Source organism: Spirillospora sp. CA-108201 (genome assembly GCF_050936235.1).
Lineage (GTDB): Bacteria > Actinomycetota > Actinomycetes > Streptosporangiales > Streptosporangiaceae > Spirillospora.
Map to the genome: position 1 here is coordinate 5,500,946 of NZ_JBNJNE010000001.1, position 52,999 is coordinate 5,553,944.

Here is a 52,999-nt window from a genome sequence, read left to right on the forward strand (position 1 = left end):
ATGTCGAATGCCAGGTGAACGCGGCCGGATCACAGGGCACGGTGACGATCAGCGGCACGATCACGGGCGACGCGACGAGCTACTCGGTCACCGTCGAGGTTCTGGATGCGGCCTCCCACCAGCGGATCGGCCTTCAGACCTTCCAGGTTCGCGGCACGAACACCTTCGGGGGAACCACTGCGGCGCAGGCCCCGATCGGATCCGCAGGCATCGAATGCAAGATCACCAAGGTCGCCTGAGACGCCATCTCATTCACGGTGCGGGCCCAGGCCGCCCTCACGTCCGTTCCTGAAGATCGATGCCGACCGGGCGCACGCGGCGGGCACCGCCGTACGGATGCTGCACGACGCACCTCCGCCGCCATGGCCCGGCCCCCGAGATCGCCGTGCTGACGCGCGCCTGGGCTTCCCCCACAGCGGGCCCACGGTCGGGGCTATCGTCCCAATATGATCAACCCGCCCCCCTACGCCCTGCTGGAAGGCCTGCTCGGCAGCCGCACCGACGATCCTCGGCTGGCCGAGTTGCACCGTGCCCACGGTCTGCGTCCACCGCCGACGTTCCCCGGCAGGGACGGCTGGGACGGCATGGGCGTCCCAGAGCAAGGCTGGGAGATGGCCTACAAGGCCACCGTGCGGGTCCCCGGCCGCTACCCCTCAGACCGTGTGCGCGGGGTCGGTCCGGTGATCGGCTACGTCACCAAGGTCTACGTCACCGAGTCCTATCCCGCACCGGTGCGGGACGGCCTCACGGTGGCGCTGCCCGAGCCGGAGGCGCGCGCACGGGCACTGGACAGCATGGTCGCGAAGTACGGGAACGTGGTGCACGTACTGCACCGCGACGAGAAGAGCGCGTTCGAGGTTCGATACCACGAGGACGGCCGGTTCATCTGGTACCTGCTGGCCCTGAACGAACGCGCCGAGAACGACCCGGAACTGCTGCGGGCGGCGACACCGGATGCCCGGGAGATCCCGCTCTGGCCGTCCCCCGCCTCCGACGAGCCCTTCCCCACCGCCCTGCGGGCGTTGAAGGCCCACCAGGACGCCTCGGGACTCGACGGGCTCGACTTCGAGGCGTTCGACCGCTTCGAGCCGGACGCGGTCGCGTCCTGGACCGGTGACGGCGACGCCGGCCGGGAGTTCCGCGCGTTCGGAATGGACGGCGGCGGCGGGCGGGTCGCGTTCTGGCGGGTCCATGAGGGACTCCCGATCGAGCGGCAACCCGTCGTGCTGTTCGGAAGCGAAGGCTACGTCGGCCCGGTCGCCAAGGACCTGTGCGACCTGCTCCTCCTGCTCGCCGCCGGCGTCGACCCCTTCGACGCCGCCATGGCGTTCACATCCGGCGAGGAGATCGACGACCAGAGCGTCGACCTGCGCCCCGAACTGGCCCGCATCGCCGAGACCCACCTCCAGCGGCGCGACGGCCGAACCCCGAAGGCGATCGTCGAGGACGCGGAGAACGACTACGCCGACGTCAGAGACCGTGTCGAGTCCTTGACCGGATGAACGTGGCGCGGACCGGTTTCGTGCGGCCGGAGCATCGCCGTCGATGCGGCAAGCTCTTGAGCAGCGGGAGAAGGGACGATGTCGGCGTGAGCGGTGTTCAGGATGAGCTCGTCATTCGGCCGGACTTCCGGACAGGCTTGATCGTTCTGGTCGTCCTGGCGGTGGCCGCCGCGGGCATCGTCGCCGCGATCCTGGTCGGTGACGCCCCGGTCGTGTTCGGCCTGATCGTGGGCGGCCTCTTCGTCGCGCTGGTCCCCCTGGCGCTCGGGGTCCTGCTCAGCTCCCGCATCACCCTGACGGCTCACGAGCTCGTCGTCCAGGGACTGTTCGGCCGGAAGCGCCGGCCGCGCTCGCGCGTCGCGGAGGTGGTGCGCGCGAGCATCATCGCGCCGCGCGGAGGGGCCGGTGAGAGCCTGTTCGTGCTCGACGCGCAACGTGCCCTGCTCTTCAGGCTGCAAGGCGATCTCTACAAGCGCGAGGATCTCACCCGGCTGGTGGACGCGCTCGGCGTGCCGTGCGGCGGGCCCGACGGCCCCGTCAGCGCCAAGAAGTTCGCCGAGACGTACCCGGGCCTCGTGTCGTGGGTCGAGCGGCATCCCTATCGGCTCGCCTTCGTGATCGCCGGCGTCGTGTGCGCCGCGGCCATGGCCGTCGCGGTCGTCTCGATCGCGACGGCGTCCTGACCGGCCCCGGCGCTTCGGGGCTCTCCGCTCCTGCCAAGGCTCGGGCGCGGGCGAGACCGGGGAGGCGGCCCCGCCCGCGCCGTGGGCTCAGCTCACCGCCGGGGGCCGGTCGGCGATGGAGACCTTCAGCTGCGCCGAGTTGGTCAGCACGCTCCCGACCGGCGCCTTCGCCTGTTCGGCGTTGGTGACGACGCTGCGGTGGCCGAGGAACTCGTAGGTCTTCTCGTCGAAGACGTACTCCTCGCGGACATCGCTGCCCGCCGCCTCCAGCGTGACGGCGACACCCTTGCGCCCCGCCGCGTCCACCGCGTGGCCGACGGTCTTGACGCCGTGGATGGACGCCGCCGCCCGGAACAGCGCGGCCCGCTGCGCGCGGGGCATGTAGGCCTCGGTGAGCATGCCGCCGACGTTCTGCCATGCCGTGGCGTCGGCTTCGGGGCCGGTGCCCAGGCCGATGTACAGGTGCTCGTACATCTTGGCCGGATCGGCCGGCAGGCGGCTCAGGTAGGCGTAGTCGTTGCGCAGGTGCTCGGCGCGGTCGTCGGTGTCGGCGGCCTTGGACGTCGAGGTGCGGCCGACGTCCTTGCGGGCCTCGGGTGGGATGGGCCACCCCGGGTACGGCTTGGGCTCCAGCGTCTTGAACCGCAGGACGCCGTGCGTGGCGTCGCCGTCCACCGGCAGCCAGATCTTCCGTTCCTGCCGGTCCAGGTACCGCGTCACCTTGCCGCCGGAGCCGCTGTCGACGGTCTCCATGGTCTCGGAGTCGAAGACGAGGAACTGGCCGGAGCGGGGGTGCAGCTCCGGGGACCTGGCCGCGTGGTCGGCGGCCTGCTTGAGCACCTGCACCGACGCCACCGGCATCGTGTGCACGACCGGCGGGGCGCCGGGCTCCCCGCCCGCGTCGACCGCGATGACTCCGGCCGTGGCGGCCGCGGCGGCGAGCCCCGCCGCCAGCCCGATCCACCCGCGCCGGGCCCGGGCGGGGACGTGCCGTCCGGCGGGACGCCCGGCGTCCGTGGTCGCGTCCCGCATGACGCTCAGCAGCCTGCGCTCCTCGGCCCGCACGTGGGTCAGGTCGAGCTCGGGGACGTCCGAGCGGAACCGCTCAAGCTCGGTCATCTCATTCATGGACGGGCTCCTCACTGACGTAGATCACGGATTCGGTCGTACCGAGGTGCTTGCGGAGCTTGTGCCTGGCCCGGTTGATGCGGGACCGCACCGTCCCGACGCGCACGTCCAGCGCCTGCGCGGCCTCCGCGTAACTGAGATCGCCCCAGGCGACCAGCAGCAGGGCGTCGCGGTGCCCCTTCGGCAGCGCGGCCAGCGCGCTCGCCAGCACCCTGCCGGACGCCCCCGCGCTGAGCCGCTCGTCGCTGCGTTCCGTGAACGGCTCCATCACCGGGTCGGTGCCCATCCGCTCCAGGACGCGCAGCTGCCGCACCTCCGTCCGCACGTGGCGACCCATCAGGTTGGTGGCGATCCCGTACAGCCAGGGCCGCGCGTTCGGACGGGCCAGGTCGTACCGGTCGCGCTGCCGGAACGCCGCCAGGAACGTCTCGGCCACCACGTCCTCGGCGGCGTCGGCGCCCAGCCGGCGGATCACGTAGCGCTTGATGTCCGGGGCGTACCGGCGGAACACCTCGGAGAACGCCTCGGGTTCCTGACAGGACCGCCTGATGACGGAGGCGTCATCGGCGTCCTCTTCGCTCGCAGTGCTCATGTACGGCCTCTCGGCTTCGGGTCGGGACACCCGTTGTTGCCGAGCCGCCCGCAACCGGTTCCCGCCTCTCGCCGACGGGACCGAAACGGGTGAGCGATCGCTCCACCGCGTGGTTCAGAGTGCTGCTCGGGCCGGGGCGCCGGCGCCGTGCAGGAGGGTGTCGACGACGCGGGCGGCGAGGACGTCGACGTCCGTGCCCTCGGCCTCCGCCTCCGCCACGGCCTCGTGGATGAGCGCGTAGTAGACGCGGCGGGTCCAGTCGAGATCGGCGTCGGGGCGCAGCACGCCCGCTTCGCGGGCGCGGCGGAGGAGCCGGTCGCAGCCCGCGCGCACGTCGGCGTGGATGCGTGCCGCCTCCGGGTGCGCGTCGTGGTCCGCGCGGTTCATGGCGAACGACCAGCCCGCCTTCACCCGCAGCACGTTCGCGGTGATCTGGTACAGCGCGACGAGCGGAGGCGTGGTGTCCGGGCGGGCCGACTCGACGGCGTCGGCGAACTGGCGGGCGGCCCAGCCGGTGAGCTCGTCCAGCAGCGCCTCGCGGGTGGCGAAACGGCGATGGACCGTCGTGCGGGCGACGCCCGCGGCCTCGGCGATCTGCTCCATCGTCGCCGAGGGGTTGGCGGCGAGGACGCGTTCGGCCCCTTCCAGGATCGCCCGCACCGTCCGCTCCGCGTCGGCCCTGAGAGGCCGCCTCTGCCGCGCCCCGGGCCCGTCCACTGCCGTCATGACGGACATGCTACCGCCGAGCAGCCGATGACTTGCTAGTTGCAACACAGATGATGCAGGTATTAAGTTCATTGCATCTTCACTGTCGCAAATCGAAGAGGTGTGTACGCATGGACACTCGACTGACGGGCCGTACCGGCCTGGTGACCGGCGCGAGTCGCGGGATCGGCCTGGCGACCGTCGCGGCCCTCACCGCCGAGGGCGCCCGCGTCGTCGCCGCGGCGCGCACCGCCACGCCGGAGCTGGAGGCCACCGGCGCGACGATCGTCCCGGTGGACCTGGCGACGCCGGACGGGCCCGCCCTTCTCGTCGAGCGGGCGGTCGCCGAACTCGGCGGCGACCTCGACATCCTCGTCAACAACGTCGGTGGGGGTGACGGCGGCGACGCGGTCCGGGGCTTCCTCGGCTTCGAGGACGACCTCTGGCACTCGTTCTTCGAACTGAACTTCTTCGCCGCCGTGCGCACGACCCGCGCCGCGCTGCCGGGCCTGGTCCGCCGCCGCGGCCGCGTCGTGAACATCTCCTCGAACGCCGCCCGCATGCCGCACGCGGGGCCGATCCCGTACACGACGGCGAAGGCCGCGCTGACCGCCTTCGGGAAGGCGCTCGCGGAGGAGTTCGGCCCCCAGGGGGTCCGCGTGAACACGGTCTCGCCCGGCGTGGTCCGCACGTCGATGTGGGAGGCTCCGGACGGCTACGGCGCCGAGATGGCCGCCGCGTTCGGCGTGTCGCAGGAGGAACTGCTGGCCGGGCTGCCCGCTCGGACCGGCATGGTCACGGGGCGGCTGGTCGAGCCGGCGGAGGTCGCCTCGCTCGTGACCTACCTCGCCTCGCCGCTCGCGGCGAGCGTCAACGGCGCGGACCTCGTCATGGACGGCGGTGCGATCAAGACGGTCTGACCGCCCGGGCAGGCGGCCTGCCGGGGGAGGCGCCGAGGTCCAGGATCATGTCCAGGGACGTGCGGCCGTCCGGCCCGGTGAAGGCCCCGGCCCGCCGGAAGCCGTTCTTCTCGTAGTAGCGGATGGCGCGCGGGTTGTCGGCCAGGACGCCGCCCCACAGGATGATCCTGCGTTTGCCGAGCCGCCGGGCGACGTCGCAGACGAGCGGGAGGGCCAGCGTCGCCAGCCCGTTGCCCTGGTGGCCGTCGGCCAGCGTGGGGCCGAACCGGCAGTCGGTCCCCTCGTCCAGGTGAATCCCGGCCTCGCGGTAGCGCGCGACGTCGCCTCGCGGCAGCGAGAGGCTGAACTCCAGCAGCCCCACGATCCTGACCGGCGCCTCCTCCTCCAGCACCAGGCGAAGCTTGTCGTAGCGCGCGACGGCCGCGCAGAGTTCCCGGGCCGCCGCCAGGTCATAGCCCTCGAACGTGCTGAATCCGCGGGTCTCGGAGGACAGCCCGGCGAGGAAGCCGGCCAGGCCCTCGGCGTTGGTGCGGGCCAGAGGGCGAAAGACGAGACGCGCGCCGCCGCGCGGCTCCAGATGGCGCGTCAGGACGTCGGGATCCTCGGCGATCTCCGCCAGAGTGAGCATGAGGGCCCTCGTTCGGCCGTGGACGGTCAGGGTCAGACGGGCGGCATCAGGTCGCTCTCGCTGACGGTGTACGTCAGCGGGGGGTAGACGAAGTCCGTCTCCTTGTTCTCACGACGCCGCAGTCGGTAGAACTCGGGCCTCTGCTCATCGTCGGCCAACCCGAGGCGCGCACCCTGCGGGAGGTATACATGTCCGTCGCGAAACCGAAGCACGGTCTTTGACGTCCGAAAAGTGATACCCAACCACTGGTTGTCCGCCGTCCGGCCGGGCGCGTCCAATACGATCTTGTGCCTGAGCCGGCGGTTCGAGTCGACGGAGAACGCGACGACACCGTTGTGGACGAGAGGGATCTCGAACTTCTCGCCACCGGATCCCTTCGATTCGAAGATCAGCTTCCTCGGCGGGCCCGCTTCGGGATCCCGGTAGCAGGAGAAGACGGCGATGAACGACCCGTCGGCCAGATCGAGGGCCTGGTCGGAATGGCCGCCCATGGTCGTGCAGGCGTTCGTGTAGCTCTCGATGAGCGCGTTGTTGAAGCCGACCGAAAGCGCCGCGCGTTCTTGAATCCGTCGCGCCAGCCGTTCGTGCACGGCCCGGAAACGCTGCGTCGGGCTGCCGTATCGAGTGGTGGTGCGCACGAGAGGCACACCATCAGCCTCGTCGACTCTGGCAAGCACGGCACCACGCCGGCCTTTTCCCACGTCCTCGAAACGGGCCGATGCGGACAGCTCCGCAAAGAGATTCTCCTCGGCGGGCAGAGCACACGAGATGATCTCGTCCGAGATCCTAGACCCGGGGGGCAACGTAGTCTCCCGTGTTCATACTGAAGAGAAGCTCGTCGCCGTAATCGATGAAGGCCGAGGTCCTGTTCTCCTCGGCGTACAACCGGCGCAGCTCGTCCATGCCCGCCGGTGTGGGCGGCTCCAGCTCCACCAGATCCTCGTCCACTTTGAGATACGTGCGGCCGTCCTTGTGAACGGCTTCGGCGCTCGAACAGCGCACCACGTATCCCATGCGGACCGGGAGCACCTCGGCGTCCAGCGCTGAGGGCCGGATCTCGTGCGTGTACAGGCGGTTGGTGGACAGCGGCATGAAGAAAACGGAGCCGGGGTAGAGCGTCACGGTGAACTGCGGAGGGAGCGCGCTCCCGTCGCTTTCCCCGGTCGGCTCCTTGAGGCGAAAGCGGAGCTTGGTCAGCCCGCTGGCACCCTTCACGCCGTAGTCGAAGGCGTCGTCGGCCAAGGGGCGCAGCCTGTCGAGCCGGTCGTAGAAGGTGCAGAAGGCCATGATGCCGTTGACCGGCATGTCCTTGGTCTTGTCGGCATGGGCCGAGATCTTGGCCTTGGACTGCTTGCGCTCGGCCGTGGCGAGCGTGTTGTGGTAGATCTGAGCGAGGACGTGATTCAGCGGCGCCTGGTTCCGGAAGACGGCGGCGGCCTCGCGGTTCAGCGCCTCGACGATGCCCGTGTCGGTCGGGCCGAAACTCGCGGTCGGCCCCGAGAGATTCGTGGAGCACCGGAGCAGGCGGAAATGCAGTTCGTCACCGTCTCGTGTGACGGGCGTCAGATAGATTCCGCTGCGATGTGCCGCCCCAGGCTTGGTGGACTCCGTCAGAGACTGGAACGCGTGCTCCGCACGGATCCGCTCAAAGTGATCGGCGCCGAGGCCGAAGAAGCGGCGGTAGTACACGCCGACGCCGTGGACGCGGATGGGAACCTGCCCGAGGTCGACGAGATTCCAAGGGGCGCCGGCGTCCTCGCGGTAACCGTGTGACATCTCCCGGACCACGAATACCCGGGCCGCCGCATGCAGGTGGCGGCGGCTGATCCCGGATACGTCGCCGCACAGGTAGACGGTCTTCCGCGCGAGGTTCGGCCCGCCGGAGGCGAGCTCCTCCGGCGTGATCACGGACCCGAGGAAGTCCCTGGCCAGATCATTGTCCTGCATCGTCGAAGGCGCGACCAGGATGGTGCTCGCGTCCTCGATGCGGGCTTCTGCCACCTCTGTTGTTCCCGTCACACCGTACCCGCCATTCGCACTCCGAGACCGGGGCCCGCAAGCCGGCCAGATGCCTGCCGATCCGTCCGGCCCATTCTATGAACTTTCGGATGGCAGAGGACGTAATGGTGATGCCGGCGGCGCGTCAGGCCGGGCCGCCGTCAGCGGGGGACGGTGGCGACGATCTTGCCGATCTGGGTGTTCGACTCCAGGTGGCGGTGGGCGTCGGCTATCGCGGCCAGGGGGAAGGTGCGGTCGATGACGGGACGGAACGCGCCCGAGCGCAGGCCGGAGGTCACGAAGGCGGCGGCGCGGCGGAGGCGTTCGGGGTCCCTGGTCGTCTCCAGCATCGTGTACGTGCGCATGTTCAGCGCCGGCAGGCCGAGGCCGATGCCCGGATAGGGGGTCGGTTCGCCGCTCAGTGCGCCGTACACCAGGAGCGTCCCGCCGGGTGCGACCAGCCGGGCCAGGTCCGTCACGCCGGGGCCGGCGACGGCGTCGAAGACGAACTCGGCGCCGCGGCCGCCGGTCGCCGCGAGCACCCGTCCGGCCACGTCGTCCGACCCGGTGACGATCACTTCGGCCGCGCCCTCCCTGAGCAGCGCCTCCTTCTTGCCGGCGGTGCGGGTCAGGGCGATCGGTGTCGCCCCGACGCGCTCGGCGACATGGACGGCGGCCAGTCCCACGCTGCTGGACGCCGCGTTCAGCACGACCGTGTCGCCCGGCCGCATGCCGCCGACCTCGACCAGCGCGCCGTAGGCCGTCAGGTACGGCATCCACACGGCCGCCCCCTCGACCGCGCCGAGGCCGTCGGGACGGTGCAGCACGGCCGAGGCGGGCACGATCGCCTGCTCGGCGTAGATCCCGTACTCGTTCTGGGAGAACCCGGGCACGGTGCTGACCGGCTGACCCGGCCGGAACCGGCCGGCACCCGCGCCGACCGCCTCCACCACGCCCGCGGCCTCGGTGCCCAGCCTGGCGGGGAACGCCTTCACCGGCTCGATGTAGCGGCCGGTGCGGAACAGCACCTCGGCCCGGTTGAGCCCGATCGCCTCCACACGGATCCGCACCTCGCCCGGACCGGGCTCGCCGACCTCCACGTCCTCAAGCCGCATCACCTCGGGACCGCCGAGCTCGCGGAACAACACCGTCCTGGCCATCGCGGGGCCCTTTCTCGTAGCAGGTCGGTCCACTGAACCCCTAAGTACGATGGCTGTCAAACTTTGATGGCTGTCGTATGATGGGCGCCATGGAGGCCGACCGCGTCCCGCCGCACCCCGACGTCCGGACGATCCCGTTGCAGCAGGTCCTTGAGGCCCTGGTCGACCCCGTGCGGCGGAGCATCGTCACGAGGCTCCGCGAGGCGGCCGGCGACATCCGCTGCGGCGCCTTCGACCTGCCCGTGAGCAACTCCACGGCCACGCACCACTTCCGGGTCCTGCGCGAGGCCGGGCTGATCCGGCAGTACTACGTCGGCACCTCGCGCATGAACGCCCTCCGGCGCGACGAGCTCGACGAGGCCTTCCCCGGCCTGCTCGACGCCATCACCGCCGCCGACCGCACGTCCCCTCTCCCCGCCTAGAGGCCCCGCCGGGCGGTTCACGGGACGCCTCCCCGTTCAGTCGCCGGCGGCGATGCAGAACGGGTGGCCCTCCGGGTCGGTGAGGACGGTCCATTCGTCCCCGCCGGGCTGGGCGTCCGGGCGGCCCGCGCCGAGAGCGAGCAGCTCCTTCACCGCGACCTCGACGTCCGCGACGGCGAAGTCCAGGTGGACGTGCTTGGCCGGGCCGGGCCACACGGGGGGCCGGTAGCCCTCGATCCGCTGGAGCGCGAGCTGCGGCGAGGATCCGCCGCCGAGGTAGACGACGTCGTCGTCGCCGTAGCCGACCTCCCAGCCGGTGGCCTTCCGGTAGAACTCGGCCAGCGCGATGTGGTCGGCGCAGTCGATGATGACCGCGCCGAGACCGTTGAGGACGGACATGGGGAACCCCCTGCTGACGAACATGGCTGGACGGACCGCCGGGCGCTCGCGGCGCCCGGCGTGCGACCAGCCTGCCGACACCGGCGGGTCCGGAGCTTGAAGATCTTTGCGCTCGGCTCGCCCGGCCGGACGTCCCGCGGGGGCGCTCAGAGATCGGGGACGAGGGCCGCGGCCAGGAAGCCCCCGCCGCGGAGGCGGGTGTAGGTGACGACCTCTCCCACGGGGACGACGCGGGCGAACGGGACCTCGGTCGGGTAGGCGGCGGTTCGCAGGTCGGCCAGGAAGGCGTCGTCCGGGAGGCCGGCGGCCGTCTCCGCCACCTGCGCGTCGCCGGACGTTCGGGCCGTGGCGACCGGCATGGGCTCGACGACGTCCGAGGGGTGCCGGGAGAGGGAGTCTTCCGCGCCGTACAGCCATTCGGCGAAAGCGCGGCGCAGCCCGGTTCCGGGCTGGGCCGACTCCAGGGTGAGGCGCATTCCCGTGACCAGGTTGTCGACCCAGGTCAGGAAGTCCGGGGCGACCAGGCGGGCGTAGGGCTCTTCCCAGAAGCTGAAGACGCGGCCCCAAGCGCCGCTTTCGGGATCGACGTCCGCGTAGTAGGTCGTCGCGGAGCCGTCGGTGTGCAGGATCCAGCTCGCTGACGCGTCCTGCAGCGGCCAGTACTCGTTGGCCACCGGCACATGGTTGGCGGGAGGGTTGAAGTCGAAGACGTGCGGATGGCCTTCGACCGTGAACCCGGAGGTCCGTTCGAGGAACGCGCGGAATTCGCCGGGCACGCCCGTCGTCCACGAGGAGATCTCCTCGCCGCTCACGGGCGGCGCGAGCCGGACCCGGCCGCCGGAATCCGCCGCGAGCGCTTCCAGCCGAGCGACGACCTCGTCCACCATCGGGCTCCCGTTCTCCTTCATGCGCCCGGATTCAAGCACCGACGGTGACCGTTATCCACCGATCCATGGCCGAGAACGCCGGGCTGCACGCCCGGCTGGTCGACCAGACCCGGGAGGCTGGGGTGGTGGAGGAGCGGCAGCGGCTCGCCGGGGACCTGCGGATGCCCGTGATGGGCGGCGTGGAGGCGATCACCCGGCTGCGCGAGCGGGGCCTCCTCGGTTAACCGATATGTAGCTGTTCGTCCGGGAGGTGCGAAACAGCCCGGTTCACTAGGATGCTCGCGTGCGCGAAGATCAAGAGGTTCCGGACGACGGCGCGCTGACCGCGCCGATCCGGTTGCCGGGCGGCGCGCCGGCGGCCGCGGACGCGCTCGTGGAGCGCGCCACGAGCACCGTCCCCGCGCCGGTCCAGGCGTTCGGGCGGGACGTGGAGCGGCTGGCGGGGCTGGTCGCGCAGCTCGTCGAGAGCGCGGGCGTGCTGGGTGTGCGGCTGGACGGCGAGGTCCGCGACGTGCTGGCCGGCGCGGAGAAGGCGTTCGCCGAGACGCGGGACGCGCGGCGGGAGGCCGCCCAGGCGGGCATCCTCGCGAGCGAGGCCGAGGCCCGCGCCGAGGCGGCCCGCCAGGAGACCGTCGAGGCGGAGGAGGAGCTGGCCGATGGGCTCGCCGCCGCCAAGGCCAGCATCACCGCGGCGCAGGAGAGCGAGGCCAACGCGTGGAAGGAGGCCGGCGCCCACCAGCAGGCCCGCGCCACGTCCGCCAACGAGGCCGCGCACGCCGAGGGGATCCGCAAACGCGCCGAAGCGGCGTGGAGCACCGAGCATGAGGCGCGCGCCCAGGCCGAGCGCGAGCGCGACGACCTGGCGGCGCGGCTGAGCAACGACCAGGCCGCGCTGGCCGCGGCCAGGAGCGACCTGGCGGACGCGCGAACCGAGCTGTCGGGCGTGCGTGCCGAGCTGGCGGAGGCGCGCGCCAAGCTGGAGGAGGCGGCCGAGGCCGAGCGGCGGCTGCGCGCGGAACTGAGCGTCGTGCAGGGCGAGGTCGCGGGGCTGAGAGTGGAGCGCGACGCGGCGACGGCGCGGGCCGGGGAGCTGGCCGCGCGGGCCGAGCGCGCCGAGCAGCTCGCCGACACCGCCGACGCCCGGATCGACGGGGAGCGGGCGCGGGCCGACCGGGCCGAGGAGCGCGCGGACGCCGCCGAGATCCGCATCGACCGCGACGCCGCGACCGCGCGCGCGTTGCAGGACACCCTGCGCGCGGCGCTGGACCTGCCGTCCATGGAGGATCTCGTCGACGGCCGCGGCGTGCGGATCGGCGACGTGGGCGCGGTCACCGTCCAGCCCGGCGGCCTGGTCGGCGTCGACCAGGTCCCGGAGCTGATGGACGGCGAGCTGGCCGGACGGTTCGCCCGCGCGATCCTGGCGGTCCGCGTCCACCAGGCCACCCGCCGCGCGATAGACGATCCGCCGGCCGAGCCCGAGGCGGCCGAGCCCGAGGAGTAGCCCCGGCTCGTCGCGCGGCGGCGGCCGTCAGGCTCGACCGGGGTGGGCGGGAGCTCCTCTCCGCAGCGGAAGTTCCGCGAGGCGGACGCACAGCATGGCCACGGCGAATCCGACCAGGCTTTTCGCGAAGAGGTGCGGCAGCTGGGGGAGGTCTCCGGACGAGCCCATGTGGAACAGGCCCACGCGGACGAGGAGCGGCAGGCCCGCGATCGCCATCAGCGCGCAGGCCCTGCGGCCCTGGCGGGACCTCGCCAGGGCGGCGCAGACCAGGACGCCGATGATCAGCGCGGCGGCGAACTGGGCGTAGCCCCACCGCTGCGAGAAGGTGTACAGCCGGTCGAGGTCGTGCGTGTTCACCTGGCCGAGGTCGCCCTGGAACAGGAGGCTGAACAGCGGCTGCGACGAGAGCGCGGCGAGGACCCCCGCCGCGGCCGCGACGCCGGCGACGCGGGCGCGGCCGAGCAGGCGGGCGCCGTGGCGGAGCCCGGGCGAGGCGACCAGCGACGCCGTGGCCAGCACCGCGAGCGGCAGCGGGACGCCCGCCATGGAGGACGCCACTTCGGCGTACGGGGCGCCCGGGAAGTTCGTGCCCACGACCGCGAGGACGGCCTGCGCGGCGGTCACCGCGCAGGCGGCGGTGGCGGCGTGCCGCCGGGCTCCGCGCCAGGCCAGGACCGCGACGACCGTCCAGGCCAGCCAGTAGGGCGCGGTGCCGAGGTAGGAGGCGAGCATGGGCAGCGGCCGGTCGCCGTCGTCCATCCGCTCGGCGATCACCATCCCCAACTGCGGGGCGTTGAGGGCGAACCGCAGCCCTTCCGCCAGCAGCATGAGCATGGCGACGAAACCGGCGATGGCGAGCGCTCCCGGCCAGGGCGTCCCGGTGGCGTCGCCGGCGGCGCGGCGCAGGTGGATGCGGGCGGCGCCGAGGAGCAGGTCGGCGGCGTCGGCGGGGGACGGCCGGGTCTGCCCGGGCCGGGCCGCCGACAGCAGCACGTCCAGCATCTCCTCCTCGTGCTCGGCGCGGTGGGCGGCCGGGTAGCAGGCGAGGAGGCGGCGGCAGCGGCGTTCGAGCGCGCTCATCCGAGCCCCCCGAAGGCCGGGGACGCGCCGCCGCGCGGGCGCGGGAGGGCGGCGAGGCGGCCGGCGGCGACCCGCGTCCGGTGCTGGAGGGCCTCGACCTCGGCGGCCAGCGCGGCGGCGCCGTCCTCGGTGAGCCGGTAGTAGCGGCGCAGCCGGCCGTCCACGACCTCCTCGCGTTCGGGGGCGATGAGCCGCTCGTCCCGCAGCCGGTCCAGCGCGGCGTAGAGCGTGCCGGCGCGCAGCCGGGTGCGCCCGGCGGAGATCTGCTCGACGTCGGACATGATCCCGTAGCCGTGCTGCGGGCCGTCCGCGAGCGCGGTGAGGATCAGGAACGTCGGCTCCTGCATCGTCTTGGGCATGTCATCGTTATATATCGATCATCTGACTATGACAAGGCCCCGTCCGGGCGCGGCCGTCATCTGAGCGCGGCCTTCATCTGAGTGCGGTGGGCGCCGTGGGCGGGACGGCGGGACGGCCCGGCAGGACGCGGTCGACGCGCGCGTACGGGAGGCCGGGCTCGGGACGGGGGTCCTTCTGCCCGCGGTTGGGCCAGAAGGCCATGGCGCGCTCGGCCTGCGCCGTGATGGTGAGGGACGGGTTGACGCCGAGGTTCGCGGTGACCGCCGACCCGTCCACGATGTGCAGGCCCGGGTGGCCGTGGACGCGGTGGTAGGGGTCGACGACGCCGGTCTCGGGCGTCTCGCCGATGACGCAGCCGCCGATGAAGTGCGCGGTCGTCGGGACGTTGAACAGGTCGAACCAGGTTCCGCCGGGGGTGGCGTCGAGCTCCTCGGCGAGCATCCGGACGGCCTTGTGCGCGACGGGGATCCAGGTGGGGTTGGGCTCCCCGTCGCCCTGGCGCGCGACGAGCCTGCGGCGGCCGAGGCGGCCGCGCTTCTCGCCGATGGTGATGGAGTTGTCGGCGGTCTGCATGACGAGGGCGATGACGGTCCGCTTGGCCCAGTCCCTGAGGGACAGGCCGCGCAGGATGATCGTCGGGTGCCGGGCGGCCTGGCCGAGGAACTTCAGCCAGCGGGGCGCGCCGCCGCCGTCGACCAGCAGGGTCCGGATGACGCCCATGGCGTTGTTCCCGGCGCCGTAGCGGGTGGGTTCGATGTGGGTCTTGTCGTCGGGGTGGAACGAGGAGGTGATGGCGAGGCCCGTGCTGTGGTCGACGTCCTTCCTGCGGTGCCAGACGGTCATGCGCTCGACGCCGAGGAGGGCCTCGGAGTTGGTGCGGGTGAGCTCGCCGAGGCGCGGCGACAGGTGCGGGAGGCCGCCGGCGGCGCGCATGCGGTGCAGGAGGCGCTGCGTCCCGTAGGTCCCGGCGGCGAGGACGACGTGCTCGGCGGTCAGCGTCCGGCGGCGCCTGCGGAGCGGGCCGGTGTGCTCGACGGCCACCTCGTATCCGCCGGACTCCCGGGGCGCCAGGGCCGTGACGGTGGTGTCGGGGATGACGCGGACGCCCGCCTTCTCCGCCAGGTAGAGGTAGTTCTTGGTCAGCGTGTTCTTCGCGCCGACCCTGCAGCCGATCATGCAGGAGCCGCAACCGGTGCAGGTGGTGCGGCGGGGGCCCGCGCCGCCGAAGTAGGGGTCGGCGGTGTCCTCGCCCGGCTTCGGGCCGAAGAACACGCCGACCGGCGTCGGGTGGTAGGTGTCGCCGACGCCCATCCGGTCGGCGACGCGTTTCATCGCCTCGTCGGCGGGCGTGACGAGCGGGTTCGCGGTGACGCCGAGCATGCGGCGGGCCTGGTCGTAGAACGGCGCGAGCTCGTCCCGCCAGTCGGTGATGTGGCCCCACTGGCGGTCCTTGAAGAACGGCTCCGGCGGGACGTACAGGGTGTTGGCGTAGACGAGGGAGCCGCCGCCGACGCCCGCCCCCGCCAGCACGAGGACGCCGGCCTTGCCGCCCACCAGGTGGACGCGCTGGATCCCGCGCATCCCGAGGCGCGGCGCCCACACGTACTTGCGCAGCCGCCAGGACGTCTTGGGCAGCGTGCCCTCGTCGAAGCGGCGCCCGGCCTCGATCACCGCGACCCGGTAGCCCTTCTCGGCCAGCCGCAGGGCCGACACGCTGCCGCCGAACCCCGAGCCCACCACGATCACGTCGAAGTCGTAGCCGTCACCGGACACCGCGCACCACCTTCGTCGGGGGAACGAAGGGGCCGAGTGTGGCCCTCCGGAGCGTCGCGCGCCATGCACGCGACGCAGCGATTCGGGACCCGCCTTTGTCATCGCAGTGACAAAGCGCGGCTCAGCGGGCGGCCGCCCGGCCGCGGTCGCCGTTGACCATCCGCGCAGTCGATCAGCTCCCCCGCCCGCGCCACCACGAGCACGGGGACGTGCTCGGCGCTGCGGATCGGCCCGCCGTCCGGGATGACGCCGCGGGTCGCGAGGGCGAGGGTCTCGCGCGCCCAGCGCAGCGAGTCGGCGGCGCGCGCGACGGGGACGGCCGGGCCGAGGGCGACCGTCCGGTCGCGCAGCAGCGCGGCGGGCAGCAGGCCGGGCCCCCGCCCGTCCGGGTCGGGGACGATCAGGCACGGCCCCGCCGCGGCGAGGTCGGCCGGCAGCCCGGCCGGGAGGGCGAGCGGCTGCTCGTCGGTGGAGCAGCGGGCGTACCCGACCCGGACGGCGCCGAGGGTCGCGGCCTTCGTGGCGTTCACGCCCTTTCAGGGTTCCGGATAGGGCACCGTCACCGGGATGGTTCGCGGAACACTCTTACGGAACACCCCGACCTGGGCCGCGATCCCGGGTGGCCGGTGTTCCGGTGGGGGATCCTTATCTGAGACCGCAACAATCTTGTATTGTTCAGTAAAATGGATGCTGTAGCACTGTTACTTGCACCGTTCTCAGACCTCGCACCGTTCTCAGACCTCGATCGGCAGGAGAAAGCCGCTGCCTGAGTTTGACTGGGAACCGACGGGGCGGCCAGGAGACTTCGGGCCGCTCAGTCCGTGGACTCTGGAGCAGACCGCCTATCTGGGGTGCACCGATACGGCGGTCTGTTGCCTGCCAGTCGTCCTTCGAGGCCACGTCATCGGGTACCTCTGGGCCTCGGAGACCGAGGACGCCGCCGGCTACGTCGCCAGGGGTGGCACCGGAGGCGTCGGGTATGACGCCGGCGGGCGGTGGCGGCGGCGGTTGCGAGAAGCCCGGGACGCTGGATTCTCCGCGTGGGAGGCTCTACAGCTATGGGTCGGCGAGCCCGAGGACCTCGTCGCGGGTGCGATACCTGACGACGCCGAGAGGCTGGTCCTGCCGAATTCGGAAGCCGCGAGATGTCTCGCCGGCCGCACCGACGGCTACGAGCGGCGTCCATGATGGTCTCAGTCTCCACGGTCGACGGTGCCCGGTAGTCGCCGGCGCAGAGCACATGCATTTCAGACTTCGGTCTGCCCGGTACCGGCCGGGTCGCTCAGGTCGGCGGATGTCTGGGGACACGTTCGGGAGCGGAGGGCCGATCCCCGACCGTCACCGTTCACCAAAACTACGCACAGTTACTTTTCACTTGGTCGCACCGACCCGAGTGGAGGGCCGTCCAGCGCGCTGTCCGATACGGAGGACACTCAGGTATCGGCGCGATGCTCGGTCGCCCATCCGCGTGCGGATGCGCTCGGCGATGGCATCGAGCAGGGGCTCGCGGACGTCGTGGTCGAGTTTTCGGTACGGCGACGTCGAGCGAAGGAGATCGGCAAAGCCGTTTCCGTTGAACCACTGAACGGTCGGGTACCAACGGACGATCGTTGGGCCGGAGAAGCCGCCGGGATCCTCGACCAGTCCCCAGCCCTCATCGGTGGTGCGCACGTCGTCCTCGAGTGGCGGATGCCCCCAGTCGGGATTCCCCGGGGAGAACCGCTCATGGAGATCAGCGGTCTCGGCGTACACCTCCGGCTCTCCCGGCCGGCGGACAACGACGTAACCGAGCAGCGCCGTCCGACCTCCGGGACGGAGTACGGCGTGCGCTCGCCGCCAGCCAATCGATGGATCCACCCAGTGCCATGCCGACGCGGCCACGAGGACATCGAAGCGCTGCCAGCGAGCTCGTCGCCTGACCGGTACCGCAGCCCACCTCGAGCACCGACGACCGTTCGCTCATGCCCGTGATGGAGACCAGGTCAGAGAACATCTCATCTGGGTATGTCGGCCGGACCCGATCGTAGAGCTCTGGCACCTCGTTGAACACGCGACCGAGGTTTCCTCGGTTCGAACCCACCATCGCACCATTCTGCCGCGCTGCCGCCGACGCCGTCGCGATGGCTACGGGCCGCGCATCATCCCTGGCACGGGGACCGGTCGCCGGCGCGCCCCGTGTCTCGACCCCGACAGTCGAGGCGCCTCGGGCGCGGCAGGCCCGGGAAGCGGGCGCGGCCTGCCATGCCCGAGGCCGCCTGCAGGAGGTCTTGGGTCAGCGCGGCTTGTCCATCATGCAGACGAGCCGGCGATTCCCGGCGGGTTGGACCTCCACCTTGATGGGGTGCCGGTAAGAACCGTGCCACCGGCCACAAACGACGGTCTTGCCCCGTCGCCTGCGTAGGTCGGAGCAGTTCAGCGTGGCCGTCGCCGCCACGAGCGCGGGCGGCGTTCTACGACCCAGGTGTACCCCGAGGTCGTCGAGCGGGCTCACGCCGACTTCGTCGCGCTCCAGGCCCAGGAGGTTCCTCACCTCGACCCGGCCGAAGTGCTCCAGCCCGCGAGCGAGAAGCGTTGAGCAAGGGGCGCCGGCTACGGCTTGTACACGTACGGGGTAGTGGTGCTCAGAGCGGCGAAGCCGAGCCGCTGCAGGATCGGGCGGCTCTCGTCGGAGGCGTCCACCTGCAGGTAGCGGTAGCCGCGCTCGGCGGCGATCTCGGCGCGGTGCGCAACCAGCGCCCGGTAGATCCCCCGGCCGCGCCAGGCGGGTACGGTGCCGCCGCCCCAGAGGCTGGCGAACTCGGTGCCCGGGTGCAGTTCCATCCGTGCCCCGCAGACCGGCACGGCGTCGGCCATCGCGACGACCATGCTGACCGTCCCCGGGCTCTCGGCCAGCACGTCGAGCAGGCGCGGCCGCAGCCAGTCCGCAGTCGTCTCGAACGCCCCCTCGTGCGCGGACAGCATGAGCTCCACGTCGGCCGGGGTGGTCACCGGGTGCAGCCGGACACCCTCGGGCAGTCCGCCGCCATCGGGCAGGTCGGCGATCCGGACGATCATCAGGGTCTCGTCGGGCTCAGCCTCGAACCCGGCCGCCAGCAGCAGCTCGCCGAGATCCTCCGGCTGGTCGTGCGAGTAGTGCTTCCACTCGAACTCGCGGCCCAGTTCGGTGAAGTACCGCACCTGCTCGGCGATCGCCGACCGCGCCGTGGCCTGGTCCAGGCCGGACCAGACGACCGCGCTCCAGCCGCCCTTGGCGCCGACCTGCCGCACCACCTTGCCGACCCGCTCGACCTGGGTGCCGGGCGCGTCGGCGAGGGTGTCCCGCCGCATCTGACGGTCGAAGAGAGCGAGTACTTCAGAAGTATCCATCCGCGCATTTCAACACGGGCGAAAGGGCTCACCAAGCGGTTTTCCGCCCACCTGGAGGGGGAGCCGTCCACCCAAACCGCTGCGGTCAGATCCGTACCCACCTGGATTTTCGCGTCTCGGCCCGTTTGCGGAGGTCTCAAGCGCGGAACCCGTCGACGCCGGCTGCGACCGGGTCAGGGGCGGGGGCGATGTACTCGGCGACGGCCCGGCGGGACCATGCGGTCGCCTCGGGGGCCTGTTGCGCCTCGATCTCCCCGTGCCCCCCGAGGTTGAGCCGGACCGCGACCTTCCAGCGCAGCCCCGGCGCCGGCACCCGGGGCCCGCGGTCGGTCGCGCTGCATCCGGAGCGGTTCGGCCCGTACAGGGTCTCGCGCAGTACAGCGTCGGCCGCTCCACCATTCACCGCATCATTCATGGCCCGTCGACCGAGCCACACTGACGATCAACCAGCTACGCCCCTGGCGACGGCTCGGCGGGGAAGTGGATGAGGCTCATGAGGTGGGGGTTGCGGCCAGGGCCGGGCTGGTTGCCGGTTCGGGTGGCCAGGACGGCCAGCAGTTCCCGGATCATCTCCGCCAGTTCCTCCTGGCTGAGCCACACCACGCCCTGCCGGTATCCGACACCGTCGGTGAACGGGTCGGCGGTGCCGGTGTCGAGGTAGGCGTTGAACTCGGCCAGCAGGGCGGCCATGGCGGCGGTGAACCCGCGGCGATGGTCCTGCGCCGTCATCGCGGCGCCGTCCACGGGGGTCTGCTCTGCGCGCAGCCGGTAGGTGCGTTCCACGCCGCCGCGTACCCGCTGCTCGCCGGCGACCTCCAGGATGCCGGCGTCGGCGAGGAGGGCGACGTGGCGGTAGACGGTGGTTCTGGGGATCTTGGCCAGGTGCGCGCTCAGTTCGGCGGTGGTGCGGGCGCGTCCGCCGGACAGGGCGTGCACGATGCGCAGCCGCACCGGATGCAGCAGCAGCTCGTTCTGGTCCACGCGGCAACGATCCCACATCTGGTACCGTTCCCAAAATTGGTACAGAAGTGAAGGGTGAGCACATGACGACGGACACGGTCACGACCCGGCTGAGCGCGCAGGCGGTGCGTCCCTTGCGCACGCTCGACCCGGCTGCGCCCACGGACGATCTGGACTGGCTGGACGAGGCGATCGGCGACGCCCGCGTGGTGGCGATCGGTGAGAGCGCCCACTACAACCGGGAGGCCTTCCGGCTACGCGACCGCCTCCTGCGCCACCTGGCCGAGCGGCACGGTTTCGGCGCCTATGCGATGGAGACCGGCTTTGTGGAGGCGCGGCAGGTCGATGCGTGGGTGCGCGGCACGGGCACCGACACCGACGCCGGGCAGGTGGCGGCACAGGGTCTGACGTCCTTGATGGGGCTGTGGACCGAGATGCGCGACCACCTGGCCGGGATGCGCCGCCGCAACGCCACCGCCGCACAGCCGGTCTCCTTCCACGGGATCGACCTGCCCGGCTCCAACGCCTCACTGCTGCCCGGCCTGGACGCCTTCACCGCCTACCTCGCCGACGCCGACCCCGGCTTCACCGTCGATCCGGCACTGCGGCAGACCGCGGCGGCCTTCGCGGCCACCTCGGCGTTCTCCGCCCAGCCCGCTCTGACCGCCTACCTCGGCCTGACCGCCGAAGCCAAGGACGCCCTCACCGCGGGCCTGGCCGACCTGGCGGCCCGCATGGCCGGACGGCGCCTGGAATACCGGCGCCGCACCGGCGACGAGGCCTATCGGCAGGCGCTGCGAGCCCTGCACCTGACCGCCGCGCTCGACACCACCATCCGCGCGATGGTGCGCGGAGACCAGCAGGCCGCCCTCTACGACCGGGACGCCGCCATCGCCGACACCCTCCAGTGGATCCTGGACCGCGAGGACCGGGTCGTCCTGGCCGCCCACAACGGCCACGTCCAGCGCTGGCCGACCGCCTTCCCCGGCGTCCCGGGCGCCACCCCGATGGGCATGCACCTGGCCGACAGTCTCGGCTCGGACTACCTCGCCATCGGCATGACCAGCGGCCAGGGACAGATGCTCAACGTCGGCGCCGACTTCGTCACCGGCACGCTGTTCGCCCCGATGGACCCGCCCCGTCCCGGCAGTCTGGACGCCCTGCTGCACGCCAGCCACGACGGCCCCTTCGCCACCGATCTGCGCCGCCTGGACGACACCGACACCGCCGCCGTGCGCGCCGCCACCTCCCATCGCGCCGGAAACGGCCCCTTCTACGCCGACATCGCCCCCCTCCACGCCTTCGACCTCCTCATCCACCTCCCGCAACTGACCCCCGCCACACCCGACCCCGCCGCTCTGGCCCACGCACCCGACGACGTCCAACGCCCCTTCACCCACTGGGCCAGCACGATCTGACGCACCGCCCTGCGCCAGCGTGCGGTTCAGCGACCGGGCCCCGTTGACCAGTGTCTTCATGGTGTTGACGCTGCCATCGGGACGTCGGGTTCGCCCAGGTCGGCGATGCGCGCGCAGAACTGGTAGCCGCAGATCGCGAACTCGTCGCGGCCTTCGCCCCCGATCGAGCGGCCGCCGACCGGACGCCCCCATGACCGAAACACGGAGGGAGCGCCGTGAGCACCACCCGGCCGAAGGACCAGGGGCGCCGCTGGATCGCCGAGAACCTGCTGCTCGGCAGTGCGCGTTTCCCGAAACCTCGCGAGCGTCCCGCAGTCCGCAGGCGGCTGCGAGGTGAGTTAGGGCGTTGTCCAGTGGCGGAGCTTCTCGGGGTTGCGCACCACCCAGATGCGCTGGATCCGGTCTTCCGCGATCTGGAACGCGAACACCGTCACGACGGCGCCGTCCTGCATCGCCACCAGGCCGGGCTGACCGTTGACCGTGCGCTCCAGGAACGCCATGTCGCCGGGCCTGCGCCGGGCCAGGTCGAGCCAGGCGCGCGCGATCTGCTCGCCGCCCTCGATGGGGCGCGGGAAGGTGACGGCGAGGCCGCCGCCGTCGGCGGTCGCCCTGGCGTCGGGGTCGAGCAGGCGGATGAGGGCGTCGATGTCCTGGGCCTCCCATGCCCGCTTGAACGCCCTGACGACGCCGGCGTGCTGGGCCGCCGGAGTCGCGGAGGGCCGCGCGGCGCGGACGCGGCGGCGAGCCGAGGAGGCCAGCTGGCGGCACGCCGCCGGAGTACGGCCGACGATCTCGGCCACTTCGGCGAAGGGGTGCCGGAAGACGTCGTGCAGGACGAACGCGACGCGCTCGGCCGGGGTCATCGATTCGAGCACGACCAGGAACGCCAGGCTGAGCGACTCGTCCAGGGTGACCCGGTCGGCCGGGTCGGCGGGCGCGCCGCCCGTCCGCCCGCTGATCCATTCCGTGCGCCCGGGAAGCGGCTCGGGGATCCAGTCGCCGACGTAGGTCTCTCGCCTGGCCCGGGCGGAGCCGAGCAGGTTGAGGCAGATGCGGCCGGCGACCGTCGTCAGCCAGGCGCCGGGGGACTCGATGGCGTCCTGCTGCTGCCGGGACATGGCGTACCAGCGGGTGTAGGTCTCCTGCACGGCGTCCTCGGCCTCGGCCAGCGAGCCCAGCAGCCGGTACGCGAGATTCGTCAGGCGGCGCCGCTCTCTCATGATCGCGTCCAGGCCCGGGTCGGGCGTGCCCTGCTCCGGCTCGGATCGGGTGGTCATGGCGCCGTCGCCCCCTCGGTCGTGTCGGTCCTCACCGGTTCGACAGGACGGCGCACCGGAATGTGAGGCGGCGCACCGGCCTCACATCCCGGCGGGCTGTGTTGTCGAACTGCTCAGACCGACACATCATCCAGCGGACAGGGAGCTCGGCGACACCATGACCACCTCGATTCCGGAGACATCGTTCACCGACGCGGCGTCCGGGCAGCGCCTGGAGCGGGCGGCCGCCGCGCTGACCGCGCACGGTTTCACCGTCGAGATCCTCGACGACGCCGCCGCCGCGCGAACCCGGGTCAGGGAGCTGATCCCCGAGGGCGCCGGCGTGTTCACCGGGGCCAGCGAGACCCTCCGCCTGTCCGGCATCGACGAGGACATCAACGACAGCGGACGGTACGACGCCGTCAAGCCCCGCATCCGGGCCATGGACCGCGCCACCCGGATGGACGAGGGCAGGCGGCTGTGCGCCGGTCCCGACGTCGTCGTGGGCAGCGTCCACGCGGTCACCGAGACCGGTTCCCTCGTGGTCGCCTCGGGCAGCGGAAGCCAACTGCCCGGCTACGCGGGCGGCGCCGCCCGCGCGATCTGGATCGCCGGGGCGCAGAAGGTGGTCCCCGACCTGACCGCCGCCCTGCGCCGCGTCGAAGACCACTGCCTGCCGCTGGAGAACGCCCGCGCCCTGGAGGCCTACGGGACGCCCAGCGCCGTCAACCGCCTTCTCATCCTCAACGCGGAATACCAGCCCGGACGCGGCACCGTCCTCCTGCTCCGCGAAACCATCGGATTCTGAACGCCGGGGGTCGTCCGGACGGGCGGCGGCGCACCTCGCGCCGACCGGCTCGGCGGCTCCGCGGCGGCCACGCCCTGTTCTGGGCGCGAAAGCGTTCAGGGCCGCCAGACCCTTCGGTCTGACGGCCCTGTTCGGCCGGTTCACGCTCAGGCCTTGTTGTAGGTGCGCTTGGCCCAGAGGTAGGAGAGGACGGCGAGGCCCGCGCACCAGGCGGTGGCGATGGCGCCGCTGTTGCCGATCGGGGTGCCGAGCAGGAGGCCGCGGACGGTCTCCATGATCGGCGTGAAGGGCTGGTACTCGGCGAACCAGCGCAGTGCGGTGGGCATGGAGTCGGTGGGGACGAAGCCGCTGCCGAGGAAGGGCAGCAGGATCAGGGGCATCGGGGCGTTGCTGGCCGCCTCGGGGGTCTGGGACTTCAGGCCGAGGGCGACCGACAGCCAGGTGATGGACACCGCGAACAGGGTCAGCATCCCGGCGACCGCCAGCCATTCGACGGCGGAGGCGTTCGGGCGGAAGCCGATCGCCAGCGCGATCCCGATGAGGACCGCCATGCCGAAGAGCTGCTGGACGACGCTGGCGACGACATGGCCGGTGAGGACCGAGGCCCGGGAGATCCGCATGGTGCGGAAGCGGGCGACGATGCCCTCGGTCATGTCGGTGGCGACCATGACGGCGGTTCCGGTCGCGGCGGTCGCGGCCGTCATGAGCAGGATGCCGGGGACGACGTAGTTGACGTAGGCGTCGCGGCCGCCGCCGAGGCCGCTCCCGAGGGTGCCGCCGAGCACGTAGACGAACAGCAGCAGGATGATGACCGGGGTGATGATCAGCTGCACGGTCATGGACGGGTAGCGGATCATGCGCTTGAGCTGCCGCCGGACCATGGTGGAGGAGTCGCGCGCGGCGAGGGTGAGGGTGCTCATCGGAGGGCCTCCTTGCTGTCGTCGGTGCCGCCGGCGGTTCCGCCGGTCTCGGGGGCGGCCTCCCGGCCGGTGAGGGTGAGGAAGACGTCGTCGAGGTCGGGCGTGTGCACCGACATCTCGTCGATCTCGATCGAGTGCTCGTCCAGGACGGCGAGCACGTCCCGGATCATCCGGACGCTGCCGTCGCTCGGCACCTGGAGGGTGAACGTGTCGGGGTCGGGGGCGCCGGCGCCGAGGGCCAGCGCGGCGGCGTCGAGCCGGCCCGGGTCGCCGAACCTCAGCTTGATGTGGCCGCCGGGGATGCGCCGCTTCAGCTCCTCGGCAGTGCCCTCGGCGATCAGCCTCCCGTGGTCGAGGAGGGCGATGCGGTCGGCGAGCTCGTCGGCCTCCTCCAGGTACTGCGTGGTGAGGAAGATGGTGACGCCGCTGCGGACGAGGTCGCGGACGATGCCCCACATGGCGCGGCGGCTGCGCGGGTCGAGGCCGGTGGTGGGCTCGTCCAGGAAGATCAGGCGCGGGTCGCCGACGAGCGTCATCGCCAGGTCGAGCCGGCGCTGCATCCCGCCGGAGTAGGTGGAGGCCGGCTTGCCCGCCGCGTCGACCAGGTCGAACTTCTCCAGCAGCTCCTTGGCCTTCCGCCTGCCCTCGGCCTTCGGCAGGTGCTTCAGGTCGGCCATGAGGAGGAGGTTCTCCTCACCGGTCAGCAGCTTGTCGACGGCCGAGTACTGCCCGGTCACCCCGATCGCGCCGCGCACGTCGTCGGCCTGGCGGCCGAGGTCGAACCCCGCGACCCGGACCTCGCCGGCGTCGGCGCGGGTCAGCGTGGACAGGATCTGGACGGTGGTGGTCTTGCCGGCGCCGTTCGGGCCGAGCAGGGAGAAGATCGTTCCTTCGGGGACGGCGAGGTCGATGCCGTCCAGGACGACCTTCTCGCCCTTCTTGTCGCGGTAGGACTTGCGCAGCCCGTTCGCCGCGATGGCCAGGTCGGTCATGGTGCTGCTCCTCGGGGGGTTCGTCAGGGCCGCAGGTCAGAGGCTGCGGGCGGCGATGTCGCCGTGGGAGGTGGTGGCGTGGATGTCGAGCGCGGCGGTGCCGTCGTTCTTCAGGGCGTTGGTGACGCGGCCGTGGCCGGTCCCCGCGTCCAGCGAGGCCGAGACGCCGGCGGCGGCGCCGACCGAGATGTCGCCGGACTGCGTGCTCAGGACGACCTTGCCGCCCGCGGCCTCAGCGATCCGGATGTCGCCCCGCTGGGTGCTGATCTCCGCGGGGCCGTCCAGCCGGCCGACCTCCACGTCGCCGTCGGTGGCGGTGAGGCGGACGCTCGCGGCCTCGTCCACCTTGATCGAGCGGTAGGCGCCGTCGAAGGCGACGTCGCCGAGCCGTCCGACGGCCCGGAACTCGGTGCTGGCCGCCTTCGCCTCGACCTGGGAGCCCGCGGGCAGCTGGACCGTCACCTCGACGGATCCGGAGGCGCCGAGGTACTGGTTCTTCGCCGGGACCGCGATCCGCAGGACCCCGTCGGCGTACTCGACCGCGGTCTGCTCCGCGGCCTTCACGTCGCGCCCCTTGGAGGCGTCGGCGGGCAGGACCTCGACCGCGGTGTCGGCCCGGTCGGCGGCGATCAGCTGGATGCGCCCGGCGGGGACGTCCAGGACGGCGGTGATCGGGGCGGGGGTGTCGAACTTCTGCATCGTGCTCTCCCTGCGGTTCGCCTTGCGGCTCGTCGTTTCTGACATCGCAAAAGCTACGTTGCTTTCCAGATCTACACAACGAGATCTTTGCATTGAAGCAGAGAACATGCAGGTCAGAGCGACATAATCATTGCAACGGTCTATCGCGTAACGCAACATTTCGCTCATCGATCGTTGCAATGCAATGAAGATGAACGCTATGGTGAGGGCGTCGGGCGACATCGAGGGCCCCGCGGGGCGTGAAGGGGGTCGTGATGCCCGGAGGCAGGCTCACGCAGCAGGAACGCCAGCAGATCGCGGTGGGGCTGGCCGACGGCCTCGCCTACGCCGAGATCGCCCGCCGCCTCGACCGTCCCACCTCCACGGTCACGCGCGAGGTGATGCGCAACGGCGGCCCCACCGGCTACCGCGCCGACCTGGCCCAGCACGCCACCCAGCGGCGCACGCAGCGGCGCACCCAGAACGCGCCCACGCAGGCGGCGCCGCAGCCCTACGGGCGCGACGCCGAGGCCGTGCGCGAGTACCAGGAGACCCTCACCACCGTCATGATGACGTCGGGCCTGCCCAAGATGATGGCCCGGGTGCTGGGCTGCCTCTACGTCGCCGACACCAGCCTCACCGCGTCCGACCTCACCCAGCGCCTCCAGGTCAGCCCCGCGTCCGTCTCCAAGGCGGTCACGTTCCTGGCGGACCTGGAGCTCGTCCGCCGGGAGAGCGACGGCCGCCGCGAGCGCTACGTCATCGACAACGACCTCTGGTACCAGTCGATGATCCGCAGCGTCCGCGACAACGACCGCTTCAGCGAGGCCGCCCGCCAGGGCGTCGCCGTCCTCGGCCGCGGCACCCCCGCCGCGACCCGCCTGGAGAACGCCGCCCGCTTCCTGGACTTCGTCGGCGAGAGCCTGACCCGCGCCGTGGAACAGGCCCGCGACGTCCTCAACACCAAGCCCGAAACCCCGGCCCCCACCGCCGAACCGGGCTCGGACCGCGCATAGGGGCCGTCTCACCTCACCACCGCGCGCCGGCTCCGCCTCGCAGCCGGCCGCCGGCTCCGCCTCTCAGCCGGCCGCCGGCCCCGGCCCATGGCGCAGCTCACACGAACGTCCTGTCATAGGGACGGGGGCGGCGGTGTCTCGTGTTCGTCAGGAAGCCCGCGACCGGCTCGCGCGGCACGCCGCACCACGAGTGAGGACGAAGTCATGGCGACCACGAAGGCGTCCGCGCCGCCGGCCGGCTCGCGCCGCTGGGCCGCGCTGCCGTTCATCGGCCTGGCCCAGCTAATGATCATTCTGGACGGGACGGTGGTGAACATCGCGCTGCCCTCGCTCCAGCAGGACCTGCAGATCTCCGACGGCGACCGGCAGTGGATCATCACCGCGTACACGCTGGCGTTCGGCAGCCTGCTCTTGCTCGGCGGCCGCATCGCCGACTACACCGGCCGGAGGCGGACCTTCCTGGTCGCCCTGATCGGCTTCGCCGGCGCGTCGGCGCTCGGCGGCGCGGCCTCCGACTTCGGGATGCTGCTCGCCGCCCGCGCCCTGCAGGGCGGGTTCGGCGCGCTGCTCGGGCCGTCCGCGCTGTCGCTGCTGGCCGTGACGTTCACCGGACCGAAGGACCGCGCCAGGGCCTTCGGGATCTGGGGCGCCATCTCGGCCGCGGGCGGCGCGATCGGGCTGCTGGCCGGCGGGGCGCTGACCGACTACCTGGACTGGCGCTGGTGTCTGTACATCAACATCCCCATCGCCGTGATCGCGGCGGTCGGCGGGTTCGCGCTCCTCACCGAGTCCCGGCGCCCGGGTCCGGCCCGGTTCGACTTCCTCGGCGTGCTGCCGGTCACCGGCGGCCTGGTCGCGATCGTCTACGCCACCGGCCGCGCCGGGTCGGACGGCTGGGGCTCGCCGAAGGTCCTCGGCCTGCTGGCCGCCGGCGCGGCCCTGCTCGCCGCGTTCGCCCTCGTCGAGAGCCGCGTCGCGCAGCCGCTGCTGCCGCCGCGCGTGGTCGCCGACCGCACCCGGGGCGGCGCCTACCTGGCCGTGGGCCTGGCCGTCATCGGGATGTTCGGGGCGTTCCTCTTCCTGACCTACTTCATGCAGGTCGTCGAGGGATACTCGCCGATCAGGACGGGCGTGGCCTTCCTCCCGATGGCCACGGCGGTGCTGGTGTCGGCCGGCGGTCTGGCCACCCGGCTGCTGCCCAGGGTCCCGCCGCGCGCGCTGATCGTCCCCGGCATGCTCGTCAGCGCCGCCGGCATGCTGTGGACGCTCACCCTGGAGCCCGGCACCCCCTACGCCTCCGGCGTCCTGGTCGCGGAGCTCCTGCTCGGTCTCGGGGCAGGCATGATCATGCCGGTGGCCCTCAACTACGCCACCCGCGGCGTCGATCCGGGCGACTCCGGCATCGCCTCGGCGAGCGTCAACACCGCGCAGCAGATCGGCGGTTCGATCGGCGTCGCGCTGCTCAACACCATCGCCACCGGGGCCACCGCGGACTACCTGGCCTCGCACGTCACGGGTCCGGCCGTGGCCAGGCAGGCCCTGGTGGAGGGCTTCGCGGCGGCCGGCGCCTGGTCCGCGGGGATCCTGGCGGTCGGCGCGCTGCTCGTCGCCGTCCTGATGAACACGCCGCGCCCCGAGCACCGGACCGTCCCCGGAGACGAGACCGCCCCCGCGGACGCCGGACCGCTGGACCTGACGCCGGGAACCCCCGCGCACAGCGTCTGACAGGCCTGTAGCGACGACTCCGAGCCACCCGCCGAGACCCCGCGCAGCGGCCCGAGGATCAGGTACCTGATCCTCGGGCCGCTGCGGCGGCGCGTCCACGTGGGTTTCGGGGTCGTCGGCGCGACGGGGGGATCAGGCGGCCAGTCCGCGTAGGACGAGGTCGACCTGGTGCTCGATCGCGCCGGGCGCCGGCTCGGGGACGAGTTGCACGATCCGGATGAGACCGAGCAGCTGGTAGGCGATGTCGTCCGCGGTGACGTCCGGGGCGAGGCTGCGGTCGGCGGCGGATCGCTCGACGGCTTCGCGGCCGACGGTTCTCAGATGGGCGAGGCATCGCTCCAGATCCGCGTCCGAGGGGGATCCTCCCGCGAGCAGGTCGATCATGGCCCGGTTGGCGGCGAGCCGCGCCAGCGTCCTGGTGAAGATCTCGCGCAGTCCGTCGATCGCCGGCCCCCGGGCGGGGAGGCGGGCGACGGCGAGGTCCGCGAGATCGGACCCCGTGATGGCCCGCACGAGGTCCTCCCTGGTGGGGAAGTGCCGGTAGAGCGTGCCGACGCCGACTCCGGCCGCCGCCGCCACCGCGCGCATGTCGACGGAGAGCCCGTGCCGCCGGAACGCGTCCTGCGCGGCGTTCAGGATCCGCTCCCTGTTCGCCGCGGCGTCGCGTCGCTGCCTGCGCCCTTCTGCCATGCCCCGCAGCATATCGATACGGAACATGAGTTCCGTATCGCTGCTAGGCTCTTCCGGAACACGTGTTCCGGAATGATGGGAGTGGGCCGTGAGGACGATCGTGGTCACGGGAGGCACGGACGGGATGGGCGCCGCCCTGGCGCGCCGCCGCCTCGCCGAGGGCGACCGGGTGGTGGTGGTCGGACGCAGCCGCGCCAAGTTCGAGGCGCTGGTCGCGGCCGCGGCGAGCCGGTCCCCTTCGGCGCCGTCCAGGGCCGAGTTCCTCGCGGCCGACCTCTCCCTCGTCGAGGACGGCCGCCGCGTGGTCGACCATCTGCGGGAGGGCTGCGAACGCATCGACGCGCTGGTGCTCGCGGCGTCGTACATCCGCCGGGTCCGGCACGGCACGCCCGAAGGCCACGAGGCGTCCTGGGCCCTGTTCTTCCTCAGCAAGTACCTGTTCGTCACGCGGCTCGCCGACCTTCTGCGCGCCGGCGACAGGCCGGTCGTCGTCAACACGTCCGTCCCGGGCGCCCGCCCGGACGCCATCGCGTTCGACGACCTGGAGATGGTCGAGGGGTTCACCTTCAGACGATCGAACGCCCAGCAGCGCCGGGCGAACGAACTGCTCGGAATCCTCGCCACCGACCGGAACCCGGATCTCGGCTACGTCACCTGGGGGCCCGCGCGGCTCGTCCGCTCCAGCTTCGCCGGCGAACCGGGGCCGGGCATGAAGATCGCTGCCGCCGTCTTCGGGACGCTGCTGGGCCGGCGTCCCGACGAGGCGATCCAGCCGATCTCCGAGATCATCGACGCCCCGTCCCCCGGTCGGGCCGCCTACCGCGGCGCCGGGAGGCGCCCGCTCACCGTCGGCGCCCACGACGAGAAGGACGCCGCACGCCTCGCCTCCGCCGTCGAGGAGAGTCTCTAGTGTCTTCGAGACAGCCCGGCGGCGAAAAGGGTCACGCGGGGTCCGTGCCGGGCGGACGGCCCCGGAGGTAGGCCAGGACGGCGAGGACCCTGCGGTGCGTGTCGTCGGTCTGGGGGAGGTCGAGTTTGGCCAGGATGCTGCGCACGTGCTTGCCCACGGTCGCGTCGGTGACGACCAGCCGCCGGGCGATGGCGGCGTTGGAGTGCCCTTCGGCGATCAGCGCGAGCACCTCGTGCTCGCGCGGGGACAGCGCCGCGAGCGGGTCCCGGCGGCGGCCGATGAGCTGCCGGATGACCTGCGCGTCCACCACCGTGCCGCCGTCCAGCACCTGGCGCAGCGCCGCGACGAAGTCGGCCACGTCCACCACCCGGTCCTTGAGCAGGTAGCCGACCCGGCGGCCGTCGCCGGAGTCCAGCAGGTCGGCGGCGTAGCTCAGCTCGACGTACTGGCTGAGCGCCACGACCGCGAGTCCCGGGTCGGCGCGGCGCAGCCGCACGGCGGCGCGCAGGCCCTCGTCGGAGAAGTCCGGCGGCATCCGGATGTCGGTGATGACCAGGTCGGGGCGGTGGCGGGCGACGGCCGCGAGCAGGGCCCCGGCGTCGTCGACGGCCGCCGCGACGTCGAAGCCGAACCTGGCCAGCAGCCCGGCCAGGCCCTCCCGCAGCAGGACGCCGTCCTCGGCGAGGACTACCCGGACGGGGGTCGGTTCGGTTCGCAAGGGAGCTCCACACGGACGAGGGTCGGGCCCCCGGCGGGGCTCGACACGAGCAGTCTGCCGTCGATCACCGCCACCCGGTCGGCGAGGCCGGTCAGCCCGGTGCCGCGCGCCGGGTCGGCGCCGCCCGCGCCGTCGTCGCCGATCTCCAGGGCGAGGACGCCGCCGGCCAGGCGCGCGGACACCGCGGCCCGGTCGGCGCCGCTGTGCTTGGCGGCGTTGGTGAGCGCCTCGGCGGCGGCGAAGTAGGCCGTGCTCTCGACCTGGCGGGGCAGCCGTCCGGGCAGGTCGGCCTCGACGGTGACCGCGAGCGGGGACCGGTCCGCCAGCTCGCCCAGCGCCGCCGCCAGGCCCCGGTCGGTGAGGACGCGGGGATGGATCCCGTGGACGAGTTCCCGCAGCTCGGTCATGAGCCGCTTGGCCTCGGCGTGGGCGTCGGCGACGCTGCCGGCCGCCGGGGATCCGGGCGGCAGGTCCACGCGGGCGATCCCGAGTTTGAGGGTGAGCGAGAGGAGCCGCTGCTGGGCGCCGTCGTGCAGGTCGCGCTCGATGCGGCGGCGCTCGGCCTCGAACGCGTCGACCAGCCGGGCGCGGGACCGCGCGACCTCGACCAGCTCGGCCTGGAGCCGCTCGCCGGAGCCGTTGCGCAGCAGGGCCCGGGCGAGCGCGCCCTGCGCCGCCGCGACCAGGGCCAGCAGGTACGGGACGGCGGGCAGCAGCACCAGGCCGGCGGCCGCGTAGGGCAGCGCCGCCCCCGCCGTCGCGATCGTCACCGGGCCGAGCGCCATCGGGCCGTCGCCGCCGAGCAGGATCAGCGGGGCGGCCACCGCGCCGAACTCGAAGGCGAACACCGACAGCAGCGCCGTGTAGAGGACGGGGACGGCGGCCGTCAGCAGCACGAAGTAGCCGAGCGCGCGCCAGGTGACCGGCTCGGTGCAGCGGGTGCGCAGCCACGGCAGGACGCCCCGCTCGGGCGGCCGCCGGTGCCCCGGCCCCGCCGGGCGGGCGTCCACCAGGCGGAGCCGGCGCCGTTCCAGCCCGGTCAGCGGAATCGTCGCCGCCGGACCGAGCCCCGCGACCAGCAGCAGGCCCGCGACGGCCGCCGGCGCCCGCTCGCCGAGGGCGGCGTCCGAGGAGGCGGCCAGGAGCAGCGGCAGGCCGAGCAGCACCAGCGGCACGCCCGCCGCGACCGCGACGGCCGCGGTCGACAGCAGGTAGGCGGCGGCGCGCCAGGGCCAGGCCGTCAGCAGGAACCCGCGGCGCCCCATCGCGGCCAGCAGGGTGGGCGGCGGGTCGTTCGGCACAGGCGTACGCTAACCGACCCCGCGACGTGCCCGGCCCCCGCGAACGCAGAGGTAGTGCCAGGCATACCTCCAAGTTGGTGGATCGCCGTGATGCGGCCGGCGGCCCCGCGGCGGTGGGATCGAGGCATGAGACGAAAGCTTTCCGCACGGGTGGCCGCTCCCCTGGCCGGCGTCGCCGCCGCGGCACTGATCGCCGGGCTCGGATACGCCTGGCCCCGTCCCGCCCCGGTCGCGGCGCAGGCGGCGTCCCACCGGACCGCCGGCTGGTCGCAGAGCTGGGGCGCGGCGATGCAGCGGCCGATCGCCGGCGGCGAGGACGAGGGGCCGAACTGGTCGGCGGAAGGCTTCGGCGACCACTCGCTGCGCCAGGTCGTCCGGCTCAGCACCGGCGGCGCGCAGGTCCGGATCCGGCTGTCCAACCGGTACGGGACCCGGCCGCTGCGGGTCGCCGCCGCGGCCGTCGCCCGCTCGGCGGGCGGGGCCCAGGCGTGGCCGGGGACCACCGCGGCGCTGAGGTTCGGCGGCGCGCGGTCCGCCACCGTGGCGCCGGGCGCCGAGACCGTCAGCGACCCGGTGCCGCTGGCCACCGTCCCGCTGGAGAAGCTGGCGGTGACGCTGCGTTTCACCGGGTCCACGGGGCCCGCGACCTTCCACCGCTTCACCACCCAGCCCGCCTACCGCGCCTCCGGCGACCACCTGTCCGACGAGGGCGGCGGCGCCTACACCGCCTCCACCGACGCGCTCTACTACCTGGCGGGCGCGGAGGTCGCCGGCGGGAACGGCACGGGCACGGTGGTCGCGTTCGGGGACTCGCTCATCGACGGCGTCGGAGCCGCGCCCGGCGCCGACGCGCGCCTGCCGGACGCGCTGGCCGAGCGCCTCGCCGCCGACCGCGACCCGCTCGGCGTCGTCAACACGGGCATCGGCGGCAACCGGCTGCGCTACGACTCGGCGTGCGCCGGGGAGAAGGCCACCGCCCGGTTCGCCCGCGACGTCCTGGACCGTCCCGGCGTGCGGGCGGTGATCGTCCACCTGGGCGCCAACGACATCCGCGTCACCCCCGGCGACCCGTGCCTGCGGCCGGGCGGACCGGCGAACGCCGCGCAGGTCATCGCCGCCCAGCGGCAGCTCGTCCGCGCCGCCCGGGCCCGCGGCCTCAAGGTCGTCGGGACGACCATCCTCCCGATGAAGGGCGCCCTCTTCCCCGTGTGGACACCCGAGGTCGAGAGGAACCGCGACGCGATCAACCACTGGGTCCGGACCAGCGGCGCCTTCGACGCCGTCCTGGACGCCGACCGCATCATGGCCGACCCCGCCGCCCCGGACCGTCCCCGGCTCTCGTACGTCTACCAGGACGGGCTCCACCCCAACGACGCGGGCTACCAGGCCCTGGCACGCGGCATCGACCTGCGGGCCCTGCGATGACGGCTCCCGCCCCCGCGCACGCCGCCGTCCCGGTCGCGCCGGTGCAGCTGTACCAGGTGAGCAGGCACTACGGGACGGGCGAAGCGCGGGTGCAGGCGCTCGCCGGCGTCAGCGTGTCCTTCCCCGCCGGATCCTGGACGGCCGTGATGGGCCCCTCGGGTTCGGGGAAGTCCACCCTGCTGCACTGCGCCGCCGGCCTGGACCGGGTGACCTCCGGAAACGTCCTGCTCGCCGGGCAGGACGTCACCCGCGCCCCCGACGCGACGCTGACCGCGCTGCGGCGCCGCTCCGTGGGGTTCGTCTTCCAGAACTTCAACCTGATCGGCTCGCTCACCGCCGAGCAGAACGTCGCGCTCCCGCTGAAGCTGGCCGGCGCCCGCCCGTCGCGCCGGGACGTGCGGGCCGCCCTCGCCGACGTGGGCCTGGCCGACCGCGCGCGGCACCGTCCGCGCGAGCTGTCGGGCGGCCAGCAGCAGCGGGTGGCGATCGCCCGCGCGATGGTGACGCGGCCTTCGGTGCTGTTCGCCGACGAACCCACCGGGGCCCTGGACACCGGTTCGGCCCGCACGGTCCTGCGGCTGCTGCGCCGCATGGTCGACACCGCCGGGCAGACCGTCGTGATGGTCACCCATGACCCCGTCGCGGCGGCGTGCGCCGACGCGGTGGTGTTCCTTTCCGACGGGCGCGTCGCCGACCGCCTGGTGCGCCCGTCCGCCGCCCAGGTCGCCGAGCGGCTCACGCGGATGGAGGGCTGACGGGTGCTGCGCATCTCCGCCAGCACCGTCCGGGACCGCTGGCCCCTGTTCGCCGGGGCGCTGCTGACCGTCTCCCTGGGCGTCGCCCTGGTGCAGTCGTCGGTGCTGGTGCTGGTCTCGACGGGCGAGCCGAAGATCCCGCCGGGCGCCTCCGGCCGGACGGCCGAGCAGATCCGGGAGGGGTACGTCGGGGCCGCCACGCTGCTGGGCATGGCCACACCGCTCGCGATGTTCCTCGCGGTGTTCATCGTGGGCTCGACGTTCGCCTTCGCCGTGGAGCAGCGGCGCAAGGACCTGGCCCTGCTGCGCATGCTCGGCGGAAGCCGTCCCCAGCTGGTCAGGCTGCTGCTGGGCGAGGCGTTCCTGCTGGGGCTCGCCGGCAGCGCCGCCGGGATGCTCCTGGGCGTGCCGGGCACCTGGCTCCAGGCCCGGCTGCTGACCGGGATCGGGCTGCTCCCCGAGGGCTTCTCCCCGCGCTGGTCCCCCGGCGTCCTGCTGATGTCGCCGAGCGTGGGGATCAGCGTCGCGATCTTCGGGGTGCTGTCGGCCTCCTACCGGGCGGCCCGCGTCCGTCCGCTGGACGCCCTGCGCGACGCCCCGCGCGCGACCCGGGTGATGACCGTCGGCCGCTGGCTGTCGGGGGTGTCGTCCCTCGCGCTGACGGTCCTGCTGGTCACGGCCGGGCACGGCGCCGACCTGCTCGGCGCCCTGCTGATCGGGATGGCCGTGTCGATCTTCGGTTCGATCGCCCTCAGCGCGCTGAGCCCCCTCGCCGTCCCGCTGGTCGGCCGGGCGCTCGGGGCGGTCCTGCGCACCGGAGTGCTCGGCGAGCTGGCGCAGGCGAACCTGCGCGACGCGGTCCGGCGCAGCGCCTCGACGGCGGCGCCCGTCATCGTCCTGGTCGGCCTGCTGATCGGCCTGACCGGCGCGCTGAACTCGCTGGCCCGCGCCACCGGCGCCGACCTCGAACGGATCACCGCCGCCGACCTGGTCGTCACCTCGAACGGGACCGCCGCCGCCCGCGTCCCGCAGGTTCCAGGCGTCGCCGTGGCGTCCCCGCAGAGCCAGGTGGAGATGTCGGTGACGTCCCGGCACCGCGTCGAAGGCCGCTCCTACCGGCAGACCCGCTATTCGGGCATCACCGCCGTGGACGCCGCCGCCTACCGCCGCACCCACCGTCTCACCCTGCGCTCCGGTTCCCTGGACGCGCTGCACGGCCGCACCATCGCGATCGGCCCCCAGCTGGCCGCCGAAGGCGTCCGCAGCGGCACCGTCACGGCACGGATCGGCCCCCGCAAGCTCAAACTGCGCACGGTCGCGCGCCTGCCGGAGGTCCTGGAGAACGGCAGCGACAACTTCCTGGTGCCGCGCGACCTCATCCCCGCCGAGATGCTCGCGGACGCGCCCACCGAGACCCTGGTGCAGGTCGCCCCCGGCACATCGCCGCAGGCGGTCGCCGCCCGCATCCGCGCCGCCGGGGGCGGCGAGGTGCGCACCCTCCGCCGGTGGGCGGACGCCAGAGTCGCCGAGCAGCAGCGGGGCACCATGGGGATCATGGCCGTCCTGATGGGCATGTCCGGCCTGTACGCCGCCATCGCGGTCGTCAACGCCGTCGTGATCGCCGCCGCCGAACGCCGCACGGAGTTCGCCGTCGCCCGCGCCACCGGCCTCACCCGCGCCCAGGTCGTCCGGATGGCCGTCATCGAGTCCGCGGCGGTCACCTTCATCGGCCTGTCGCTCGGCGCCGTGGTCGCGGCGGGGGCCCTGGCGGGCTTCTTCCCGAAGATGCACGGCGTGCGGGTCCTGGCCGTGCCGTGGACCTTGCTCGGCCTGCTGACCGCCGTCTTCCTCACCGTCTCCGCCGTCGCCGCCGCCCTGACCACCCTGGCCGCGACGAGACCGTCCCCCACGGCGTTATAAGTCCCGGCCCTCTTCGCTCGCCTGGCGGCTGTGTTCATTCAGTCCCGGCCCACTCCGCTCGCCTGGCGGCTCGCTACGTGACCGGGCCTGGGCGAACGCGGCATCGCTTCGCGATCTGCCCGGTTCCGCTCGCCTCCGGCTTCGCTCCACCGGCCAGTTCACGCGTTCGCGCAGGGCCGAGACCACGTCGAAACAGGCCCTGGACACCACGAACGTGCCCGGGCAAAAAAGGAGTTGAGTGAGGCGGCGTCGCATTGCTACCGTCCTGCTCGGCCGTGAAGACGTCGCTGGGAGGTGAGACCCGTGAACCCTGTCACCCATGGGTGCTCCCTCAGCCCGTCACGGTCCGGCGGCTGACGATCGGTGTCGCCAGGAGCGCCTGAGAATCGAGGCACTCCTGAAGGAGACTCCGATGAACGCAAAGCCTTCTCCATCCGGCCTGAGCGAACACGCGGTGAGAATCACGCGCGTCGCGGACAGGCACTGGCATGCGCTGGACGACGACCTGGTGGTCGGCCGCGGGTATGCCGAGCACCGGCCCGACGGACGCTTGTTCGTCAGCATCGACGCCTGGCACGACGCCGCCTTCGACCAGCTCGCCGAGACGATGCCGGCGGAACTGCCGGCGCCGCTGTACGCGGTGGTCGACGAAGCCGACGCCGAACTGACGGCCAGGTGGCGCCGAGCCGGATTCAGGATCCGGCGCCGCGAGTGGGAGTACGTCGTGCCCACCGACCCGCGCGTCACAGGGCTCGCAGAGGTCCTGCCGCCTCCGGGCGTGACGATCGTGCCCGCCGGCCAGGCGGACGCGGGCCTGCTGCGCGCGGTGGACCGCGCGATCCGTGACGAGGTCGAAGCGACCGTCGGATGGTGGCGGTCGATGCCCGCGGAGGTGCTCCCCCGCCCCGAGGACGACACCATCGTCGACCCGTCGAAGTACGCGGTGGCCGCGGCGCCAGACCGCTACCTGGGACTGATCCGGGTGGTGACGGTGAAGCGGCCGCGCATCGGACTGCTCGCCGTCCGGGCGGGCGAGCAGCGCCGCGGCATCGCGCGGGCCCTGCTGGCCCACGCGCTGGAGGCGCTCCACCGCACCGGTTCCGCCACGGCCTGGGCCGAGGTCCAGGAGTCCAACCAGGCGGCGTCGGCACTGATCGAGGGCATCGGGGCCCGGCCCGTGAGCAGCAACCTGGAGCTGGTCCGATGACGAGGAACAAGCACGGCCTCGAACTTGAGGGCAGGGTCGTCGAGTGCCTGCGCGCCGCCATGTTCACCGTGGAGTTCGAGAACGGCCACCGCGTGCTCGCGCACATCAGCGGCAAGATGCGCCAGAACTACATCAAGATCAACCTGGAGGACCGGGTCCTGGTGGAGCTCTCCCCGTACGACCTGACCCGCGGCCGGATCGTCTTCCGCCACCGCAACTAGCGGCGCCCGGCGCATTCCGCGGTAGCTGATCCCGGGGCCCCGGTCACGGCGCGCTCGCGTGGCCGGGGCTCCGATGATCTCCCCCGCCAGGTCAGGCGGATTCGGTGGGGAGGTCGGCTTCCACCCAGTCCTGGATGCCCTCGCGGTACTTGCGGACGTTGGTGTAGCCGAGACCGGTGAGCCGGTCGGCGACCTGTCCGCTGTTGGCGCACGCCGGGTTGGAGCAGTAGGTCACGATCGCGGCGTCGCGGTCGGGGAGCAGGGTCGGCGCCTGAGCGTCGACGTCGGCCAGGACCAGTTCGAGGGCGCCGGGCAGGTGCTGCTTGGCGTAGTACTCCCCGCCCAGGGTGTCGAGGACGGTCACGCCGCCCGCCTCGATCGCCGCCTTCAGCTCGTCACGGGTGATGAGTGCGGTCATGCCAGTCCCCTCCGAGAAATAGGACTACGGTCCGGTTCACGAAGGACGATACCGGACCGCAGTCCACTTTCAAAGGCCGACAACTGAGCCCGCCCGTTCGGCGAGGTGGGGGGAAGCGCGGTCGCCCTGCCCCCCTCGGCTTCGACATCGGCAGTGGCGGCGGGCTCCGACTTGGGGGCGGCGTCTCTTGGACCGGTCCGATCTACGGGCTGGGGCTAAGGCCGAGACCCGGCGGGCGTCGGCTGCGTTTGGGGACGTGTGCGGGCGCGGAGGAACAGATGCACGGCGACCAAGGGGATGACGCCGAGGGGGTACCAGGCGACATCGATGAGGTCGAACTGGGCTCCCAGCAGTTGGCGCGCGAGCCAGGTGCGTTGGGAGAGTGCCGCGGGTATGGGGGTGAGCTGCGCGAACTCGATGAACCAGCAGTACGCGATCGCGACGCCGCCGGCGGGCAGTGGGGAGATCCGCGGGCGTATGAAGATGACTATCGTGTAGACGATGGCCCCGGAGAAGGCGGCGCCTGAGTACTGTTCGATGGGCCCGTCCATCACGGCGCGGATCGCGTAGGCCGCGCCCGCGAAGCAGGCTGCCGACACCACCATCAGCAGCCGGGTCCAGCGCACTGCGAGTGACATCGCGCAATCCTAAGTGGCAGCGGCGACGACCGGCACTCCGGCCGATTTCAGAAGACCCTGATCTTCACAGAATCCTTCCTCTCTCGATACAGAAGCAGCGGATCTCCTCAGTTGAGAAGTTCCGCCGGCTGGGCCATTTCGGTGCGCGGGTCGATCAGCGGCCGGATGAGCAGTTCGTCGACGCCGGCCTGTTGCAGGGTGGTGATGCGGGCGCGGAGGTCGTCGCAGGTGCCCACCAAGACCAGGGTGTTCATCAGCGAGGGCAGGATCAGGTCACGGTCCTGGGGTGCGATGCGTCCGAGATGGTCCGGGTAGAGCTCGGTGTGCCGGTCGGGTGCGTCGGCGGCGGCCTTCGGACCGAGCGCGGCCACGACGAACTCGATCGGGTCGGCCGTGTTCACCTGCCCTCCAGCGTGGAGGAAACGGACGTCGCGAAGACCGGCGCATGATTGTGACACTTCTACGCGGGCGGCTGACCTGCACCGTTGCGGGAAGACGGGCGCGGGCTTGGGCGGGGCGGCGGACTGCCGGCCTCGCCCGGCTCCCACCCGGCTGCCCGACATCAGGCCGGGGGCAGTCCGCCGGAGGGGTCCCCGCCCAAGCCCGCGCCCGGCGTCCCGTCACCTGCCCAAGTGGGAGCGTTGTTGGTGCCCGGCCCGGTTCATAGTGAACAGGCCGGGTTCGGTGAGCGTGGCGGGATTGATCACCTTGCGGGCGGGAGGCGCACACTGCGACTATCACGACTCATGACGTATGGCAGTGCGATCGGGTGGGGCGTCATCATCGGCGTTTGGCAGATCTTCGTCCACACGCCCAGAAGTCGCGTCTTCTTCATCTACCTCTTCGGCATCCTGGCGGTGGCGTCTGCGGGCTGGACGATCTTCGACTCGGACGGCGAGGGGCTCGACAAGGACGGGCTGAAGGCGGTCGTCCACTTCGGCATCGCCGCAGCGATCGTGTTGGCCTCCCTGCTCTTTCGCATGCTCCTGGGAAAGTCCAACAAGGGCGAGGACGAGGACCGCGAGATCGTCGCCGGGCGCCATTGGGAGGACCTGCCGTGAACGGGATCTGAGCACGTCAACCCGGCTAGGCCGCTCTCAGTCGTTGTCTCAGTTCGCCTGTGTTCAGCGGCATTCACCACCGTCGCCAGCACGGCTCGATCGTGGACACCCCCCGCCTGAGCAGGGAAGACAACCTTGCCTAACTGAGTGCGCGCGGGGTCTGGGCGCCTGCCAAGGCGTTGAGCGACACTGTTGATCGCTTCGAAGCCGGCTTTGAATAGTGATCTTGGTTCGGTTGGATCGGAGAACAGTACGCGGCGGGGACCAGGCTCCCGCCGCGCCCGTTGACGATCCGGGGTGCCACCAGAGCACCCCGGACGCTGAACATCGAACCGGGCCGGTCGGCCTCGCTTAGATCGCGACCAGGACGCCCCTGAGGCGCCCCTCGTAGAGGGCGTGCTCTGACTGCGGCCGCCGGGGCTTCATGCTGAATGACAGCAATGAGTCCGCCTTGGGCTTCCCGAACTTGTAGAAGCCCGGCTCCTCCCTGGGGAATCGATCGCCGAACAGTTGCACGATCTCCTTCTCGGTGCGACGCCCGTTCCGCAGGTACCACGCGTCAGCGTAGAGCCGATAGAGCTCCGCGAGACGAAGTGGCACATCGGGGCGGAGGAGCAAAGCGTCTCGAACTCCCCGGCTCGCAGTTGCGGGAGGTCCCGCATCAGGCGGACCCGCTCCCGCCTTGAGAGCTCGGATCTCCGGGGCACGGTGAGGTGTCGCCGGTCCTGGCCCGGCGGGATGCGGTGTTTGCGGCTCGGCGTGACGGGCGTGGTTCCGGCGGTTGACGCGGCGGTGAACTGGACGATCAGGCGCGCCAACCTGTCAAAGGGTGTGGCACCGCCCATGAGCAAAGCCGTGCCGCATCCTTCTAACGGCGTACCCCGGCCAGATCCCCGTAAGCGACACGCCACGTGCGGGCCGACCTACGGGTGCTGGTGCACGATGGCGAGCAGCCGGCGGCCGTGCTCGCGTGCGGGGCGGACGCTGATCGGGCTCAAAGCACGGCAGCCGGTCGCGGAACTTCGCGCGGGTCGCCGTTGGGAGGGGCCGGGGCGCGCTGGGTGCGTGGCGGCGGACGGGTCGGCGGGAGGGCCGTGACGGCGTCGGCGGGCCGAGCCAAGCGGCCGGATGCCGTCGTGGTCTCGTGCCCGTCCGCACGCCTGGTGACGGTCCCGACCCGACGGAACCGGTTCTGTCACGTCAGCGTCACGCGAGACGATCCAACGGGCGACCGGTCGAGGTCTCGTGGCACCGAGGCCCGGTCCATCTCTGGGGCGAATTCATATACCGCGTTCAGATCAAAGGAAACTGAAACCCCGGCCGGTTGGGTCAATCAGCCAGTACCGAAGCAGTATGAGCTTCGGTCACTCGGCTAACTGATTCACTGTTTGGCCCAAGTGATCGGGGAAGTGCCAACATGAACAGGAGTGCGCAGGTGCGGGCCCTCGGCGCAAATGACATCGCAGCGATCTTGCGTGACCGCATCCTCAGGGAGAACTCGCCGTATCCCCGAGGCTCAGGTTCGCCGGGAGGCGCCGCCCGCACGTATCGCCGAACTGCTCGGCGTCGATCCCAAGAAGGAAGTTCTCGTCCGCGATCGTGACATGTACTCCGATGACGTGCTGGTACAGAAAGCGCCGAGCTACATCCCCGCCAACATCGCATTCGGCACCCAGCTAGAGGACCTCACCCAGCCGCAAGGCGGCATGCTCACGCGCATGAAGGAACTCGGCTATGAGACGGGGTGTCGTTGACCCAGTGTGCAGGCCCGGCCTCTCGGCCCCAGGATCGCGACACGCTCAGCTTGGCAGCCCATCGACTCCGCACGCTGTGTTGTTCCCGCCCTGCCAGTGTTGAGCCCGCCCGTCCGGCGAAATGGGGGGAAGCGCGGTCGCACCCCAGGGGGTCGGGTGCACCCGCTCGCCGGACGGGCGGAGTTCTAGAGGGTCAGCCGCGCCCAGACGACCTTGCCCCGCCCGCGGCTGACCTGCCGATACCCGCAGCCACCCGTGGCCAGGAGCCGAACCATCATCAGGCCCCGCCCGCCCTCGGCCTCGACATCGGCCTCCGGCATGACCGGTGGCGCGTGGGACGGGTCCCACACCCGGAACTCGACGGCGCCGTCCACGAGCGTGACCCACGCCTGGATCTCATGCCCCTCGAGGGCGTGCACCACGGCGTTCGTCGCCAGCTCCGACATGATCGTCCGCCCGACATAGTCGAGATGCGGTAACCCCCACGCCTCGCACGCCTGCGTCACCAACGTCCGCGTCAGATACACGCTCTCGGGATAAGCCCGCCACCGAAGCGCGAACTCGTCCGGCACCTTTGACGGCCGCTTGTCCCGCATGCCCCGAATGCCATTCATCCCCGGACCACCCTTCTCCCCGGAACCCTGCCCACACCTTCCCGTCCCCGGTTACGCTTGTCGCGTTTCGTTCAGAACTTTCAAGACGAAGGATCTTGAATGCCGAAGGCCGACAAGCTAGATCCAGACAACAACCCCTGGCACTGGCTGGCCACTGACCTGCGAATATGGCGCTTAGAGCGCAACCTCTCGCAGGCCCAACTGGCCGATCTCTTAGGCGTCGACGATTCCACGGTTTCGAACTACGAATCGGGCACCACAAATCTCTCAAAAGAGAAGGCAGAAACACTGGATCAACTTTGGAGGACTCGGGGCCACTTTGCCCGACTTCGGCGATATGCCGAATCGGCACATGATCCGAACTGGTTCAATGCTTACACCAGGTACGAGCAGCGGGCCGACGTCATCAGCGTCTACTCCGCCCTGGTGATTCACGCGCTCTTTCAGACCGAGCAGTATGCGCGTGCGCTGATCGAAGGCGCGCAGGTGGTGGAGGACGTCGAGGCCGCGGTCGCCATCCGCATGGAGCGGCAAGCGCTTTGGAGCCGCATCGACCCACCGGAACTGCGCATCTTCGTACGGCAATCAGTTCTCGAAGATCCCGTAGGAGGCCCGGAGGTCATGCGGGCGCAACTCGGTCACTTGCTTGACCTCAGCCATCGCCGAAGGGTGGTCGTCAGAGCGCTTCCCAAGTACAAAGCCGCGCACGCCGGGGTGGACGGATCGTTCACGATCTTAGAGGTAGGCCGGAAAGAGCATGCCTGGTCAGCAGCGGTCGAGGGCGGTCGGCTCGTATCTGATCCGGCGAAGATCAGGAAGTACCGACTACGCTTCGGACTGATAGGGGATGACGCCCTGTCCCGAGACTCGACCCGGAGTCTCCTGCGCGAATTGATGGAGGCCGTGAAATGAGTAGCCCCGAGTGGCGGAAGTCCAGCCGGAGTGGTTCGGGTGCTGACGGCGGACAGGACTGTGTTGAAGTTGCTGCCCTTACAGAAGGACGCGGTATCAGGGACAGCAAGGCACCCGGCACCGGCCACCTCGCCCTCTCCCCCAAAGACTTCGCCCAGCTCATCACCCGCGTGAAGCGCGGAGACCTGGACATCTAACCCGCCCGACAACACGGCGGGCCTCGCCTTCGCCCTACGGTGTGAACCGACCACTCGAAGGCGAGGCCGCCCAGGGCCGTCCCTCCAAACGGAGGCCATGCATTGCAGTGAGCCTTTTTCAGCGGCGGTGTGGGGACTGCTGATCACGTGATGGTCGCGGTCTGAGACCAGATGGCGGGGCGATCCGTCACTCGGGAGCGGGCCATTCCTCGGCCAGGATCGCGTAGGTGAGACCGTCGAGCCATCCCTTGGTGCGGTGGAGGGAGTCTCTCACCGTGTGCTGTTCACGGCGCATCCCGACCCGCTCCATCAGCCGCCACGAAGGTTCGTTGTCATAGAAACAGTCCGCGTGCAGGCGGCGCAGGCCGAGACTCCCGAAGGCGATGTCGATGAGGGCGCGTACCGCTTCGGTGGCGTAGCCCTTGCCGCCGTAGGAGGGATCCAACGTCCACCCGAGCTCTGCTTCGACGCCTTTCGCCTGGTCAGCGACCTCCTCCTGGGCCCAAGCGTCCTGGACCTGCAACATCAGATCGCCGATCACCCGGCCGTCCAGTTCGACGATGAGCAGGTCCGCGAGCCGCCCCTCACGGAGAAAACGCTCACGGTAGTCGTCGTACGTCGTCGTGGCGGCCCCGACCCATTCGTGAATCTCCGGCAGCTGCCGGAAGACCCAGGTCGCGTCCAGGTCGTCGGGGGTGGCTCGGCGCAACAGCAGTCGGTCGGTGGAAATCGGCCAGTCCAGCGTGTCAAGAGGGTGGCGCATGGGCTTCATGCTGACAGGGAGCCGTGGTGACGCCCAAACCCGACTACTGCGGGCGACGTCCCAACAACGACGCGGCGATCGCCGCACTCCGAGCCGTCCCCACCCGCGCGACGAGGGCCGGTGAGACGGTGTCGGTGGTCCAGTAGCGCAGGCGACGGGTGCGCAGGTGCTAGTCGAGCCAGTGGAACCAGGCGTCAAAGATCGTCTGTGTCGAGTTCGCGAGATTGCTCCTGACCTCAAGCCCCTCGGGCAGTGAGCGGGTGAGGAGGTCAGGGCCGATCAGGCTGATGCCGCGTTGATCCAGAAGATCCCTGATCTGGTGAAACTCGTCAGTCCATGACTGATCAGGAGCAGCGATGACCCGGTCGATGTTGGGCGATATCGAACAACTGCTGTCGGGGGTCTGCCACCGGCTGTCCGGCTGCAGAAGGCAGGCGATCGGCGCCAGACGACACAGGAGCACGTTCAGGCACTCGACACTGACCCCGCCGTCCTCGTCGTCTTGCCGAGTGGATCCATCGCGCTTGGTGGCGAAGACGTCGACGTAGGAGGCATAGCCAGAGCCGTAATGATCGAGCTCGGCATACTCCACCACGACCAGCGGCAGACGGTTCAACTCCGCGACCCTCCGTCGGAGGAACCGATCGACGTCCCGCACGTGATCCCAAGCACCTGGAAGCGGCTCGTTGCGGACGGCACGCCGGAGCGTCGCCTCGGACATCAGCTCAGCCAGGTGATCAACCATCAGATGATCATCCCAACGATGGCCAGTGCGTACCCCGGCATTTCCTGGACGGCGATGACACGGCGCCGCATGCCTGCTGACTTCCGCGCTTTCCCGAGGGCCCGGTTCGCTCGGCAACAGCGCGGGTGGTGGGCCTTACCAGCGGTCGACTACGTGGACCTTTGGTGCGTGGAGGGGGTGCGGGGCGGTGGGGAGGGTGTCGCGGGCGTGGTTTCTGATGGCGATCAGCTGGTCGTCCCAGTGGGCCTCGCGTAGTTCGGCGTCGGTCATGCTCAGGCCGTCGGGGTGCCGTCCGATGGCGGCGAGGTGTCCGAGGTGGCCCCAGGCCAGCCGTTCGATCTTCCAGTCCGGCCAGGCCGCCCCCGCCCGCGCGACGAGTCCCGGCGAGAAGGTGTCGGTGGTCCAGTAGCGCAGGCGGCGGGTGCGCAGGTCGATGACCGCGCCGTCGGTCACGGCGTCCTCGGCGGCCAGGGGAAACGGCGCACTGGCGGCCAGGGTGCCGGGAAGGGACTCCCCGTGGTGCGCCAGCAGCGGTCCGATCGTGTTGGACAGCTGCCAGTGCGTGAGGGTCGCGGCGGCGGCGATGACGCTGACGAGGCAGGTCGCGTGGGCGAAGGCGTCGGCGATCAGTTCGTCGTGGCGGACCGTGATCTGGCGGGCGCCCGGGTCAAAGTCGACGAACCAGTAGTCGCGTGACGCCAGGATCACCTCCACGGCCTCGGCCCTTGCCGGTTCGGGCGGAAGGCCGGGGATGATCAGGCGGCGCAGTTCCTCGTCTCCGCCCCAGGCGTAGGCGACGTCCCAGTCCTCCCAGCCCGGCGCCGCCGCCTGGCGCAGGGCCATGCTCTCGCGGTGGCCGACGCCCGCGGGCGGCATGTCCAGCGCGCAACTGTAGAACCGGTACCGGCGCGTGGCCACGTCCAGGGCGATGCCCTGACAGGACCGCGCCGTGTTCGGGTCTCCGATGACGGGCCTGCCGTCGGCCAGGACCCTCTCCACGAGGCCGGCGCGGTCGTCGGCCCCCGTGAGGTGCCACCGGCCGTACTTCTCGTCCAGCTCCCAGCGGGAGCCGTCTTCCAGGCGGACGAGATAAGCGGTCCAGCAACCCATCCGCGAACAGTACTGATCGAGCACGCGACCGCCGGCGCAGGCTCGGTCACGGCTTCCCGGCGCGTGACGGCCGTTCAGACGTGGGTGAGTGCTCGGGCGGAGGCTTCGAGGATGTCGCCCAGAGCGTCGCGGGCTCGGGTGAGGTCGGCTATGCGGGAGTCCAGCTCGGCGTACTGGGTTCTGAGGTGGTCGAGAACGCAGGCCTGGAGCTCGGTGCCGTCGCCGACGAAGCAGGGCATGAGCTCGCGGATGACCTTGGTAGGGAGCCCGGCGGCGAGCAGGGTGCGGATGCGGGCGACCGTGGCGGGGGCCTCGGGATCGTAATGGCGGTGGCCGCCCTCGCTGCGGTGGGAGGTGAGCAGCTCCTGGGCCTCGTAGTAGCGGAGGAGACGGACGGCCACGCCCGTTTCGCGGGACAGCTCCCCGATCTTCACCTCTATGAGGTCTGGCGTTCGCAGGAGGACCTCGACCGGCACAACGCGACCCCACTGCTGCGCGCCTTCATGAACGAAACTGCCCGAGCACATCGAAGGAGCGCCCGAGGCCTACTTCGGCACGATGAGGAGTCCCTATCCGGCCATCGCGACCTGACCGGGCCCGCCACCAGGCGGCTTGACCAGGTGGTTTGTCGTTGTGCCCGGATATCGTGGTGATCATGGCGCAGATCCGCTGCCTCCAGGGCGACGCGACCTCTCCGCAGGCCAAGGGGCCCAAGGTCATCGCGCACGTCTGCAACAACAGGGGCGGTTGGGGCAAGGGGTTCGTCCTCGCGATTTCCAAGCGCTGGCCGGAGCCCGAAGCCGCCTACCGGCGCTGGCACCGCGACCGCGCCGGCAACGACTTCGGGCTGGGCGCGACCCAACTCGTCCAGGTCCGACCTGACATCTGGGTCGCCAACATGGTCGGCCAGCACGGCGTCAAGACCAGCCGGAGCTCCGGGCCGCCGATCCGCTACGAGGCAGTGCAGCAATGCCTCCGCCAACTGGCCGCACAAGCCGCCGAGCTCGAAGCGACCGTCCACATGCCTCGCATCGGCTGCGGCCTGGCAGGCGGACGATGGGACCGCATCGAACCGCTCATCGTCAGCCAACTCACCGACGCCGGTATCGCCGTCACCGTCTACGACACGCCCTGACCCCGAACACCCGTCTCGGCCCTCCAGAAAAATCTGAGATCTCGGTGGCGCGGATGTCGAGAAGGCGGGTTCGGCTCCGTCCCAGGGGCACGAGCGGCCGAGGACGGTCCGCTCGACGGCACCGAGACAGGAGCGACGACCATGGAGCAGCACGAGATCGACGAGATCCTGAACCGCCCGTTCAGCCGGGAGCTGCTGGCCCGCGACGTGACCCGCCTGGCCTACGTCGCCAAGGACGGCACGCCCCGCAACGTGCCGATCGCGTTCGTCTGGAACGGCTCGGAGATCGTCATGTGCACCAGTAAGAACGCCCCGAAGCTGGCGCACCTGCGCGAGCGTCCGGAGGTGGCGCTCACGATCGACACCGAGGTGCACCCGCCGAAGATCCTGCTCGTCAGGGGGCGCGCCGGGTTCGACGTCGTCGACGGAATCCCGGCCGAGTACCTTCAGATGAACGGCAGCTACGCGATGACGGCCGAGCAGCGCGTCGAGTGGGAGGCCGAGGTCCGCTCGCTCTACGACGGCATGGTCCGGATCGTCGTCACGCCGACCTGGGCGAAGCTCATCGACTTCGAGGAGACGCTGCCCACCGCGGTCGAGGAGCTGGTCCGGCAGCGGGCCGAACGCCGGAACGCCTGACCGGAGCGGCCGACGGGAGGAGAAGACGATGGCCAGGTACCTGCTGCTCAAGCACTATCGGGGCGCTCCCGCGTCGGTCAACGACGTGCGGATGGACGAGTGGACCCCGGAGGAGCTCACGGCCCACGTCCAGTACATGGAGGGCTTCGTCGCGCGGCTGGAGGCGGCCGGCGAGTACGTCGAGAGCCAGGCGATCTCCCCTCGGGGCGCGTTCGTCCGCTCCGGCGGCGAGGGCCGCCCGCCGGTCACCGACGGCCCCTTCGCGGAGACGAAGGACCTGATCGCCGGCTGGATGGTGGTCGACGTCGAGACCTACGAGCGCGCCCTCGAACTGGCCGCCGAGCTGTCCGCGGCGCCCGGCGCGGGCGGGAGGCCGGTCCAGGAATGGCTTGAGGTGCGGCCGTTCTTCGCCGCGATGCCCACCGTCACCGAGTGAACACGCCGCTGCTGCGCGAGCTCGTGCCCGCGGTGATCGGTGTCCTGGTCCGCCGCGGCGCCGCCTTCGCGTCCGCCGAGGACGCCGTGCAGGAGGCCGTGATCCGCGCGCTGGAGACCTGGCCGGACGATCCGCCGCGCGATGCGAAGGCCTGGCTCGTCACCACCGCGTGGCGCAGGTTCCTCGACGCCGCCCCGTCCGAGACCTCCCGGCGGGGAAGGGAACTGGCCGTGGAGGCCGAGCCGCCGACGGGACCGGTGCCGGGCGCGGACGACTCCCTGTGGCTCTACTTCCTGTGCGCGCACCCGTCGCTGCCCCCCGGTTCGGCCGTCGCGCTGACGCTGCGCGCGGTCGGCGGCCTGACGACCCGGCAGATCGCGACGGCGTACCTCGTGCCCGAGGCGACCATGGCCCAGCGGATCAGCCGTGCCAAGCGCCGCATCGCGGGCCTGCCGCTCGACCGTCCCGGCGATCTGGCGACGGTGCTGCGGGTCCTCTACCTCGTCTTCAACGAGGGCTACGGCGGGGCCGTCGACCTGGCGGCCGAGGCGATCCGCCTGACCCGGCAGCTCGCCGCCGCCGCCGACGAGCCCGAGGTCGCGGGGCTGCTGGCGCTGATGCTGCTGCACCACGCGCGGCACGCCTCACGCCTCGGCCAGGGCGGACGGCTGATACCGCTCGGTGAGCAGGACCGGTCCCTGTGGGACACCGGACTGATCGCCGAGGGCGTCGCGATCCTTCAGGCGGCGCTGGAACGCGACCGGCTGGGCGACTACCAGGCGCAGGCCGCGATCGCCGCCCTCCACGCGGACGCCCCGAGCGCCGCCGAGACGGACTGGGTGCAGATCGTGGAGTGGTACGACGAACTGCTGCGCCTCACCGACAGCCCGGTGGTGCGGCTCAACCGCGCGGTCGCGGTCGGCGAGGCCGACGGACCGCGGGCCGGTCTGGCGGAGCTGGGCAAGGTGGATTCCGGCCTGCCCCGGTGGATCGCGGTTCGCGCCTATCTCCTCGAACGCGCCGGCGACCTGGCCCAGGCCGCCGAACTGTATGCCGAGGCGTCCCGCGCGGCCACCAGCATGCCGGAGCGCGACCACCTCACCCGCGAAGCGGCCCGGGTGAGGCAGGCCCTGCGCTCGTAGCGGTTCGCCGTGGCGAGCGTCCATCAGCCCGCCGGGTCTTCGTAGCGGGCGGCGACGGCGGCGGCGCGGTCGCGCAGCGAGGTGCGCAACCACTGCGGGGCGAGGACTTCCGCACTGCCGGCGACCTGCCACATCGCCCACACGGCGTGCCTCGAATCCTGGAAGGTCACCTCCAGCCGCAGCCGGCCGTCCGCCTCGGCCTCCTCGGTGAGGACGGCCAGCGCGGTGCCCGCCACCTCGTCCCGCCGCGCCGGGTGCAGCCGTACGAGGACGGCGACCTGGTCGCCGCCCGTCCGGAACCGGGTGCTGCGCTCCTGCCAGGCAAGGCCCAGATCGACCCGCTCCGTCCGGTCGGCGGGTTCGTCGAGTTCCTCGGCGGCCGAGATCCGTGACAGCCGGTACGTGCGGTCCGCGCCGGACCTCGTGGCCAGAAGGTAGCCCTGGCCGCGCACGGTGACCAGGCCGATCGGGTCCACCGTGCGCCATTTGGGGGTCTGGTCCACGGCCGCGTACCGGATGCGCAGCTTGTGTCCGGCGAACACCGCGCGCCGGACCTCGGCCACCACGGCGTCCGGCACCTCCTCAGTGACCTCCCTGCGGGAGAGAAGGTCGGTCTCCGGGTCGATGAGCAGTCGCTGCGCCGCCCCGGCCGCGGTGTCCCGATGGTTCTCGGGCAGGGCGTCGACCACCTTCAGCATGGCCGACGCGAGCGCCGACCCGAGACCGAACGCCTGCGCGCCGCGCCGCGACCCGGCGACCAGCAGGGCGAGCGCCTCGTCGTGGTTCAGCCCGGTGAGCTCGGTCCTGAACCCGGGCAGCAACGCGAACCCGCCGTGCCGGCCGCGTTCGGCGTAGACGGGGACGCCGGCCGCGGACAGCGCCTCGACGTCGCGCAGCACGGTCCGCGTGGACACCTCCAGCTCGCGGGCCAGCACCGTCGCGGACAGCCGGCCGTGCCGGCGCAGCAGCAGCACCAGGGAGACCAACCGGTCCGCACGCATGCGAGAAACCTACCGAATACATGACAAAGGATGTCGTGATTCGTTGGGAGGCTCTGACCAGGACGTCAAAGAGCGTCCACCGAGCCGACGAACCGAGTGGAGCTGATACGGCGATGGAGCGAACGACGGTCAACCCGTGGACGTGGTCGATGGACCTGGGCTACAACCAGGGCGAGGTCGTCTCCGGACAGACCCGGACCCTGTACTGCTCGGGCCAGACCGCGATGAGCCCGGACGGCGAGCCCCGGCATGACGGCGACATGGCGGCACAACTGGCACTGAGCCTCGACAACATGGAGGCGGTGCTGGCCGAGGCCGGCATGTCCCTGGCGAACCTCGTCCGCCTCGGCGTCTACACCACCGATGTCGACCTGCTCTTCCAGCACTACGGCGTCCTGGCCTCCCGCCTGGGCGCCTCCGGGGTGGCGCCGTCCACCACGATGCTCGGCGTGACCCGCCTGGCGATCCCCACCTTGATGATCGAACTGGAGGGGACCGCCGTCGCCTGACCTCTCCGGGCCCGGCGGGCCGCCGGCGACGAAGTGCCTGCTACGTTGCGCTTCATGACAACGTGCGTGCTGGCGCGGGCGTTCGTGAACGCTGAAGGGGACCACGGCAATCCTGCCGCCGCGACTCCGACGGCACCGTCTGGCTGACCGCACCGGCGGCCTGGTCCAAGCCCTGGCGGCACTGCCGGATGGACGACCCCGAGCAGATCGACGCGCTGACCGGGCTGCCCGACGGGGAGGACTTCACCCAGGTCTGGGCCTGGATGGACGAGCCCGTGGGCCGGATCCGGGCCCGCCTGTGGGCGCCGCGCATCGGCAAGGGCGAAGACGAGGCGTGCGGCAGCGCCTCCATGCTGCTGACGCTCAAGCTGGCTCGCCCGCTCGAAGTCCTGCACGGGCGTCACCGCTCGCGCATCCTGACCAGGCCGGTGGACGAAGAACTCGTCGGCCTCGGGGGCCGTTGCGTTCTCGACCCGCCGTCCGCCGAGGTCCAGGCCAAGGTCGACGCCTTCTACGGCCCCGCGTAGGAAGAGAAGCGTCCCGGCTTCGGGCGGCTCGATGCCGCCTTTCGCCGGGACGCCCTGTGCAGGCCCACGGAGCTCCAGCTCAATGGGCCTTGGGATGACTCCTCCCTGTCGTGCGGTCGTCGTCAGACCGCGCCGTTCCTGACCTCAGGCGCCGTCCGCGGCGCCGTCAGGCGATGGAAGGGCGGGCGGACGAGTCGAGCCCGCCGCCCACGACGGGGACGCCGGCCCCGCCCGGCAGAGGGCGCAGCCGGTCCTTGTCGACCTCGGCGACGACGACCTTGTTGCCGTTCACCGCCTCGGCGATCTTGAAGTCGGCCAGGAGGCTGGAGAACCTGCAGGCATCGGCGTCGCTCATCCCCGTGACGGTGACGAGGTAGTCGACGAGCTCCCGGTTGGCGATCCTCATGGCGGCGTAGAGATCCTCGTGGATCCCCGTGCACCAGATGTGATCGTCGCTCTCCGCGCGCGGGTACTTCAGGAGCGCACCCTTGTGCACGATGAACTGGACGGTCACCGCCATCGAGTGCTCGATGGCGGTCTGGTCGACCTCGCCGTGACCCTGCGCGCCGTGGGTGTCGCCGATGTAGAACATCCCGCCCGGCCGGAAGACCGGGAGGTACAGCGTCGAACCCGCGACGAGATCGCGAAAGTCCATGTTGCCGCCCCACCGGTCGGGGGGATCGGCGGAGACGATGCCGACCGAGGCCGGCGGCGCGACCGCCATGATCCCCGCGAACGGCTTGAAGGGGACCTCGACCCCGCCCCCGAAGGGGTAGAAGCGCTGCTCGGGGTCGAGCCGGAACAGGCGGGTGGATCGGCTCTCCAGCAGATCGCCGAGCATCCCGTGGTCCGGCCCGGTGATGTCCACGCCGTAGAGGACCCGCGGCGAGACATCCAGAACGCGGATCTCCAGAACGTCGTCCGGTTCGGCGCCCTCGATGGCGATCGGCCCGGTGAGGATGTGGCCGCTGGACCCTTCCGGGCGTGACATCGACGTCATCTCCAGCAGCTCGGGCAACACCTGGTCGGCGGGCACCCCCAGTGACTTGAAGTAGGCGACCGGCCCTCCGGGGGCGGTCACCCCGACCCAGCTGACGGTGTTGATGGTGACGCACGCACCGGACTCCACCGTCAGTACGGGTTCCGGGTCGGGGGTGGAGAGCCCCCAGCCCGCGGTGTTTCGACTGGTCTCCAGAACGGCCGGCTTCTGCTAGCCGTCCCGGGGCCTGCCGGGCATCTCAGTCATGCGAGACACTCCTTCTCTCGTTTTTCAGGCGCTTGGCCTTGCCGCCTTGTGCGGCCTTGCAGCGGAGACCGTCCGTTTCCCGCCCCACCCGGCAAGGCGAGGAGCGCCGGGCCCGTCTAGGGGCCCGG

62 protein-coding genes (1 of these 62 only partly in view) are annotated in these 52,999 nt (G+C 71.6%); 27 read left to right on the plus strand and 35 right to left on the minus strand.

Going from position 1 to position 52,999, the window contains the following annotated elements:
* The 3 genes from ACQEU6_RS26395 to ACQEU6_RS26405 form a co-directional block, all read left to right on the plus strand.
* On the plus strand, positions 1-239 hold the 3' portion of the coding sequence (locus ACQEU6_RS26395) for a hypothetical protein (protein ID WP_499335713.1). The gene continues 163 nt to the left of window position 1, outside the view; 239 of the gene's 402 nt are visible here — the last part of the coding sequence; its start codon lies off the left edge, out of view; its stop codon occupies positions 237-239.
* Positions 240-446: 207 nt separating this feature from the next.
* On the plus strand, positions 447-1,502 hold the full coding sequence (locus ACQEU6_RS26400) for a hypothetical protein (RefSeq protein WP_499335714.1): 1,056 nt from the start codon (positions 447-449) through the stop codon (positions 1,500-1,502).
* The gene (locus ACQEU6_RS26405; RefSeq protein ID WP_499335715.1) at positions 1,499-2,185 is read left to right on the plus strand and encodes a hypothetical protein; all 687 of its coding nucleotides are present in this window, start codon (positions 1,499-1,501) and stop codon (positions 2,183-2,185) included. The genes ACQEU6_RS26400 and ACQEU6_RS26405 overlap by 4 nt, the downstream gene beginning before the upstream one ends.
* Before the next feature lie 87 nt (positions 2,186-2,272).
* Here ACQEU6_RS26405 and ACQEU6_RS26410 read toward each other — a convergent pair whose 3' ends face one another.
* From ACQEU6_RS26410 to ACQEU6_RS26420, 3 genes are all read right to left on the minus strand, one after another.
* Positions 2,273-3,313, minus strand: a complete 1,041-nt coding sequence (locus tag ACQEU6_RS26410; RefSeq protein ID WP_499335716.1) for a CU044_5270 family protein — start codon at positions 3,311-3,313, stop codon at positions 2,273-2,275.
* Positions 3,306-3,905, minus strand: coding sequence for an RNA polymerase sigma factor (locus ACQEU6_RS26415; protein WP_499335717.1), 600 nt, complete (start codon positions 3,903-3,905; stop codon positions 3,306-3,308). The genes ACQEU6_RS26410 and ACQEU6_RS26415 overlap by 8 nt, the downstream gene beginning before the upstream one ends.
* A gap of 114 nt (positions 3,906-4,019) precedes the next feature.
* On the minus strand, positions 4,020-4,631 hold the full coding sequence (locus ACQEU6_RS26420) for a TetR/AcrR family transcriptional regulator (RefSeq protein ID WP_499335718.1): 612 nt from the start codon (positions 4,629-4,631) through the stop codon (positions 4,020-4,022).
* A 110-nt stretch (positions 4,632-4,741) separates the two neighbouring features.
* Between ACQEU6_RS26420 and ACQEU6_RS26425 the strand changes: the two genes are divergently transcribed.
* On the plus strand, positions 4,742-5,530 hold the full coding sequence (locus tag ACQEU6_RS26425; RefSeq protein ID WP_499335719.1) for an SDR family oxidoreductase: 789 nt from the start codon (positions 4,742-4,744) through the stop codon (positions 5,528-5,530).
* Here ACQEU6_RS26425 and ACQEU6_RS26430 read toward each other — a convergent pair.
* The 4 genes from ACQEU6_RS26430 to ACQEU6_RS26445 all read right to left on the minus strand — a co-directional run bounded on the left by ACQEU6_RS26430 (position 5,517) and on the right by ACQEU6_RS26445 (position 9,316).
* Positions 5,517-6,158 carry a GNAT family N-acetyltransferase gene (locus ACQEU6_RS26430; protein WP_499335720.1) on the minus strand — a complete coding sequence of 214 codons (642 nt, stop codon included), beginning with the start codon at positions 6,156-6,158 and terminating at the stop codon, positions 5,517-5,519. The two genes, ACQEU6_RS26425 and ACQEU6_RS26430, sit on opposite strands and share 14 nt — an antisense overlap.
* Before the next feature lie 32 nt (positions 6,159-6,190).
* Entirely contained in the window at positions 6,191-6,796 is a 606-nt protein-coding gene (locus ACQEU6_RS26435; protein WP_499335721.1) for a hypothetical protein, read from the minus strand.
* Between the two features lie 148 nt (positions 6,797-6,944).
* Positions 6,945-8,159, minus strand: coding sequence for a hypothetical protein (locus tag ACQEU6_RS26440; RefSeq protein ID WP_499335722.1), 1,215 nt, complete (start codon positions 8,157-8,159; stop codon positions 6,945-6,947).
* 158 nt (positions 8,160-8,317) lie between these two features.
* Positions 8,318-9,316 carry a zinc-dependent alcohol dehydrogenase family protein gene (locus tag ACQEU6_RS26445; protein ID WP_499335723.1) on the minus strand — a complete coding sequence of 333 codons (999 nt, stop codon included), beginning with the start codon at positions 9,314-9,316 and terminating at the stop codon, positions 8,318-8,320.
* A gap of 89 nt (positions 9,317-9,405) precedes the next feature.
* Between ACQEU6_RS26445 and ACQEU6_RS26450 the strand changes: the two genes are divergently transcribed.
* On the plus strand, positions 9,406-9,738 hold the full coding sequence (locus tag ACQEU6_RS26450; protein WP_499335724.1) for an ArsR/SmtB family transcription factor: 333 nt from the start codon (positions 9,406-9,408) through the stop codon (positions 9,736-9,738).
* A 36-nt stretch (positions 9,739-9,774) separates the two neighbouring features.
* On the opposite strand, the gene ACQEU6_RS26455 is transcribed toward ACQEU6_RS26450, so the two are convergent.
* Complete coding sequence (locus ACQEU6_RS26455) at positions 9,775-10,161, minus strand: VOC family protein (RefSeq protein WP_499335725.1); 387 nt, start codon at positions 10,159-10,161, stop codon at positions 9,775-9,777.
* Positions 10,162-10,283: 122 nt separating this feature from the next.
* Positions 10,284-11,045: an SMI1/KNR4 family protein gene (locus ACQEU6_RS26460; RefSeq protein WP_499335726.1), complete on the minus strand. Its 762-nt coding sequence runs from the start codon at positions 11,043-11,045 to the stop codon at positions 10,284-10,286.
* A gap of 44 nt (positions 11,046-11,089) precedes the next feature.
* On the opposite strand from ACQEU6_RS26460, the gene ACQEU6_RS26465 reads away from it, so the two are divergent.
* Together ACQEU6_RS26465 and ACQEU6_RS26470 are read left to right on the plus strand one after the other, a co-directional pair.
* A complete protein-coding gene (locus ACQEU6_RS26465) occupies positions 11,090-11,248 on the plus strand; it encodes a hypothetical protein (protein WP_499335727.1) in 159 nt (52 codons plus the stop codon).
* Between the two features lie 59 nt (positions 11,249-11,307).
* Positions 11,308-12,525: a hypothetical protein gene (locus ACQEU6_RS26470; protein ID WP_499335728.1), complete on the plus strand. Its 1,218-nt coding sequence runs from the start codon at positions 11,308-11,310 to the stop codon at positions 12,523-12,525.
* Between the two features lie 27 nt (positions 12,526-12,552).
* Here ACQEU6_RS26470 and ACQEU6_RS26475 read toward each other — a convergent pair whose 3' ends face one another.
* The 8 genes from ACQEU6_RS26475 to ACQEU6_RS26510 form a co-directional block, all read right to left on the minus strand.
* The gene (locus tag ACQEU6_RS26475; protein WP_499335729.1) at positions 12,553-13,605 is read right to left on the minus strand and encodes a hypothetical protein; all 1,053 of its coding nucleotides are present in this window, start codon (positions 13,603-13,605) and stop codon (positions 12,553-12,555) included.
* The gene (locus ACQEU6_RS26480; RefSeq protein WP_499335730.1) at positions 13,602-13,964 is read right to left on the minus strand and encodes a PadR family transcriptional regulator; all 363 of its coding nucleotides are present in this window, start codon (positions 13,962-13,964) and stop codon (positions 13,602-13,604) included. The genes ACQEU6_RS26475 and ACQEU6_RS26480 overlap by 4 nt, the downstream gene beginning before the upstream one ends.
* 73 nt (positions 13,965-14,037) lie before the next feature.
* A complete protein-coding gene (locus ACQEU6_RS26485; protein ID WP_499335731.1) occupies positions 14,038-15,840 on the minus strand; it encodes a GMC oxidoreductase in 1,803 nt (600 codons plus the stop codon).
* Positions 15,837-16,268, minus strand: coding sequence for a hypothetical protein (locus ACQEU6_RS26490; RefSeq protein WP_499335732.1), 432 nt, complete (start codon positions 16,266-16,268; stop codon positions 15,837-15,839). Before ACQEU6_RS26490 ends, ACQEU6_RS26485 begins: the two co-directional genes overlap by 4 nt.
* Positions 16,269-17,109: 841 nt before the next feature.
* Positions 17,110-17,490 carry a hypothetical protein gene (locus tag ACQEU6_RS26495; RefSeq protein WP_499335733.1) on the minus strand — a complete coding sequence of 127 codons (381 nt, stop codon included), beginning with the start codon at positions 17,488-17,490 and terminating at the stop codon, positions 17,110-17,112.
* Between the two features lie 837 nt (positions 17,491-18,327).
* Positions 18,328-19,104: a GNAT family N-acetyltransferase gene (locus ACQEU6_RS26500; protein ID WP_499335734.1), complete on the minus strand. Its 777-nt coding sequence runs from the start codon at positions 19,102-19,104 to the stop codon at positions 18,328-18,330.
* A 136-nt stretch (positions 19,105-19,240) separates the two neighbouring features.
* A complete protein-coding gene (locus ACQEU6_RS26505) occupies positions 19,241-19,507 on the minus strand; it encodes a hypothetical protein (protein ID WP_499335735.1) in 267 nt (88 codons plus the stop codon).
* Positions 19,508-19,554: 47 nt separating this feature from the next.
* Positions 19,555-20,085: a helix-turn-helix domain-containing protein gene (locus ACQEU6_RS26510; protein ID WP_499335736.1), complete on the minus strand. Its 531-nt coding sequence runs from the start codon at positions 20,083-20,085 to the stop codon at positions 19,555-19,557.
* Positions 20,086-20,147: 62 nt separating this feature from the next.
* Here ACQEU6_RS26510 and ACQEU6_RS26515 point away from each other — a divergent pair, with 62 nt between their 5' ends.
* Positions 20,148-21,482, plus strand: coding sequence for an erythromycin esterase family protein (locus tag ACQEU6_RS26515; protein ID WP_499335737.1), 1,335 nt, complete (start codon positions 20,148-20,150; stop codon positions 21,480-21,482).
* Positions 21,483-21,820: 338 nt separating this feature from the next.
* On the opposite strand, the gene sigJ is transcribed toward ACQEU6_RS26515, so the two are convergent.
* The gene (sigJ, locus tag ACQEU6_RS26520) at positions 21,821-22,759 is read right to left on the minus strand and encodes an RNA polymerase sigma factor SigJ (RefSeq protein ID WP_499335738.1); all 939 of its coding nucleotides are present in this window, start codon (positions 22,757-22,759) and stop codon (positions 21,821-21,823) included.
* A 157-nt stretch (positions 22,760-22,916) separates the two neighbouring features.
* On the opposite strand from sigJ, the gene ACQEU6_RS26525 reads away from it, so the two are divergent.
* The gene (locus tag ACQEU6_RS26525; RefSeq protein WP_499335739.1) at positions 22,917-23,546 is read left to right on the plus strand and encodes an LUD domain-containing protein; all 630 of its coding nucleotides are present in this window, start codon (positions 22,917-22,919) and stop codon (positions 23,544-23,546) included.
* A 146-nt stretch (positions 23,547-23,692) separates the two neighbouring features.
* Here the strand turns inward: ACQEU6_RS26525 and ACQEU6_RS26530 are convergent, their stop codons facing one another.
* The 3 genes from ACQEU6_RS26530 to ACQEU6_RS26540 are packed head-to-tail and all read right to left on the minus strand — an operon-like array spanning position 23,693 to position 26,157.
* Positions 23,693-24,466: an ABC transporter permease gene (locus ACQEU6_RS26530; RefSeq protein ID WP_499335740.1), complete on the minus strand. Its 774-nt coding sequence runs from the start codon at positions 24,464-24,466 to the stop codon at positions 23,693-23,695.
* On the minus strand, positions 24,463-25,458 hold the full coding sequence (locus tag ACQEU6_RS26535) for an ATP-binding cassette domain-containing protein (RefSeq protein ID WP_499335741.1): 996 nt from the start codon (positions 25,456-25,458) through the stop codon (positions 24,463-24,465). The genes ACQEU6_RS26530 and ACQEU6_RS26535 overlap by 4 nt, the downstream gene beginning before the upstream one ends.
* 36 nt (positions 25,459-25,494) lie before the next feature.
* Complete coding sequence (locus ACQEU6_RS26540) at positions 25,495-26,157, minus strand: DUF4097 family beta strand repeat-containing protein (RefSeq protein ID WP_499335742.1); 663 nt, start codon at positions 26,155-26,157, stop codon at positions 25,495-25,497.
* Between the two features lie 254 nt (positions 26,158-26,411).
* Between ACQEU6_RS26540 and ACQEU6_RS26545 the strand changes: the two genes are divergently transcribed.
* Entirely contained in the window at positions 26,412-27,152 is a 741-nt protein-coding gene (locus ACQEU6_RS26545; protein ID WP_499335743.1) for a GbsR/MarR family transcriptional regulator, read from the plus strand.
* Between the two features lie 204 nt (positions 27,153-27,356).
* Positions 27,357-28,877, plus strand: a complete 1,521-nt coding sequence (locus tag ACQEU6_RS26550; protein WP_499335744.1) for an MFS transporter — start codon at positions 27,357-27,359, stop codon at positions 28,875-28,877.
* Between the two features lie 132 nt (positions 28,878-29,009).
* Here the strand turns inward: ACQEU6_RS26550 and ACQEU6_RS26555 are convergent, their stop codons facing one another.
* Entirely contained in the window at positions 29,010-29,567 is a 558-nt protein-coding gene (locus ACQEU6_RS26555) for a TetR/AcrR family transcriptional regulator (protein ID WP_499335745.1), read from the minus strand.
* A gap of 88 nt (positions 29,568-29,655) precedes the next feature.
* Here ACQEU6_RS26555 and ACQEU6_RS26560 point away from each other — a divergent pair, with 88 nt between their 5' ends.
* Positions 29,656-30,477 (plus strand): SDR family NAD(P)-dependent oxidoreductase, encoded by an 822-nt coding sequence (locus tag ACQEU6_RS26560; protein ID WP_499335746.1) that lies wholly within the window; start codon positions 29,656-29,658, stop codon positions 30,475-30,477.
* A gap of 31 nt (positions 30,478-30,508) precedes the next feature.
* On the opposite strand, the gene ACQEU6_RS26565 is transcribed toward ACQEU6_RS26560, so the two are convergent.
* Together ACQEU6_RS26565 and ACQEU6_RS26570 are read right to left on the minus strand one after the other, a co-directional pair.
* Positions 30,509-31,195 (minus strand): response regulator, encoded by a 687-nt coding sequence (locus tag ACQEU6_RS26565; protein ID WP_499335747.1) that lies wholly within the window; start codon positions 31,193-31,195, stop codon positions 30,509-30,511.
* On the minus strand, positions 31,165-32,496 hold the full coding sequence (locus ACQEU6_RS26570) for a sensor histidine kinase (protein ID WP_499335748.1): 1,332 nt from the start codon (positions 32,494-32,496) through the stop codon (positions 31,165-31,167). Before ACQEU6_RS26570 ends, ACQEU6_RS26565 begins: the two co-directional genes overlap by 31 nt.
* Positions 32,497-32,622: 126 nt before the next feature.
* Between ACQEU6_RS26570 and ACQEU6_RS26575 the strand changes: the two genes are divergently transcribed.
* From ACQEU6_RS26575 to infA, 5 genes are all read left to right on the plus strand, one after another.
* On the plus strand, positions 32,623-33,921 hold the full coding sequence (locus ACQEU6_RS26575) for an SGNH/GDSL hydrolase family protein (protein WP_499335749.1): 1,299 nt from the start codon (positions 32,623-32,625) through the stop codon (positions 33,919-33,921).
* Positions 33,918-34,676, plus strand: a complete 759-nt coding sequence (locus ACQEU6_RS26580; protein ID WP_499335750.1) for an ABC transporter ATP-binding protein — start codon at positions 33,918-33,920, stop codon at positions 34,674-34,676. The genes ACQEU6_RS26575 and ACQEU6_RS26580 overlap by 4 nt, the downstream gene beginning before the upstream one ends.
* Positions 34,677-34,679: 3 nt before the next feature.
* Entirely contained in the window at positions 34,680-36,596 is a 1,917-nt protein-coding gene (locus tag ACQEU6_RS26585) for an FtsX-like permease family protein (RefSeq protein WP_499335751.1), read from the plus strand.
* A gap of 412 nt (positions 36,597-37,008) precedes the next feature.
* Complete coding sequence (locus ACQEU6_RS26590; RefSeq protein ID WP_499335752.1) at positions 37,009-37,803, plus strand: GNAT family N-acetyltransferase; 795 nt, start codon at positions 37,009-37,011, stop codon at positions 37,801-37,803.
* The gene (gene infA, locus ACQEU6_RS26595) at positions 37,800-38,024 is read left to right on the plus strand and encodes a translation initiation factor IF-1 (protein WP_499335753.1); all 225 of its coding nucleotides are present in this window, start codon (positions 37,800-37,802) and stop codon (positions 38,022-38,024) included. Before ACQEU6_RS26590 ends, infA begins: the two co-directional genes overlap by 4 nt.
* A 91-nt stretch (positions 38,025-38,115) precedes the next feature.
* Here infA and ACQEU6_RS26600 read toward each other — a convergent pair whose 3' ends face one another.
* The 3 genes from ACQEU6_RS26600 to ACQEU6_RS26610 form a co-directional block, all read right to left on the minus strand.
* The gene (locus ACQEU6_RS26600) at positions 38,116-38,442 is read right to left on the minus strand and encodes a rhodanese-like domain-containing protein (RefSeq protein ID WP_499335754.1); all 327 of its coding nucleotides are present in this window, start codon (positions 38,440-38,442) and stop codon (positions 38,116-38,118) included.
* Positions 38,443-38,657: 215 nt separating this feature from the next.
* Positions 38,658-39,080: a ribosomal maturation YjgA family protein gene (locus ACQEU6_RS26605; RefSeq protein ID WP_499335755.1), complete on the minus strand. Its 423-nt coding sequence runs from the start codon at positions 39,078-39,080 to the stop codon at positions 38,658-38,660.
* A gap of 107 nt (positions 39,081-39,187) precedes the next feature.
* Positions 39,188-39,481, minus strand: a complete 294-nt coding sequence (locus ACQEU6_RS26610) for a hypothetical protein (protein ID WP_499335756.1) — start codon at positions 39,479-39,481, stop codon at positions 39,188-39,190.
* A gap of 345 nt (positions 39,482-39,826) precedes the next feature.
* On the opposite strand from ACQEU6_RS26610, the gene ACQEU6_RS26615 reads away from it, so the two are divergent.
* Complete coding sequence (locus ACQEU6_RS26615) at positions 39,827-40,141, plus strand: hypothetical protein (protein WP_499335757.1); 315 nt, start codon at positions 39,827-39,829, stop codon at positions 40,139-40,141.
* 351 nt (positions 40,142-40,492) lie between these two features.
* Here ACQEU6_RS26615 and ACQEU6_RS26620 read toward each other — a convergent pair whose 3' ends face one another.
* Positions 40,493-40,657, minus strand: a complete 165-nt coding sequence (locus ACQEU6_RS26620) for a hypothetical protein (protein ID WP_499335758.1) — start codon at positions 40,655-40,657, stop codon at positions 40,493-40,495.
* Positions 40,658-41,616: 959 nt separating this feature from the next.
* On the opposite strand from ACQEU6_RS26620, the gene ACQEU6_RS26625 reads away from it, so the two are divergent.
* The gene (locus ACQEU6_RS26625; protein ID WP_499335759.1) at positions 41,617-41,895 is read left to right on the plus strand and encodes a UTRA domain-containing protein; all 279 of its coding nucleotides are present in this window, start codon (positions 41,617-41,619) and stop codon (positions 41,893-41,895) included.
* Between the two features lie 185 nt (positions 41,896-42,080).
* On the opposite strand, the gene ACQEU6_RS26630 is transcribed toward ACQEU6_RS26625, so the two are convergent.
* Positions 42,081-42,491, minus strand: coding sequence for an ATP-binding protein (locus ACQEU6_RS26630; protein WP_499335760.1), 411 nt, complete (start codon positions 42,489-42,491; stop codon positions 42,081-42,083).
* 117 nt (positions 42,492-42,608) lie between these two features.
* Here ACQEU6_RS26630 and ACQEU6_RS26635 point away from each other — a divergent pair, with 117 nt between their 5' ends.
* On the plus strand, positions 42,609-43,421 hold the full coding sequence (locus tag ACQEU6_RS26635; RefSeq protein ID WP_499335761.1) for a helix-turn-helix domain-containing protein: 813 nt from the start codon (positions 42,609-42,611) through the stop codon (positions 43,419-43,421).
* On the plus strand, positions 43,418-43,618 hold the full coding sequence (locus ACQEU6_RS26640; protein WP_499335762.1) for a DUF397 domain-containing protein: 201 nt from the start codon (positions 43,418-43,420) through the stop codon (positions 43,616-43,618). Before ACQEU6_RS26635 ends, ACQEU6_RS26640 begins: the two co-directional genes overlap by 4 nt.
* Before the next feature lie 187 nt (positions 43,619-43,805).
* On the opposite strand, the gene ACQEU6_RS26645 is transcribed toward ACQEU6_RS26640, so the two are convergent.
* The 4 genes from ACQEU6_RS26645 to ACQEU6_RS26660 form a co-directional block, all read right to left on the minus strand.
* Complete coding sequence (locus ACQEU6_RS26645; RefSeq protein ID WP_499335763.1) at positions 43,806-44,381, minus strand: GNAT family N-acetyltransferase; 576 nt, start codon at positions 44,379-44,381, stop codon at positions 43,806-43,808.
* Between the two features lie 169 nt (positions 44,382-44,550).
* Positions 44,551-45,126 (minus strand): hypothetical protein, encoded by a 576-nt coding sequence (locus ACQEU6_RS26650; RefSeq protein ID WP_499335764.1) that lies wholly within the window; start codon positions 45,124-45,126, stop codon positions 44,551-44,553.
* 135 nt (positions 45,127-45,261) lie between these two features.
* Positions 45,262-46,236 carry a hypothetical protein gene (locus tag ACQEU6_RS26655; protein WP_499335765.1) on the minus strand — a complete coding sequence of 325 codons (975 nt, stop codon included), beginning with the start codon at positions 46,234-46,236 and terminating at the stop codon, positions 45,262-45,264.
* 74 nt (positions 46,237-46,310) lie between these two features.
* Positions 46,311-46,670, minus strand: coding sequence for a MerR family transcriptional regulator (locus ACQEU6_RS26660; protein WP_499335766.1), 360 nt, complete (start codon positions 46,668-46,670; stop codon positions 46,311-46,313).
* Between the two features lie 221 nt (positions 46,671-46,891).
* On the opposite strand from ACQEU6_RS26660, the gene ACQEU6_RS26665 reads away from it, so the two are divergent.
* From ACQEU6_RS26665 to ACQEU6_RS26680, 4 genes are all read left to right on the plus strand, one after another.
* Positions 46,892-47,371, plus strand: coding sequence for a macro domain-containing protein (locus ACQEU6_RS26665; protein ID WP_499335767.1), 480 nt, complete (start codon positions 46,892-46,894; stop codon positions 47,369-47,371).
* A 141-nt stretch (positions 47,372-47,512) separates the two neighbouring features.
* The gene (locus tag ACQEU6_RS26670; RefSeq protein ID WP_499335768.1) at positions 47,513-48,010 is read left to right on the plus strand and encodes a pyridoxamine 5'-phosphate oxidase family protein; all 498 of its coding nucleotides are present in this window, start codon (positions 47,513-47,515) and stop codon (positions 48,008-48,010) included.
* 28 nt (positions 48,011-48,038) lie between these two features.
* Positions 48,039-48,446 carry a YciI family protein gene (locus tag ACQEU6_RS26675; protein WP_499335769.1) on the plus strand — a complete coding sequence of 136 codons (408 nt, stop codon included), beginning with the start codon at positions 48,039-48,041 and terminating at the stop codon, positions 48,444-48,446.
* Positions 48,443-49,588 (plus strand): RNA polymerase sigma factor, encoded by a 1,146-nt coding sequence (locus ACQEU6_RS26680; RefSeq protein ID WP_499335770.1) that lies wholly within the window; start codon positions 48,443-48,445, stop codon positions 49,586-49,588. The genes ACQEU6_RS26675 and ACQEU6_RS26680 overlap by 4 nt, the downstream gene beginning before the upstream one ends.
* A 23-nt stretch (positions 49,589-49,611) precedes the next feature.
* Here ACQEU6_RS26680 and ACQEU6_RS26685 read toward each other — a convergent pair whose 3' ends face one another.
* Positions 49,612-50,589, minus strand: coding sequence for a helix-turn-helix transcriptional regulator (locus ACQEU6_RS26685; RefSeq protein ID WP_499335771.1), 978 nt, complete (start codon positions 50,587-50,589; stop codon positions 49,612-49,614).
* A gap of 113 nt (positions 50,590-50,702) precedes the next feature.
* On the opposite strand from ACQEU6_RS26685, the gene ACQEU6_RS26690 reads away from it, so the two are divergent.
* Together ACQEU6_RS26690 and ACQEU6_RS26695 are read left to right on the plus strand one after the other, a co-directional pair.
* Positions 50,703-51,098: a RidA family protein gene (locus tag ACQEU6_RS26690; protein ID WP_499335772.1), complete on the plus strand. Its 396-nt coding sequence runs from the start codon at positions 50,703-50,705 to the stop codon at positions 51,096-51,098.
* A gap of 188 nt (positions 51,099-51,286) precedes the next feature.
* Positions 51,287-51,625 (plus strand): hypothetical protein, encoded by a 339-nt coding sequence (locus ACQEU6_RS26695; RefSeq protein WP_499335773.1) that lies wholly within the window; start codon positions 51,287-51,289, stop codon positions 51,623-51,625.
* Between the two features lie 166 nt (positions 51,626-51,791).
* Here the strand turns inward: ACQEU6_RS26695 and ACQEU6_RS26700 are convergent, their stop codons facing one another.
* Positions 51,792-52,754 carry an acetamidase/formamidase family protein gene (locus tag ACQEU6_RS26700; protein ID WP_499335774.1) on the minus strand — a complete coding sequence of 321 codons (963 nt, stop codon included), beginning with the start codon at positions 52,752-52,754 and terminating at the stop codon, positions 51,792-51,794.
* Between the last annotated feature and the right edge of the window lie 245 nt (positions 52,755-52,999).

Coding starts and splice junctions, on each gene's coding strand:
- ACQEU6_RS26535 (WP_499335741.1), bottom strand. CDS start 25,458: ATGACCGACCTGGCCATCGCGGCGAACGGGCTGCGCAAGTCCTACCGC.
- ACQEU6_RS26655 (WP_499335765.1), bottom strand. CDS start 46,236: ATGGGTTGCTGGACCGCTTATCTCGTCCGCCTGGAAGACGGCTCCCGC.
- ACQEU6_RS26650 (WP_499335764.1), bottom strand. CDS start 45,126: ATGGTTGATCACCTGGCTGAGCTGATGTCCGAGGCGACGCTCCGGCGT.
- ACQEU6_RS26645 (WP_499335763.1), bottom strand. CDS start 44,381: ATGCGCCACCCTCTTGACACGCTGGACTGGCCGATTTCCACCGACCGA.
- ACQEU6_RS26425 (WP_499335719.1), top strand. CDS start 4,742: ATGGACACTCGACTGACGGGCCGTACCGGCCTGGTGACCGGCGCGAGT.
- ACQEU6_RS26605 (WP_499335755.1), bottom strand. CDS start 39,080: ATGTCACTCGCAGTGCGCTGGACCCGGCTGCTGATGGTGGTGTCGGCA.
- ACQEU6_RS26450 (WP_499335724.1), top strand. CDS start 9,406: ATGGAGGCCGACCGCGTCCCGCCGCACCCCGACGTCCGGACGATCCCG.
- ACQEU6_RS26640 (WP_499335762.1), top strand. CDS start 43,418: ATGAGTAGCCCCGAGTGGCGGAAGTCCAGCCGGAGTGGTTCGGGTGCT.
- ACQEU6_RS26515 (WP_499335737.1), top strand. CDS start 20,148: ATGACGACGGACACGGTCACGACCCGGCTGAGCGCGCAGGCGGTGCGT.
- ACQEU6_RS26500 (WP_499335734.1), bottom strand. CDS start 19,104: ATGGATACTTCTGAAGTACTCGCTCTCTTCGACCGTCAGATGCGGCGG.
- ACQEU6_RS26445 (WP_499335723.1), bottom strand. CDS start 9,316: ATGGCCAGGACGGTGTTGTTCCGCGAGCTCGGCGGTCCCGAGGTGATG.
- ACQEU6_RS26460 (WP_499335726.1), bottom strand. CDS start 11,045: ATGAAGGAGAACGGGAGCCCGATGGTGGACGAGGTCGTCGCTCGGCTG.
- ACQEU6_RS26455 (WP_499335725.1), bottom strand. CDS start 10,161: ATGTTCGTCAGCAGGGGGTTCCCCATGTCCGTCCTCAACGGTCTCGGC.
- ACQEU6_RS26695 (WP_499335773.1), top strand. CDS start 51,287: ATGGACGACCCCGAGCAGATCGACGCGCTGACCGGGCTGCCCGACGGG.
- ACQEU6_RS26690 (WP_499335772.1), top strand. CDS start 50,703: ATGGAGCGAACGACGGTCAACCCGTGGACGTGGTCGATGGACCTGGGC.
- ACQEU6_RS26665 (WP_499335767.1), top strand. CDS start 46,892: ATGGCGCAGATCCGCTGCCTCCAGGGCGACGCGACCTCTCCGCAGGCC.
- ACQEU6_RS26420 (WP_499335718.1), bottom strand. CDS start 4,631: ATGACGGCAGTGGACGGGCCCGGGGCGCGGCAGAGGCGGCCTCTCAGG.
- ACQEU6_RS26530 (WP_499335740.1), bottom strand. CDS start 24,466: ATGAGCACCCTCACCCTCGCCGCGCGCGACTCCTCCACCATGGTCCGG.
- ACQEU6_RS26615 (WP_499335757.1), top strand. CDS start 39,827: ATGACGTATGGCAGTGCGATCGGGTGGGGCGTCATCATCGGCGTTTGG.
- ACQEU6_RS26630 (WP_499335760.1), bottom strand. CDS start 42,491: ATGCGGGACAAGCGGCCGTCAAAGGTGCCGGACGAGTTCGCGCTTCGG.
- ACQEU6_RS26430 (WP_499335720.1), bottom strand. CDS start 6,158: ATGCTCACTCTGGCGGAGATCGCCGAGGATCCCGACGTCCTGACGCGC.
- ACQEU6_RS26400 (WP_499335714.1), top strand. CDS start 447: ATGATCAACCCGCCCCCCTACGCCCTGCTGGAAGGCCTGCTCGGCAGC.
- ACQEU6_RS26405 (WP_499335715.1), top strand. CDS start 1,499: ATGAACGTGGCGCGGACCGGTTTCGTGCGGCCGGAGCATCGCCGTCGA.
- sigJ (WP_499335738.1), bottom strand. CDS start 22,759: ATGACCACCCGATCCGAGCCGGAGCAGGGCACGCCCGACCCGGGCCTG.
- ACQEU6_RS26480 (WP_499335730.1), bottom strand. CDS start 13,964: ATGCCCAAGACGATGCAGGAGCCGACGTTCCTGATCCTCACCGCGCTC.
- ACQEU6_RS26635 (WP_499335761.1), top strand. CDS start 42,609: ATGCCGAAGGCCGACAAGCTAGATCCAGACAACAACCCCTGGCACTGG.
- infA (WP_499335753.1), top strand. CDS start 37,800: ATGACGAGGAACAAGCACGGCCTCGAACTTGAGGGCAGGGTCGTCGAG.
- ACQEU6_RS26685 (WP_499335771.1), bottom strand. CDS start 50,589: ATGCGTGCGGACCGGTTGGTCTCCCTGGTGCTGCTGCTGCGCCGGCAC.
- ACQEU6_RS26415 (WP_499335717.1), bottom strand. CDS start 3,905: ATGAGCACTGCGAGCGAAGAGGACGCCGATGACGCCTCCGTCATCAGG.
- ACQEU6_RS26485 (WP_499335731.1), bottom strand. CDS start 15,840: ATGACAAAGGCGGGTCCCGAATCGCTGCGTCGCGTGCATGGCGCGCGA.
- ACQEU6_RS26590 (WP_499335752.1), top strand. CDS start 37,009: ATGAACGCAAAGCCTTCTCCATCCGGCCTGAGCGAACACGCGGTGAGA.
- ACQEU6_RS26555 (WP_499335745.1), bottom strand. CDS start 29,567: ATGGCAGAAGGGCGCAGGCAGCGACGCGACGCCGCGGCGAACAGGGAG.
- ACQEU6_RS26525 (WP_499335739.1), top strand. CDS start 22,917: ATGACCACCTCGATTCCGGAGACATCGTTCACCGACGCGGCGTCCGGG.
- ACQEU6_RS26475 (WP_499335729.1), bottom strand. CDS start 13,605: ATGAGCGCGCTCGAACGCCGCTGCCGCCGCCTCCTCGCCTGCTACCCG.
- ACQEU6_RS26410 (WP_499335716.1), bottom strand. CDS start 3,313: ATGAATGAGATGACCGAGCTTGAGCGGTTCCGCTCGGACGTCCCCGAG.
- ACQEU6_RS26550 (WP_499335744.1), top strand. CDS start 27,357: ATGGCGACCACGAAGGCGTCCGCGCCGCCGGCCGGCTCGCGCCGCTGG.
- ACQEU6_RS26540 (WP_499335742.1), bottom strand. CDS start 26,157: ATGCAGAAGTTCGACACCCCCGCCCCGATCACCGCCGTCCTGGACGTC.
- ACQEU6_RS26675 (WP_499335769.1), top strand. CDS start 48,039: ATGGCCAGGTACCTGCTGCTCAAGCACTATCGGGGCGCTCCCGCGTCG.
- ACQEU6_RS26545 (WP_499335743.1), top strand. CDS start 26,412: ATGCCCGGAGGCAGGCTCACGCAGCAGGAACGCCAGCAGATCGCGGTG.
- ACQEU6_RS26600 (WP_499335754.1), bottom strand. CDS start 38,442: ATGACCGCACTCATCACCCGTGACGAGCTGAAGGCGGCGATCGAGGCG.
- ACQEU6_RS26465 (WP_499335727.1), top strand. CDS start 11,090: ATGGCCGAGAACGCCGGGCTGCACGCCCGGCTGGTCGACCAGACCCGG.
- ACQEU6_RS26575 (WP_499335749.1), top strand. CDS start 32,623: ATGAGACGAAAGCTTTCCGCACGGGTGGCCGCTCCCCTGGCCGGCGTC.
- ACQEU6_RS26580 (WP_499335750.1), top strand. CDS start 33,918: ATGACGGCTCCCGCCCCCGCGCACGCCGCCGTCCCGGTCGCGCCGGTG.
- ACQEU6_RS26670 (WP_499335768.1), top strand. CDS start 47,513: ATGGAGCAGCACGAGATCGACGAGATCCTGAACCGCCCGTTCAGCCGG.